General features: G+C 69.9%; 40 protein-coding genes. 29 read left to right on the forward strand and 11 right to left on the reverse strand.

Annotation, left to right across the window (positions count from 1 at the left end; translation table 11 throughout):
- Positions 1 to 240: 240 nt before the first annotated feature.
- From BFF76_RS23155 to BFF76_RS23170, 4 genes are all read right to left on the reverse strand, one after another.
- The gene (locus BFF76_RS23155) at positions 241 to 1,851 is read right to left on the reverse strand and encodes a glycerol-3-phosphate dehydrogenase/oxidase (protein WP_031099491.1); all 1,611 of its coding nucleotides are present in this window, start codon (positions 1,849 to 1,851) and stop codon (positions 241 to 243) included.
- A gap of 12 nt (positions 1,852 to 1,863) precedes the next feature.
- On the reverse strand, positions 1,864 to 3,393 hold the full coding sequence (gene glpK / locus BFF76_RS23160; RefSeq protein WP_031099489.1) for a glycerol kinase GlpK: 1,530 nt from the start codon (positions 3,391 to 3,393) through the stop codon (positions 1,864 to 1,866).
- A gap of 40 nt (positions 3,394 to 3,433) precedes the next feature.
- On the reverse strand, positions 3,434 to 4,225 hold the full coding sequence (locus tag BFF76_RS23165) for an MIP/aquaporin family protein (RefSeq protein WP_031099487.1): 792 nt from the start codon (positions 4,223 to 4,225) through the stop codon (positions 3,434 to 3,436).
- A 261-nt stretch (positions 4,226 to 4,486) separates the two neighbouring features.
- Positions 4,487 to 5,251 (reverse strand): IclR family transcriptional regulator, encoded by a 765-nt coding sequence (locus BFF76_RS23170; RefSeq protein WP_065848993.1) that lies wholly within the window; start codon positions 5,249 to 5,251, stop codon positions 4,487 to 4,489.
- 251 nt (positions 5,252 to 5,502) lie between these two features.
- Here BFF76_RS23170 and metH point away from each other — a divergent pair, with 251 nt between their 5' ends.
- The 3 genes from metH to BFF76_RS23185 all read left to right on the forward strand — a co-directional run bounded on the left by metH (position 5,503) and on the right by BFF76_RS23185 (position 11,810).
- Positions 5,503 to 9,015, forward strand: a complete 3,513-nt coding sequence (metH, locus tag BFF76_RS23175) for a methionine synthase (RefSeq protein ID WP_053930957.1) — start codon at positions 5,503 to 5,505, stop codon at positions 9,013 to 9,015.
- 140 nt (positions 9,016 to 9,155) lie between these two features.
- Positions 9,156 to 9,854, forward strand: coding sequence for an HAD family hydrolase (locus tag BFF76_RS23180; protein WP_031099484.1), 699 nt, complete (start codon positions 9,156 to 9,158; stop codon positions 9,852 to 9,854).
- A 363-nt stretch (positions 9,855 to 10,217) separates the two neighbouring features.
- Complete coding sequence (locus tag BFF76_RS23185; RefSeq protein WP_031099482.1) at positions 10,218 to 11,810, forward strand: ABC transporter substrate-binding protein; 1,593 nt, start codon at positions 10,218 to 10,220, stop codon at positions 11,808 to 11,810.
- Positions 11,811 to 11,885: 75 nt separating this feature from the next.
- Here BFF76_RS23185 and BFF76_RS23190 read toward each other — a convergent pair whose 3' ends face one another.
- Together BFF76_RS23190 and BFF76_RS23195 are read right to left on the reverse strand one after the other, a co-directional pair.
- Positions 11,886 to 12,557, reverse strand: a complete 672-nt coding sequence (locus BFF76_RS23190; protein ID WP_031099480.1) for a response regulator — start codon at positions 12,555 to 12,557, stop codon at positions 11,886 to 11,888.
- A 9-nt stretch (positions 12,558 to 12,566) separates the two neighbouring features.
- On the reverse strand, positions 12,567 to 13,412 hold the full coding sequence (locus BFF76_RS23195) for a RecB family exonuclease (protein ID WP_031099478.1): 846 nt from the start codon (positions 13,410 to 13,412) through the stop codon (positions 12,567 to 12,569).
- Positions 13,413 to 13,581: 169 nt separating this feature from the next.
- Between BFF76_RS23195 and BFF76_RS23200 the strand changes: the two genes are divergently transcribed.
- The 3 genes from BFF76_RS23200 to BFF76_RS23210 all read left to right on the forward strand — a co-directional run bounded on the left by BFF76_RS23200 (position 13,582) and on the right by BFF76_RS23210 (position 16,578).
- Complete coding sequence (locus BFF76_RS23200) at positions 13,582 to 14,832, forward strand: site-2 protease family protein (RefSeq protein ID WP_031099477.1); 1,251 nt, start codon at positions 13,582 to 13,584, stop codon at positions 14,830 to 14,832.
- A gap of 42 nt (positions 14,833 to 14,874) precedes the next feature.
- On the forward strand, positions 14,875 to 15,786 hold the full coding sequence (locus BFF76_RS23205) for a tRNA (adenine-N1)-methyltransferase (protein WP_053930958.1): 912 nt from the start codon (positions 14,875 to 14,877) through the stop codon (positions 15,784 to 15,786).
- A 195-nt stretch (positions 15,787 to 15,981) separates the two neighbouring features.
- On the forward strand, positions 15,982 to 16,578 hold the full coding sequence (locus BFF76_RS23210; RefSeq protein ID WP_053931013.1) for a hypothetical protein: 597 nt from the start codon (positions 15,982 to 15,984) through the stop codon (positions 16,576 to 16,578).
- Positions 16,579 to 16,582: 4 nt separating this feature from the next.
- Here the strand turns inward: BFF76_RS23210 and BFF76_RS23215 are convergent, their stop codons facing one another.
- Positions 16,583 to 16,894, reverse strand: coding sequence for a ferredoxin (locus BFF76_RS23215; protein ID WP_031099470.1), 312 nt, complete (start codon positions 16,892 to 16,894; stop codon positions 16,583 to 16,585).
- 241 nt (positions 16,895 to 17,135) lie between these two features.
- Between BFF76_RS23215 and arc the strand changes: the two genes are divergently transcribed.
- The 6 genes from arc to prcA all read left to right on the forward strand — a co-directional run bounded on the left by arc (position 17,136) and on the right by prcA (position 23,283).
- Positions 17,136 to 18,902 (forward strand): proteasome ATPase, encoded by a 1,767-nt coding sequence (gene arc / locus BFF76_RS23220; RefSeq protein ID WP_031099469.1) that lies wholly within the window; start codon positions 17,136 to 17,138, stop codon positions 18,900 to 18,902.
- Between the two features lie 226 nt (positions 18,903 to 19,128).
- On the forward strand, positions 19,129 to 20,640 hold the full coding sequence (gene dop, locus BFF76_RS23225; protein WP_031099467.1) for a depupylase/deamidase Dop: 1,512 nt from the start codon (positions 19,129 to 19,131) through the stop codon (positions 20,638 to 20,640).
- A 120-nt stretch (positions 20,641 to 20,760) separates the two neighbouring features.
- Positions 20,761 to 20,979, forward strand: coding sequence for a ubiquitin-like protein Pup (locus BFF76_RS23230; protein ID WP_053931014.1), 219 nt, complete (start codon positions 20,761 to 20,763; stop codon positions 20,977 to 20,979).
- 6 nt (positions 20,980 to 20,985) lie between these two features.
- Complete coding sequence (locus BFF76_RS31605) at positions 20,986 to 21,591, forward strand: endonuclease VII domain-containing protein (protein ID WP_079122469.1); 606 nt, start codon at positions 20,986 to 20,988, stop codon at positions 21,589 to 21,591.
- Complete coding sequence (gene prcB, locus BFF76_RS23235) at positions 21,543 to 22,388, forward strand: proteasome subunit beta (protein ID WP_031099462.1); 846 nt, start codon at positions 21,543 to 21,545, stop codon at positions 22,386 to 22,388. Before BFF76_RS31605 ends, prcB begins: the two co-directional genes overlap by 49 nt.
- 55 nt (positions 22,389 to 22,443) lie before the next feature.
- Positions 22,444 to 23,283, forward strand: coding sequence for a proteasome subunit alpha (prcA, locus tag BFF76_RS23240; protein WP_053930959.1), 840 nt, complete (start codon positions 22,444 to 22,446; stop codon positions 23,281 to 23,283).
- 53 nt (positions 23,284 to 23,336) lie between these two features.
- Here prcA and BFF76_RS23245 read toward each other — a convergent pair whose 3' ends face one another.
- A complete protein-coding gene (locus BFF76_RS23245) occupies positions 23,337 to 24,365 on the reverse strand; it encodes a LacI family DNA-binding transcriptional regulator (RefSeq protein WP_065848988.1) in 1,029 nt (342 codons plus the stop codon).
- A gap of 125 nt (positions 24,366 to 24,490) precedes the next feature.
- On the opposite strand from BFF76_RS23245, the gene BFF76_RS23250 reads away from it, so the two are divergent.
- From BFF76_RS23250 to BFF76_RS23305, 12 genes are all read left to right on the forward strand, one after another.
- Complete coding sequence (locus BFF76_RS23250) at positions 24,491 to 25,750, forward strand: MFS transporter (RefSeq protein ID WP_065848989.1); 1,260 nt, start codon at positions 24,491 to 24,493, stop codon at positions 25,748 to 25,750.
- A gap of 9 nt (positions 25,751 to 25,759) precedes the next feature.
- Positions 25,760 to 27,121: a Pup--protein ligase gene (gene pafA / locus BFF76_RS23255; protein ID WP_031099450.1), complete on the forward strand. Its 1,362-nt coding sequence runs from the start codon at positions 25,760 to 25,762 to the stop codon at positions 27,119 to 27,121.
- 238 nt (positions 27,122 to 27,359) lie between these two features.
- Positions 27,360 to 28,340 carry an FKBP-type peptidyl-prolyl cis-trans isomerase gene (locus BFF76_RS23260; RefSeq protein ID WP_031099448.1) on the forward strand — a complete coding sequence of 327 codons (981 nt, stop codon included), beginning with the start codon at positions 27,360 to 27,362 and terminating at the stop codon, positions 28,338 to 28,340.
- Between the two features lie 64 nt (positions 28,341 to 28,404).
- On the forward strand, positions 28,405 to 28,779 hold the full coding sequence (locus BFF76_RS23265; protein ID WP_031099446.1) for an FKBP-type peptidyl-prolyl cis-trans isomerase: 375 nt from the start codon (positions 28,405 to 28,407) through the stop codon (positions 28,777 to 28,779).
- Positions 28,780 to 28,894: 115 nt separating this feature from the next.
- Entirely contained in the window at positions 28,895 to 29,848 is a 954-nt protein-coding gene (locus BFF76_RS23270; RefSeq protein WP_031099443.1) for a helix-turn-helix transcriptional regulator, read from the forward strand.
- A 14-nt stretch (positions 29,849 to 29,862) separates the two neighbouring features.
- Entirely contained in the window at positions 29,863 to 30,819 is a 957-nt protein-coding gene (locus BFF76_RS23275) for a helix-turn-helix transcriptional regulator (protein ID WP_053930961.1), read from the forward strand.
- A 37-nt stretch (positions 30,820 to 30,856) separates the two neighbouring features.
- Positions 30,857 to 31,132, forward strand: coding sequence for a hypothetical protein (locus BFF76_RS23280; RefSeq protein WP_031099437.1), 276 nt, complete (start codon positions 30,857 to 30,859; stop codon positions 31,130 to 31,132).
- 23 nt (positions 31,133 to 31,155) lie between these two features.
- On the forward strand, positions 31,156 to 31,350 hold the full coding sequence (locus tag BFF76_RS23285; protein WP_031099435.1) for a hypothetical protein: 195 nt from the start codon (positions 31,156 to 31,158) through the stop codon (positions 31,348 to 31,350).
- A gap of 215 nt (positions 31,351 to 31,565) precedes the next feature.
- Entirely contained in the window at positions 31,566 to 31,862 is a 297-nt protein-coding gene (tatA, locus tag BFF76_RS23290; RefSeq protein ID WP_031099433.1) for a Sec-independent protein translocase subunit TatA, read from the forward strand.
- Positions 31,863 to 31,910: 48 nt separating this feature from the next.
- Entirely contained in the window at positions 31,911 to 32,873 is a 963-nt protein-coding gene (tatC, locus tag BFF76_RS23295; RefSeq protein ID WP_031099432.1) for a twin-arginine translocase subunit TatC, read from the forward strand.
- Positions 32,874 to 32,891: 18 nt separating this feature from the next.
- A complete protein-coding gene (locus BFF76_RS23300; RefSeq protein WP_053930962.1) occupies positions 32,892 to 33,782 on the forward strand; it encodes a diacylglycerol kinase in 891 nt (296 codons plus the stop codon).
- Positions 33,783 to 33,831: 49 nt separating this feature from the next.
- Complete coding sequence (locus tag BFF76_RS23305; protein WP_031099429.1) at positions 33,832 to 36,660, forward strand: DEAD/DEAH box helicase; 2,829 nt, start codon at positions 33,832 to 33,834, stop codon at positions 36,658 to 36,660.
- A 112-nt stretch (positions 36,661 to 36,772) separates the two neighbouring features.
- On the opposite strand, the gene BFF76_RS23310 is transcribed toward BFF76_RS23305, so the two are convergent.
- The 3 genes from BFF76_RS23310 to BFF76_RS23320 all read right to left on the reverse strand — a co-directional run bounded on the left by BFF76_RS23310 (position 36,773) and on the right by BFF76_RS23320 (position 39,831).
- On the reverse strand, positions 36,773 to 37,246 hold the full coding sequence (locus tag BFF76_RS23310) for an SPW repeat protein (protein WP_031099427.1): 474 nt from the start codon (positions 37,244 to 37,246) through the stop codon (positions 36,773 to 36,775).
- Between the two features lie 239 nt (positions 37,247 to 37,485).
- Positions 37,486 to 38,133, reverse strand: a complete 648-nt coding sequence (locus BFF76_RS23315) for a fasciclin domain-containing protein (protein WP_031099425.1) — start codon at positions 38,131 to 38,133, stop codon at positions 37,486 to 37,488.
- 69 nt (positions 38,134 to 38,202) lie between these two features.
- Positions 38,203 to 39,831 (reverse strand): molybdopterin-dependent oxidoreductase, encoded by a 1,629-nt coding sequence (locus tag BFF76_RS23320; protein ID WP_167359523.1) that lies wholly within the window; start codon positions 39,829 to 39,831, stop codon positions 38,203 to 38,205.
- 157 nt (positions 39,832 to 39,988) lie between these two features.
- Between BFF76_RS23320 and BFF76_RS23325 the strand changes: the two genes are divergently transcribed.
- Genes BFF76_RS23325 through BFF76_RS23345 form a run of 5 tightly spaced genes read left to right on the forward strand, consistent with a single transcriptional unit; the run spans position 39,989 to position 45,513 of the window.
- The gene (locus BFF76_RS23325) at positions 39,989 to 41,260 is read left to right on the forward strand and encodes an NAD(P)/FAD-dependent oxidoreductase (RefSeq protein ID WP_065848990.1); all 1,272 of its coding nucleotides are present in this window, start codon (positions 39,989 to 39,991) and stop codon (positions 41,258 to 41,260) included.
- Complete coding sequence (locus tag BFF76_RS23330) at positions 41,257 to 41,982, forward strand: DUF1365 domain-containing protein (protein ID WP_107418476.1); 726 nt, start codon at positions 41,257 to 41,259, stop codon at positions 41,980 to 41,982. The genes BFF76_RS23325 and BFF76_RS23330 overlap by 4 nt, the downstream gene beginning before the upstream one ends.
- A complete protein-coding gene (locus tag BFF76_RS23335; RefSeq protein ID WP_107418477.1) occupies positions 41,979 to 43,313 on the forward strand; it encodes a class I SAM-dependent methyltransferase in 1,335 nt (444 codons plus the stop codon). Before BFF76_RS23330 ends, BFF76_RS23335 begins: the two co-directional genes overlap by 4 nt.
- Complete coding sequence (locus tag BFF76_RS23340) at positions 43,310 to 44,704, forward strand: SAM-dependent methyltransferase (protein ID WP_065848991.1); 1,395 nt, start codon at positions 43,310 to 43,312, stop codon at positions 44,702 to 44,704. Before BFF76_RS23335 ends, BFF76_RS23340 begins: the two co-directional genes overlap by 4 nt.
- Positions 44,701 to 45,513: a DUF1295 domain-containing protein gene (locus BFF76_RS23345; RefSeq protein WP_065848992.1), complete on the forward strand. Its 813-nt coding sequence runs from the start codon at positions 44,701 to 44,703 to the stop codon at positions 45,511 to 45,513. The genes BFF76_RS23340 and BFF76_RS23345 overlap by 4 nt, the downstream gene beginning before the upstream one ends.
- The last annotated feature ends 27 nt before the right edge of the window (positions 45,514 to 45,540 follow it).

Below are 45,540 nucleotides of genomic sequence, written 5' to 3' on the forward strand. Positions count from 1 at the left end.
CCCAGGTCCCCTTCGCCGGGGCCCCGGCCGGGGCCTGAACCGGGCGCAGGAGGCCGCGGCGGGCGCGAGCGGAGCCGGCGGCGGCCCGCCTCCGGGGTGAGGACAGGGCGGCGCCCGCGCGCCTCTGTCCCCGCGTCACATCGCCCCCGTACGGAGGCTGCGGGGGCACGCCCTACGGCCGATGCCGCGGGGGCGGCCTCCCGACCGGGAGACCGCCCCCGCTTCCGCGAGCCGCTCGCGTCAGTTGCCGTCGGCCAGCATGCGCTCGACGTCTGCCCTGATGCCGTCCGTGGCCAGCCCACGGATCGTCAGCGTCGTGCGGCGGCGCAGCACGTCGTCCGCCGTCTGTGCCCACTCCCGGTCGCGTGCGTACGCGACCTGCGCCCAGATCTCCGGGGCGTCGGGGTGGATGCGCTCGGCCAGCGCCGGGTTCTCGTTCGCCAGCCGCGCGATGTCGAAGGAGAGCGAGCCGTAGTGCGTCGCGAGGTGCCGCGCCGTGTCGGCGGACATCCGCGGCCCCGGCGTACCGCCGTCGACCAGCAGCCGGTGCGCGACCGCGTTCGGGTTGGCGATGCCGGGCAGCGGCACCTTCCTCGGCAGCCGCGCCATCGGCTCCATGTCCTCGGCGAGCGGGCGCCCGGGCAGTTCGGCCAGCTTGTTCATCACCGTACGGCCGATGTGGCGGAACGTGGTCCACTTGCCGCCCGCGACCGACAGCATGCCGCCGCGGCCCTCGGTCACGACGGTCTCGCGCTTGGCCTTCGACGTGCTCCCGGGACCGCCCGGCAGGACCCGCAGCCCCGCGAAGGAGTACGTGATCAGATCGCGGGACAGCTGCTGGTCCCGGACGGAGAACGCGGCCTCGTCGAGGATCTGTGCCGTGTCCTTCTCGGTGACCGCTACATCGGCCGGGTCGCCCTCGTACTCCTCGTCGGTCGTACCGAGGAGCAGCATGTCCTCCCACGGCAGGGCGAAGGTGATCCGGTACTTGTCGATGGGCGTCGCCAGTGCGGCCTTCCACGGGCGGGTGCGCTTCAGCACGAGGTGCGCGCCCTTGGACAGGCGTATGGAGGGCGCCGCGTTCGGGTCCTCCAGCTTCCGCAGGTGGTCGACCCACGGGCCGGTGGCGTTCAGCACGAGGCGGGCGTTCACGCCGAACTCCGTACCGTCCTGACGGTCCTCCAGCTCGGCGCCGGTGACCCGGCCCCGGGTGAAGCGCAGCCCGGTGACGGCGGCGTGGTTGAGGACGACGGCGCCGGCGTCGACGGCCGCACGGACCGTCATCAGCGCCATCCGGGCGTCGTTCATCTGGTCGTCGCCGTAGACCGCGACGGCCTTCAGGTTGTCCGTGCGCAGCTCGGGCACATCGCGCTGCGCACGGGCCGGGCTGATCACATGGCCGACGCCGTCACCGAACGCGGACAGCGCGGAGTAGGCGAAGACGCCCGCTCCCAGCTTGGCGGCGCCGTGCGGCCCGCCCTTGTAGACGGGCAGGTAGAAGGTGAGCGGGTTGGCCAGGTGCGGGGCGACCTGGCGGGACACCGCGCGCCTCTCGAAGTGGTTCTCCGCGACCAGCTTCACCGCGCCGGTCTGCAGGTAGCGCAGACCGCCGTGGAGCAGCTTGGAGGAGGCGGAGGAGGTGGCGCCGGCGAAGTCACCGGCGTCCACCAGGGCCACCCGCAGTCCGGACTGCGCCGCATGCCAGGCGGTGGAGATGCCCAGGATGCCGCCGCCGATCACCAGGAGGTCGTACGTCGCCTTGGAAAGCTGCTCCCGGGTCTCGGCGCGGCTCGGGAGGGAGCCGGAGGCCGGATGCGTCCCGAGGGCGGGGACGCTCTGCAGGGTGGTCATGTCGATTGCTCCTCAGCTCTCTTCGTCCTCGATCCAGCCCATGGTCCGTTCGACGGCCTTGAGCCAGCTCTTGTACTCGCGGTCACGTGTGTCCGCGTCCATGCGGGGTGTCCACTCGGCGGCACGGCGCCAGTTGGCGCGCAGTGCGTCGGTGTCCGGCCAGAAGCCGACGGCGAGGCCGGCGGCGTAGGCGGCGCCGAGGCAGGTGGTCTCGGCGACCATGGGGCGCACGACGGGCGCGTCCAGGAAGTCGGAGAGCGTCTGCATCAGCAGGTTGTTGGAGGTCATGCCGCCGTCGACCTTGAGCGCGGTCAGTTCGACGCCGGAGTCCTTGGTCATGGCGTCGCTGATCTCGCGGGTCTGCCAGGCGGTGGCCTCGAGTACGGCCCGGGCGATGTGCGCCTTGGTGACGTAACGGGTGAGACCCGCGATGACACCGCGGGCGTCGGGGCGCCAGTACGGGGCGAACAGGCCGGAGAACGCGGGCACGAAGTACGCGCCGCCGTTGTCCTCGACGGAGGAGGCGAGCGTCTCGATCTCGGCCGCGGACTTGATCAGGCCCATCTGGTCACGCATCCACTGGACCAGCGAACCGGTGACGGCGATGGACCCCTCGAGGGCGTACACCGGCTTCTGGTCGCCGATCTGGTAGCCGACGGTCGTCAGCAGCCCGTTGTACGAGTTCACCGGGGTGTGGCCGGTGTTCATCAGCATGAAGGTGCCGGTGCCGTACGTGGACTTGGCCTCGCCCTGGGCGAAACAGGTCTGGCCGAACAGGGCGGCCTGCTGGTCGCCGAGCGCGGAGGCCACCGGGACGCCGTCGAGGACCCCGCCCTTGGCGGTGCCGTACACCTCGGCGGACGACCGGATCTCCGGCAGGACGGCGGGCGGGATGTCCATCGACTGGACGATCTTGTCGTCCCACTGCATCTTGTGCAGGTTCATCAGGAGGGTGCGCGAGGCGTTGGTGACGTCGGTGACGTGGACGCCGCCGTCGGTGCCGCCGGTCAGGTTCCAGATGACCCAGGAGTCCATGGTGCCGAAGAGGATGTCGCCGCGCTCGGCGCGCTCGCGCAGGCCCTCGACGTTGTCGAGCAGCCAGCGGACCTTGGGACCGGCGAAGTACGACGCGAGGGGCAGGCCCGTCTCGCGGCGGAAGCGGTCCTGGCCCACGTTGCGGCCGAGCTCCCGGCAGAGGGCGTCCGTGCGGGTGTCCTGCCATACGAGGGCGTTGTACACCGGCTCACCGGTGTTCCTGTCCCAGAGCAGGGTGGTCTCGCGCTGGTTGGTGATGCCGATCGCCTTGACGTCGGCGGAGGTGATGCCCGCCTTGACGATCGCCCCGGCGACGACCTCCTGGACGTTCTCCCAGATCTCTTTAGCGTCGTGCTCGACCCAGCCCGGCTTGGGGAAGATCTGCTCGTGCTCCTTCTGGTCGACCGAAACGATCCTGCCGTCCTTGTCGAAGACGATGCAGCGGCTGGACGTGGTGCCCTGGTCGATGGCCGCGATGAACGGGCCGGTGGTGTGTGCGTCGGTCACGATTGGCTCCCGGGAGTCTGTGTGGTGTGGAGGGTGCGGCTCAGGCGAAGGCGAGGTTGTAGAGCCCGCCGGCCAGTGCGGCCCCGATCAGCGGTCCTACCACCGGAACCCAGGCGTAGCCCCAGTCCGACCCGCCCTTGTTCGGCAGGGGCAGCAGCGCGTGCACGATACGCGGACCGAGGTCGCGCACCGGGTTGATCGCGTAGCCGGTCGGGCCGCCGAGCGACAGACCGATGCCGACTACCACCAGAGCGGTGATCAGGACACCGAGCGTGCCGAGGCCGTTGCCCTCGTCGTTGAGGCCCTGCGTGAGGATCGCCAGGACCAGTACGAAGGTGGCGATGACCTCCGTGGCGACGTTCTGCACCGCGTTCCGGATCTCCGGGCCCGTGGAGAAGATGCCGAGTACCGGACCGGCCTTGGGCGCCGACGTCTGGTCGACCATGCCCTCCTCGGCCGGCTGGTTCTTCACGATCTCGGGATCGGTGAGGTGCGCGTGGAACTGTCCGTAGTAGACGGCCCAGACGAGCACGGCGCCGATCATCGCGCCGAACAGTTCGGAGGCGAGGTAGAGGGGCACATCGCTCCACGCGGTGCTCCCCTGGATCGCGAGACCGATCGTGACGGCCGGATTGAGGTGCGCGCCGGACACACCGGCGGCGATGTAGGCACCGGTCAGCACGGCGAAGCCCCACCCGAAGGTGATGGCCAGCCAGCCGGCGTTGTGCGCCTTGGAGCGCTTGAGAGTGACGGCGGCACAGACACCGCCGCCGAGCAGGATGAGTATGGCGGTACCGATGGTCTCGCCGATGAAGATGTCGGAGCTGGACACCAGCGACTCCTTTGTCCTTCGTCCAGGGGAAGGCGAAACACCGGGTCCCTCCGGTGGATCGCGCCCAAGGTGGGTACCCGTCGAGCACGGATACGTCACCTGCAGGGCTTGACCGGCCCTCGGCACTGTCACACCCTAACGCGTATTGCCGTTAGGTGTTCGGCAATGCCGACCGGTGAACGGCAATGTTTCTCCCCGATGGTGAGTGCGTCAAGAGGTGTGTGACGCGCGACTCGATCGTTATCGACGTCGCGGGGGTGCTCAGAAGCGTCCGGCGCCCAGATCCCGGGAGACGGCACGGGCGCAGTCCCGCACCGCCGCGACGAGCTCGGGCCGCAGCTCGCCGCCCGCGCAGACGCGCTCCACGGCGCCGGTCACGGCCACGGCTCCCACCGGCATCCTGCGCCGGTCGTGGATGGGGGCGGCCGCCGCCGCCACGCCCTCCCAGGTCTCCTCGACGTCGGAGGCCCAGCCCTGCGCCCGGATCAGGTCGAGCAGCGACTCGAACTCCTCGTCGCCCGTGACGGTGCGCGGCGTGAAGGGCCGCCGCTCCACCTCGGTGGCCTCGCTGTGCGCGACCGGGTCGTAGGCGGCGAGCACCTTGCCCAGGGCCGTGGAGTGCAGCGGCTGCATGGCGCCGACCTCCAGCACCTGGCGGCTGTCGTCGGGCCGGAAGACGTGGTGGACGATCAGGACCCCGTGCTGGTGCAGCACGCCCAGGTGGACGCTCTCCCCGCTGGAGCGGGCCAGGTCGTCGGTCCACACCAGCGCGCGGGCGCGCAGCTCGTGCACGTCGAGATAGCTGTTGCCCAGGCGCAGCAGTTCGGCGCCGAGCTGGTAGCGGCCGGACGCGGTGTCCTGCTCGACGAAGCCCTCGTGCTGGAGGGTGCGCAGGATTCCGTGCGCGGTACCTTTGGCCAGACCCAGTGACGACGAGATGTCGGACAAACCGAGCCGGCGCTCCCCGCCCGCCAGCAGGCGCAGCATCGCCGCTGCCCGCTCGAGCGACTGGATGTTCTTCGCCATCGCGCCGTACTCCTCCACCTCGGTTCGACAATGCTGAACACTATCGGTCCATGCCGACCTCTGTCCGGTGGCGCGAAAATTATGCGTCACCCATTCCGCCACCCATCGGGAGGCCCGTTCCCCGCACAGCATGCAGTCCGCCCCGTGGGACGCGATGACCGGCCCGGGCGCCTCCCGGCTACGCTGGCCGCGTGCCCTCCTCCGCAGAAGGGCGCAAAGCCGACAGCCGTCGCATCCCAGGGAGAACATCCATGGCCTCGTTGCCGACCCCCTCAGCTGACAGCCGGACCCGAGTCGCAGCGCTCCGTGAGGCGCTCGCTGCCCGGGTCGTGGTGGCCGACGGTGCCATGGGCACCATGCTCCAGGCCCAGGACCCCACCCTCGAGGACTTCGAGAACCTCGAGGGCTGCAACGAGATCCTCAACGTGACCCGGCCCGACATCGTCCGTTCGGTGCACGAGGAGTACTTCGCGGTCGGCGTGGACTGCGTCGAGACCAACACCTTCGGCGCGAACCTCGCGGCCCTGGGTGAGTACGACATCCCGGAGCGGGTGTTCGAGCTCTCCGAGTCCGGGGCGCGCATCGCCCGCGAGGTGGCCGACGAGTTCACCGCGTCCACCGGGCAGCAGCGCTGGGTGCTGGGCTCGATGGGCCCCGGCACCAAGCTGCCGACCCTGGGCCACGCCCCGTACGGCAAGCTCCGCGACGCCTACCAGCAGAACGCCGAAGGCATGATCGCCGGCGGCGCCGACGCCCTCCTGGTGGAGACCACCCAGGACCTGCTGCAGACCAAGGCGTCCGTCATCGGCGCCCGGCGCGCCCTCGAAGCCACCGGCGCCGACCTGCCCGTCATCTGCTCCGTCACCGTCGAGACGACCGGCACGATGCTGCTCGGCTCCGAGATCGGCGCCGCGCTGACCGCGCTGGAGCCGCTCGGCATCGACATGATCGGCCTGAACTGCGCCACCGGCCCCGCCGAGATGAGCGAGCACCTGCGCTACCTCGCCCGGCACTCCCGCGTCCCGCTCTCCTGCATGCCGAACGCCGGCCTGCCCGTGCTCGGCAAGAACGGCGCGCACTACCCGCTGTCCCCGGCCGAGCTGGCGGACGCCCAGGAGACGTTCGTACGCGAATACGGCCTCTCCCTGACCGGCGGCTGCTGCGGAACGACCCCCGAGCACCTGCGCCAGGTCGTCGAGCGGGTCCGCGGCATGGTCCCCACCGTCCGCGAGCCGCGCCCCGAGCCGGGCGCCGCCTCGCTCTACCAGACCGTCCCGTTCCGCCAGGACACCGCGTACATGGCCATCGGTGAGCGTACGAACGCCAACGGGTCGAAGAAGTTCCGTGAGGCCATGCTGGAGGCACGCTGGGACGACTGCGTGGAGATGGCCCGCGACCAGATCCGCGAGGGCGCGCACATGCTCGACCTCTGCGTCGACTACGTGGGCCGCGACGGTGTCGCCGACATGGAGGAGCTGGCCGGCCGCTTCGCGACCGCCTCGACCCTGCCCGTCGTCCTGGACTCCACCGAAGTCCCCGTGCTGCGGGCAGGTCTGGAGAAGCTCGGCGGACGAGCCGTCCTCAACTCCGTCAACTACGAGGACGGCGACGGCCCCGAGTCCCGCTTCGCCAAGGTCAGCGCCCTGGCGTCCGAGCACGGCGCCGCGCTCATCGCGCTGACGATCGACGAGGAGGGCCAGGCCCGCACCGTCGAGCACAAGGTCGCCATCGCCGAGCGCCTCATCGAGGACCTCACCGGCAACTGGGGCATCCACGAGGCGGACATCCTCATCGACTGCCTGACCTTCACCATCTGTACGGGCCAGGAGGAGTCCCGCAAGGACGGCATCGCCACGATCGAGGCGATCCGCGAGCTGAAGAAGCGGCACCCCGACGTACAGACCACGCTCGGCCTGTCCAACATCTCCTTCGGCCTGAACCCGGCCGCCCGCGTCGTCCTGAACTCCGTCTTCCTCGACGAGTGCGTCAAGGCCGGTCTCGACTCCGCGATCGTGCACGCCTCCAAGATCCTTCCGATCGCACGGCTGGAGGAGGAGCAGGTCAAGGTCGCCCTCGACCTCGTGTATGACCGGCGAGCCGAGGGCTACGACCCGCTGCAGCGGCTCATGGAGCTCTTCGAGGGCGTCAACATGAAGTCGATGAAGGCGGGCAAGGCGGAGGAGCTCCTCGCCCTGCCGCTGGACGAGCGCCTGCAGCGCCGCATCATCGACGGCGAGAAGAACGGCCTGGAGGCCGACCTCGACGAGGCTCTGCGGTCCCGGCCCGCCCTCGAAATCGTCAACGACACCCTGCTCGCGGGCATGAAGGTCGTCGGCGAGCTCTTCGGCTCCGGCCAGATGCAGCTGCCGTTCGTGCTCCAGTCCGCCGAGGTCATGAAGACCGCGGTGGCGCACCTCGAACCGCACATGGAGAAGTCGGACGCCGAAGGCAAGGGCACCATCGTGCTCGCCACCGTCCGGGGCGACGTCCACGACATCGGCAAGAACCTCGTCGACATCATCCTGTCGAACAACGGCTACAACGTGGTCAACCTGGGCATCAAGCAGCCCGTCTCCGCGATCCTGGAGGCCGCCGAGGAGCACCGGGCGGATGTCATCGGCATGTCCGGCCTCCTGGTGAAGTCGACAGTGATCATGAAGGAGAACCTGGAGGAGCTGAACCAGCGCAAGCTGTCGGCCGACTACCCGGTGATCCTCGGCGGTGCCGCTCTCACCCGTGCCTACGTGGAGCAGGACCTGCACGAGATCTACGAGGGCGAGGTCCGCTACGCCCGCGACGCGTTCGAGGGGCTGCGGCTCATGGACGCCCTCATCGCGGTCAAGCGGGGCGTCCCGGGTGCCGTGCTGCCCGAGCTGAAGCAGCGCAGGGTGCCCAAGCGGGACGTCGCGGTACCGGAGGCCGAGGAGACGGAGGAGGGCGTGCGCTCCGACGTGTCCGTCACCAACCCGGTCCCCGAGCCGCCGTTCTGGGGCACCCGTGTGGTCAAGGGCATCCAGCTCAAGGAGTACGCCTCCTGGCTGGACGAGGGCGCCCTGTTCAAGGGCCAATGGGGCCTCAAGCAGGCCCGTGCGGGCGACGGGCCGACGTACGAGGAGCTCGTGGAGACCGAGGGCCGTCCGCACCTGCGCGGCTGGCTCGACAAGCTCCACACCGAGAACCTGCTGGAGGCCGCCGTCGTCTACGGCTACTTCCCCTGCGTCTCCAAGGGCGACGACCTGATCCTCCTGCACGAGGACGGCTCGGAGCGCACCCGTTTCACCTTCCCGCGCCAGCGCCGCGGCCGCCGCCTCTGCCTCGCGGACTTCTTCCGCCCCGAGGAGTCGGGGGAGACGGACGTGATCGGACTCCAGGTCGTCACCGTCGGCTCGAAGATCGGCGGAGCCACCGCCGAGCTCTTCGAGTCGAACTCCTACCGCGACTACCTGGAGCTGCACGGTCTGTCCGTGCAGCTGGCCGAGGCGCTCGCGGAGTACTGGCACGCGCGGGTCCGCAGCGAGCTCGGTTTCTCGGGGGAGGACCCCTCCGAGGTCGAGGACATGTTCGCGCTGAAGTACCGCGGGGCGCGCTTCTCGCTGGGTTACGGGGCCTGCCCGGACCTGGAGGACCGGGCGAAGATCGCCGAGCTCCTGCAGCCCGAGCGGATCGGCGTGAAGCTCTCCGAGGAGTTCCAGCTGCACCCCGAGCAGTCCACGGACGCCATCGTCATCCACCACCCGGAGGCGAAGTACTTCAACGCACGGTAGGACACTGTTCGACGCGCGGTAAGGCGCCAGTACGCGCGCCGCACCGCCACGAGTCGTAGACTGGTCGGTCCAGTGCAGGCCGGTCGCCGTTCCCACCGGGAAGGCGGCCGGCCTTCTCGTCCCTCATGGAGGTGTGCCGGATGACCAGTACGGTCCCCGCGTCCCTGATCCGTACGGCCGAAGGGTCGACGCTGCAAGCCGTCCTCCTCGACATGGACGGCACACTGGTCGACACCGAGGGATTCTGGTGGGACGTGGAGGTCGAGGTCTTCGCCGACCTCGGTCACCGCCTGGACGAGGCGTGGCGTGACGTGGTCGTCGGCGGCCCGATGACCCGGAGCGCCGGCTACCTCATCGAGGTCACGGGCGCCGACATCGCCATCGGGGAACTCACCGTGCTGCTCAACGACCGCTTCGAGAAGCGCATCGGGCGCGGTGTGCCGCTGATGCCGGGCGCCGCCCGGCTGCTCGCCGAACTCGCCGCGCACGAGGTGCCCACCGCACTGGTCTCCGCCTCGCACCGGCGCATCATCGACCGGGTCCTGGACTCGGTGGGCCGTCACCACTTCGCGCTCACGGTGGCGGGTGACGAGGTGACCCGTACCAAGCCCCATCCGGAGCCCTACCTCGCGGCGGCGGCGGGCTTCGGAGCCGACCCGTGGCGCTGCGCGGTCGTCGAGGACACCGCGACGGGAGTCGCCGCCGCCGAGGCGGCGGGCTGCCGCGTCGTCGCCGTGCCGTCCGTGGCGCCGATCGCCCCCGCCCCGGGAAGGGCGGTCGTGTCCTCCCTGGAGCAGGTGGATCTGGCTTTTCTGCGGGGCCTGATCGCGGACGCGTGACGAATGGCACACCGAGGGTTCTTCGTCAGTAGGTGACAAGAACGGCGCCGCGAAATCTGTTCGTTCCCCGCTTTCGCCCCGCATAAATCAGGTCCATGTCAATACGGCCGTTGCTGCGGCGGCGTGACCTTGGTCACTCGATGTGACGTACACAGGGTCGTTGGTCTGGTCCGGGCGTCCGTTTCGCGACCCCATACGTCCGGTTTCATGGAGTCGTGTACGAAACATTCCCGAGCGTGACATGGACAACCCGTCATCGGCGATCACCGAGTGGATACGGGTGCGAATCGCACCGGTCAAGCTCCCCTGCGGCGCCTACTAATCTCGGTTTTCTCACATGCCGGAATGAGGGAGAACGTCCAGATGAACCGTAAGACGCTGGTGCTGCCGGCCGTTGTGGGCCTGCTCGCGCCCGTGCTCGCCGCGTGTGGCGGGTCTGACGACGGGGGCGAAGCCATCGTGGTCGGGACGACGGACCAGTTCATCGCCTCGAAGGACAACCCGGCCCCGCTCGACCCGGCCATCGGGTACGAAGCCGGCGTGTGGAACGTGCTGCGACAGACCGTGCAGACCCTGACCCACATACCGCGCGGCGGCGGCGAGCCGGTGCCCGAGGCGGCCAAGAGCTGCACCTTCACCGACACGGAGAACGAGAGCTACCGCTGCACGCTGCGTGACGGCCTCACCTTCGCCGACGGCACCCCCGTCACCCCCGAGGACGTGAAGTACTCCATCCAGCGGGTCGTCGACATCAAGGACGAGAGCGGCCCGATCGGCCTGCTCGACAACATCGACACGATCGAGACCAAGGGCGAGGACCAGGTCGTCTTCCACCTGCGCACCTCGGACGCGACCTTCCCCTACAAGCTGGCCACGCCGCCCGCGGGCATCGTCCAGAAGGACAAGTACCCCGCGAAGGCGCCCCGCGAAGGCTTCCAGGTCGACGGTTCCGGCCCCTACACGATGAAGCCGGAAGTCAAGGACAACCAGATCGTCAAGGTGGTCTACACGAGGAACCCGAAGTACAAGGGTGACCTGAAGATCAGCAACGAGAAGGTCGAACTGGAACTCTTCCCCGATGCGAAGGCGATGGGGAAGGCGCTCGACGAGCAGAAGATCGACATGATGACGCGCACCATGTCGCCCGAGCAGGCGCAGGAGATGCTGGCGAAGCCCAAGGAGGGCACCAAGCTCAGCGAGATGCCCGGCCTGGCCATCAGCTACCTCGCGTTCAACACCGAGGATCCCGCGGTGAAGAACAAGGGCGTGCGCCAGGCGATGGCGCAGATCATCGACCGCGGGGCCATCGCGAACAAGGTGTACGGCAGCACGGCCGAGCCGCTCTACTCGCTGATCCCGTCCGGCATCACCAGCCACACCAACTCGTTCTTCAACAAGTACGGCGAGCCCAGCGTCGCCGGGGCCGCGGAGACCCTGGAGAAGGCGGGCGTCAGCACCCCGGTGAAGTTCACGCTCCACTACACGACCGACCACTACGGCCCCGCCACCAAGGCCGAGTTCGAGACGCTGGCGAAGCAGCTCAACGACTCGAAGCTGTTCGAGGTCGACGTCAAGGGCACCCCGTGGGCCGAATTCCGCCCCGCGCAGAAGAAGGGCGACTACGCGGTCTACGGCATGGGCTGGTTCCCCGACTTCCCGGACCCGGACACCTACACGGCTCCGTTCCTCGACAAGAACAACTTCCTCAACTCGCCGTACGAGTCGGCCACGGCGCAGAACACGCTCATCCCGCAGTCCCGCCGCGAGGCGGACCGCAGCGCCGCGACACCGGCCTTCGAGAAGCTCCAGGACATCGTTGCCAACGACGTCCCCGTGCTCCCGGTCTGGCAGGGCAAGCAGTACGTCGCCTCGCTCGACGGGCTGACCGGCGTGGAGTACGCCGTCAACTCCTCGGCAGACCTCCAGCTCTGGGAGCTCGGGCGCGGCGAGTCCTGACGCGGCACCGTACAGAGACCGGCGCGGTCCGGGGCCAGTGGCCCCGGACCGCGCCGGTCTCACGTCCGCCCCGTCTCACTGGGCGCCGGGACGCACCAGCCCGCTCTCGTACGCGTAGACCGCGGCCTGCACGCGGTCGCGCAGGCTCAGCTTCGTCAGCACATGGCCCACGTGCGTCTTGACCGTCGTCTCGCTCACGAACAGGTCGGCCGCGATCTCCGCGTTGGACAGGCCGCGCGCCACCAGCTTCAGCACCTCCACCTCACGCTCGGTGAGGGTGCCGAGCGCGTTCGGCACGGGCTCCTCGCCCGAGGGCAGATGGTCGGCGTACTTGTCGAGCAGCCGGCGGGTGATGCTCGGCGCCAGCATCGCCTCTCCCGAGGCCACCACCCGGATGGCCTGCACCAGCTCGTTGGCCGGCGCGTCCTTCAGCAGGAAGCCGCTGGCGCCCGCGCGCAGCGCCTCCACCACGTACTCGTCGAGATCGAACGTCGTCAGCACCAGGACCTTCGCCGGGCCGTCCCGCCCGGGGCCAGTGATCTGGCGGGTCGCCTCGACCCCGTCCATCCGCGGCATACGGATGTCCATGAGCACGACATCGGGCTGCAGCGCGCGCACCTGATCGATGGCCTGCAGGCCGTCACCGGCCTCACCGACCACCGCGAGATCGCCTTCGGCCTCCAGGATCATCCGGAAACCGGTGCGCAGCAGTGGTTGATCATCGACGAGCAGGACGCGGATAGCCACGTGATCTCCTTAAGGGCCTTCGAGGGCCACCGGCGGGCCGGCCTCGGACCGGACCGGCTCCATTCTGCCCTGCACAGCCTCCGCCGGTCCGGCCGGGCGGACCGGCAGCGGATAGACCGGGGGAGTCCCGCCGAATTCAGGACAGACCGCCCGGTGGTCGCACCAGCCGCACAGCTTCGTCGGCCTCGGCCGCCACTCGCCGGTCTCGGTGGCCAGCCGGATCGCGTCCCACAGCGCGAGCAGCTTGCGTTCCACCCGCTCGAGGTCGGCGACGACGGGGTCGTAGGTCAGCACGTCACCGCTGCCGAGATAGACCAGCTGGAGCCGCCGGGGCACCACGTTCTTCAGGCGCCACACCACCAGGGCGTAGAACTTCATCTGGAACAGCGCGCCCTCCGCGTACTCCGGGCGCGGAGCCTTGCCGGTCTTGTAGTCCACGATGCGGACATCACCCGCTGGGGTCACGTCGACGCGGTCGATCACCCCGCGCAGCCGCAGCCCCGAATCCAGCTCCGTCTCGACGAACAGCTCCCGCTCGGCGGGCTCCAGACGGGTCGGGTCCTCCAGCGAGAACCACCGCTCCACGAGCCGCTCCGCCTCGCCCAGCCACCCCGCCAGGCGCTCTCCCTCCGGGTCCCCCTCGAACAGCTCGGTCAGCTCGGGCTTCGACTCGAGCAGCCGGTCCCACTGGCCGGGGATCAGCGCCTTGGCCCTCGGCGGCGTCCGGTCCACCGCCGGGGCGTCGAACAGGCGCTCAAGCACCGCATGCACCAGCGTGCCCCGGGTAGCAGCCTCACTGGGCTTCTCGGGCAGCTTGTCGATGACCCGGAAGCGGTACAGCAGAGGGCACTGCATGAAATCGCTCGCGCGCGACGGCGACAGGGACGAGGGTGGCTGAGGCGGGCGCGGTACGGACGTCATGTCGCAGACCCTACGGCCCGCCACCGACACCCAGCGGCATACCATCGACGGCAGAGCTCGCGCACAGCATGATCGTGGTACAAGCACCGACCGAAGGGACCCCGTGGACGAGAGCGGCGACAGCGGGCGCCCGCAGCCCGGCGCAGGGGGCAACGGCCCCGGCACCGGACCGGACAAGGGCGAACCGCGCCGTCCGGCGGAACCGGGCGGCGGCCTCCTGATGGGCCGTCCCTTCGGCGTGCCGGTGTACGTGGCCCCCAGCTGGTTCGTCGTCGCCGCCCTGATCACCTGGGTCTTCGGCGGCCAGCTCGACCGCGTACTGCCGGAACTCGGCGGAGCCCGCTACCTGGTCGCGCTCTTCTTCGCGATCGCCTTCTACGCCTCCGTGCTCGTCCACGAGCTCGCCCACACCGTCGTCGCCCTGAGCTACAAGCTGCCGGTGCGCCGCATCCAGCTCCAGTTCTTCGGCGGTGTCTCCGAGATCGAGAAGGAGACGGAGACCCCGGGCCGCGAATTCGTCCTCGCCTTCGTGGGGCCGCTGCTCTCCCTCGTCCTCGGCGGGGTGTTCTACATCCCGCTCCAGTTCGTCGAAGCGGGCACCGTGCCCGGTGTGCTGCTCGCCGGGCTGATGGTCTCCAACCTCATCGTCGCCGCCTTCAACCTGCTGCCCGGCCTGCCCCTGGACGGCGGGCGCATGCTCCGCGCCGTCGTCTGGAAGATCACGGGCAAGCCGATGAGCGGCACCGTCGCAGCCGCGTGGGTCGGCCGGGGCCTGGCCGTCACCGTCCTCATCGGCCTGCCCCTCCTCACCCACACGGGCGCCCTCGGCAACGCCACCAGCGAGATCAGCGGCATGGAGACCGTCACCGACGCGCTGCTCGCGGCGATCCTTGCAGGCATCATCTGGACCGGCGCCGGCAACAGCCTGCGTATGGCCCGCCTCCGCGAACACCTCCCCGACCTCCGGGCCCGCACCCTCACCCGGCGCGCCGTACCCGTCGAGTCGGCCACCCCGCTCTCCGAGGCACTGCGCCGAGCCAACGAGGCCGGCGCCCGCGCCCTCGTCGTCGTCGACGGACAGGGCAGCCCCAAGGGAGTCGTCCGGGAGGCGGCCATCGCGGGCGTCCCCGAACACCGCCGTCCCTGGGTGGCCGTCAGCGGCCTCGCCCAGGACCTCACCGACGGCATGAAGGTCCCCGCCGAACTCGCGGGCGAGGCCCTCCTGGACCGGCTGAAGGCCACCCCGGCCACCGAGTACCTGGTGGTCGAGGACACCGGCGAGATCTACGGCGTCCTCTCCACCGCGGACGTCGAGCGCGCCTTCGTCAAAGCCATGGCCCGGCCCTCGGCCTGACGCCCCGGGAAACGGCCCCCGAAATACCGGTAGGCTGGTCACATGTCCGAACCGACCGGTGCCGCCCGCCGTCGCGGCCCATTCAAAGTCGGGGACCAGGTCCAGCTCACCGACCCCAAGGGACGCCACTACACCTTCACGCTCGAGGCCGGAAAGAACTTCCACACCCACAAGGGTTCTTTCCCCCACGACGAGCTGATCGGTGCTCCCGAGGGCAGTGTTGTCCGTACCACGGGAAACGTCGCCTACCTCGCGCTGCGCCCCCTGCTCCCCGACTACGTCCTGTCCATGCCCCGCGGTGCCGCCGTGGTCTATCCCAAGGACGCGGGCCAGATCCTCGCCTTCGGCGACATCTTCCCCGGCGCGCGCGTCGTCGAAGCCGGCGTCGGCTCGGGTGCGCTCAGCACCTTCCTGCTGCGCGCCATCGGCGAGCAGGGCATGCTGCACTCCTACGAGCGCCGCGAGGACTTCGCCGAGATCGCCCAGCAGAACGTCGAGCGGTACTTCGGCTCGCCGCACCCGGCCTGGCAGCTCACCGTCGGCGACCTCCAGGACAACCTCTCGGACACCGACGTCGACCGCGTCGTCCTCGACATGCTCGCCCCGTGGGAGTGCCTCGAGGCCGTGTCCAAGGCCCTCGTGCCCGGCGGCATCCTCTGCGCGTACGTCGCGACCACGACCCAGCTCTCGCGGACCGTCGAGTCCATCCGCGAGATCGGCTGTTTCGCCGAACCGCAGCCGTGGGAGTCGATGATCCGCAACTGGCACGTCGAAGGCCTGGCAGTCCGGCCCGACCACCGGATGATCGGCCACACCGGCTTCCTCGTCACCGCCCGCCGCCTCGCGGACGGCGTCGAGCCGCCGCTGCGCCGCCGCCGCCCCTCCAAGGGGGCCTACGGCGAGGACTACAAGGGTCCCGGCGCCCGGAGCGCCGACGCGAACAGCAGCGACTGACGGCACACAACACGCAGGCGCCGCCGCCGAGTTCCCGGACCATCCGGGGCCGGCGGCGGCGCCTTTCCGCCGCACGCGCGGACCCCGCCGTTCCCCTCGGGTGTGAGGTGTGGCACGATGCTGGCCACCCCCGCCCGCCGACGTCCGTTCGGCACCGCCTATCCAGGCCACCAGGAACCACAGGAGACATACCGCGTGCAGACCTCCGCGCTCCCGGACCTCGCGCACACCGACGCCCAGCCGGTGCACTGGCTCGCCACGGCGACCGCGATGGCCGCGGTCGTCGCCGCGGCGGGCCTGCTCCAGCCCGACGCGGCCACCGCCACCGCTTCCGCGTCCGAGCACCGCGTCACCACGCAGCACGGCAGCGCGCCCGCCGCGGCGGCGCCCGACCCGGCCGGGGTCGCCTTCCCCCTCGACTGCGGCGCCGCGGGGCACACGGTGGCCGACCGTGCCTCCGGTGACCTCGACGGTGACGGCGGGCCCGAGACCGTGGCCGTCGTCCGGTGTGCCGCGGGGTCCGGAACCCCGCCCAGCGGCATCTACGTCGTGACACGGGCGAGCGGGGCCGCACCCCGGGTCGTGGCGACCCTGGTGGACCCCGCTCGCAAACTCAACGTCACCGACCTCGCCGTACGTCACGGCAGGGTCTCGGCCACCCTGCTCGGCTACTCCTCGGCAGACGTACCGCGCTGCTGCCCCGACGAGCTGGAGAGCGCCACCTGGCAGTGGAAGGGCAACGCGTTCATCAAGTCCGCCGGCCCCGCCGGGGGCACCGCGCGGGACGCCTGAGCCGTCACTCCGCGTCCGGCCCGAAGACTTCCACGTTGTCCGAAACGCGACGTACATGAATACAGTCGCCCGGGCATTCCTTGGCCGAGTCCACGACGTCCTGGAGCAGAGGGAGCGGCACCGGGGTGGTGGCGCCCTTGTCCTGGAGGAGCTCGTCCTCGTCGCTCTTCACGTAGGCGAGACCGTCGATGTCCAGCTCGAACACCTCGGGTGCGTACTGCACGCAGATGCCGTCGCCCGTACAGAGGTCCTGGTCGATCCAGACCTCGAGGTCCTGCGCGTCACGGTCGCCCGGAGCGTCCTGCTGCACGGTCATGTGTCCTGCCGTTCCCTGCGTATCTGCACCAATTGAAGCCAGCCCTGACGGGTGTTGAACACTTCGACGATACAACCGGCTGCTTTCCGGTGCCGAAGGGTGGGTATTCCTCTGGCGTGAGGGAGAGCGCAAGGGTGAAGATCGGACAGACTCCCGGGTCTTTGTGATCTAGGGGTTTCAATCATCACCCACCCAGGTAGGGTCAGGAAGCGTCCAGCTCCCCTTGGAGGAGGTGAGGACCGTGGCAGCCCACGACGACGACATCAACCGCGGCACCCGGCCCGCGCGCGGGTCAGAAGACCCGGCCGGCCAGGTCGCCTATCTCGAGCAGGAAATCGCCGTCCTGCGACGTAAGCTCGCCGACTCTCCGCGTCATTCGAGGATTCTCGAAGAGCGGATCGTCGAGTTGCAGACCAACCTGGCAGGCGTGTCCGCGCAGAACGAGCGGCTCGCCAACACACTCCGCGAGGCCCGCGACCAGATCGTGGCGCTCAAGGAGGAGGTCGACCGGCTGGCCCAGCCACCGGCAGGCTTCGGCGTCTTCCTGCAGGCCAACGAGGACGACACCTGTGACATCTTCACCGGGGGCCGCAAGCTCCGGGTGAACGTCAGTCCCAGCGTCGAGCTCGAAGGCCTCCGGCGAGGCCAGGAAGTCATGCTCAACGAAGCGCTCAACGTGGTCGAGGCCATGGAATTCGAGCGGGCCGGGGACATCGTCACCCTCAAGGAGATCCTTGAGGACGGCGAGCGCGCCCTGGTCGTCGGGCACACCGACGAGGAGCGGGTGGTGAGGCTTGCCGAGCCCCTGCTGGACATCACCATCCGTCCCGGCGACGCCCTGCTGCTGGAACCCAGGTCCGGCTACGTCTACGAAGTGGTCCCCAAGAGCGAGGTCGAGGAACTCGTCCTCGAAGAGGTCCCGGACATCGACTACAACAAGATCGGTGGTCTGGGCGACCAGATCGAACTGATCCGCGACGCCGTCGAGCTCCCGTACCTCCACCCGGACCTCTTCAAGGAGCACGAACTCCGCCCGCCGAAGGGCATCCTGCTCTACGGTCCTCCTGGCTGCGGCAAGACACTCATCGCCAAGGCCGTCGCCAACTCACTCGCCAAGAAGGTCGCCGAGGTCACCGGGCAGCCCGCGGGGAAGAGCTACTTCCTCAATATCAAGGGCCCCGAACTCCTCAACAAGTACGTCGGTGAGACCGAGCGGCACATCCGCCTCGTCTTCCAGCGTGCCCGGGAGAAGGCGAGCGAGGGCACCCCCGTCATCGTCTTCTTCGACGAGATGGAATCCCTCTTCCGCACCCGTGGTTCCGGTGTCAGCTCGGACGTGGAGAACACCATCGTCCCCCAGCTGCTCGCCGAGATCGACGGTGTGGAGGGCCTGGAGAACGTCATCGTCATCGGCGCCTCCAACCGTGAGGACATGATCGACCCCGCGATCCTGCGGCCCGGCCGTCTCGATGTGAAGATCAAGATCGAGCGTCCGGACGCGGAGGCCGCGAAGGACATCTTCGCGAAGTACCTCACTCCCTCGCTGCCGCTGCACTCGGACGACCTGGCCGAGCACACCGGATCGAAGGAGGCCGCCGCCCACGCGATGATCCAGTCCGTCGTGGAGCGGATGTACACGGAATCCGAGGAGAACCGCTTCCTCGAGGTCACCTACGCGAACGGCGACAAGGAAGTCCTGTACTTCAAGGACTTCAACTCCGGAGCGATGATTCAGAACATCGTGGACCGGGCAAAGAAAATGGCCATCAAGGCATTCCTCGAGCAGGGCCAGAAGGGCCTGCGCGTCTCCCATCTCCTCCAGGCTTGCGTGGACGAGTTCAAGGAGAACGAGGACCTGCCCAACACCACCAACCCGGACGACTGGGCCAGGATTTCCGGAAAGAAGGGCGAGCGGATCGTGTTCATCCGCACACTCGTCACCGGAAAGCAGGGCGCAGACACCGGTCGCTCCATCGACACGGTGGCAAATACCGGACAGTACCTGTAAAACGCAGACCGGCTGCGGATGCCCGGCAGGGTATCCGCAGCCGGCCGTTTTCCCGGCAGCTCCGGCCACACCCGAACAATGACGCAATTGATCTCCCCACCGGCGCAGCGGCGCTCTAGGCTCTGCTGTACCGCCGAGTCGCGCAGTGCGGGGACGGCACCGCGGACCAGCAGCGGTACTTGAGCGCCGCTTCCGGAGGGGAGCGCCGCCGGGCAAGGAGGGCCGCATGACCGTACGGCGAGTGATGGGCATCGAGACGGAGTACGGGATCTCCGTCCCCGGTCAGCCCAACGCCAATGCCATGCTCACCTCGTCCCAGATCGTCAACGCCTACGCGGCGGCGATGCACCGGGCGCGCCGCGCCCGCTGGGATTTCGAGGAGGAGAATCCGCTGCGCGACGCGCGAGGTTTCGACCTCGCCCGTGAGACCGCGGACTCCAGCCAGCTCACCGACGAGGACATCGGCCTGGCCAATGTCATCCTCACCAACGGTGCGCGGCTGTACGTCGACCACGCGCACCCCGAATACAGCTCCCCGGAGATCACCAATCCGCTGGACGCGGTGCTCTGGGACAAGGCCGGTGAGCGGGTGATGGCGGAAGCGGCCGAGCGGGCCGCCGCGATCCCCGGGGCCCAGCCGATCCACCTCTACAAGAACAACACCGACAACAAGGGCGCGTCCTACGGCACGCACGAGAACTACCTGATGAAGCGGGAGACCCCCTTCTCGGACATCGTGCGCCATCTGACGCCGTTCTTCGTCTCCCGCCAGGTCGTCACCGGCGCCGGCCGTGTCGGCATCGGCCAGGACGGCCACGAGCACGGCTTCCAGATCAGTCAGCGCGCCGACTACTTCGAGGTCGAGGTCGGCCTCGAGACCACGCTCAAGCGCCCCATCATCAACACCCGCGACGAACCGCACTCGGATGCCGAGAAGTACCGCAGGCTGCACGTGATCATCGGTGACGCCAACCTCTCCGAGATCTCGACCTATCTGAAGCTCGGCACCACATCCCTGGTCCTCGCCATGATCGAGGACGGCTTCATCAACGTGGACCTGGCGGTGGACCAGCCGGTCCGCACGCTGCACCGGGTCTCGCACGACCCGACACTGAAGCAGCTGGTCACGCTCCGCAGCGGCCGGACACTCACCGCTGTGCAGCTCCAGATGGAGTACTTCGAGCTGGGCCGCAAGTACGTCGAGGAGCGGTACGGGGCGGACGCCGACGAGCAGACCAAGGACGTCCTGGCCCGCTGGGAGGACACCCTGAACCGCCTGGAGAACGATCCGATGAGTCTGGCGGGCGAGCTGGACTGGATCGCCAAGCGGGAGCTCATGGAGGGCTACCGGCGCCGTGACGGCCTGGACTGGGACGCCCCGCGCCTGCACCTGGTGGACCTGCAGTACGCCGACGTACGGGCCGACAAGGGCCTGTACAACCGTCTGGCCGCCCGCGGGAAGATCAAGCGCCTGCTCGACGAGAAGGACGTCGAGCGGGCCCGTACGAAACCGCCTGAGGACACCAGGGCCTATTTCCGGGGCCGCTGCCTCGAGCAGTACGCGGACGACGTCGCCGCGGCCTCCTGGGACTCGGTCATCTTCGATCTGCCCGACCGTGACTCCCTGCAACGGGTGCCCACCATGGAACCGCTGCGGGGTACACGCGCTCACGTCAAGGAGCTCCTGGACCGCTGCCGCACGGCGGAAGAGCTGGTCCGGACGCTTACGGGGGCCTGAAAGGCACTCCGGCTGGGAATCAATCAGATGACCTCCTGACGTTGAGGAAAGTACCGGGCCAATGTCGGACCCCGTAGGTAGGGTCTGATCAAGTGCTTCGAACCGAGCGGGGTGAGCTACATGGCGACCAAGGACACCGGCGGCGGACAGCAGAAGGCGACACGTTCCACCGAGGAGACCGAGGAGCAGGCGCAGGACGCGCAGGCGTCCGAGGACCTCCAGGAGCGGCAGGAGAAGCTCAGCGACGACGTCGACGACGTCCTCGACGAGATCGACGACGTCCTCGAGTCCAACGCTGAGGACTTCGTTCGAAGTTTCGTACAAAAAGGCGGACAGTAAGCGAAAATGTCCGAATCGGGCAAAGAGAAGTGGTGCTCCGGCTGTAAGAGGGATTTGCCACTTCCCTCGTTCGCGGCGGACAAGAATCGACGCGATGGGCTTCAACCTCGGTGCCGGGGGTGCGTGGCTGCGTATGGGGCCGCGCATTACCGGCGCCGCCGGGAGGCTCAAGGCAAGCCGGTAAGGGAGCGCGTGGACGTTCCGCAGGGGCACAAGGAGTGTCGGACGTGTGGCGAAGTCAAGCCGCACAGCGAGTGGCACCGCAACTCCACCGCCACCGACGGGCTGGCGACGCGCTGCAAAGCGTGCAAAGCCGTTCAGGGACGCGCAGGTCACCTGAAGCGCCACTACGGCATGACCGAGGCTCAGCGCGACGCCATGATCTCGTCTCAGCCGGGCGTCTGCACGATCTGCCTAGCTGCTCCCGCCATTCATGTGGATCACTGTCACAAGACGGGTAAGGTCCGAGGCGTACTGTGCTTCAACTGCAATTCGGCCATCGGCAAGTTGGGGGATGCTCCTGACTCCTTGCGCAGGGCCGTCGCATACCTGGAGGGAAACGCGTGGAAGCCAACACTCGTAGCACCGGGCGTCTACCAGCTGCCTTCCTGACGCCGGGTTCGTCCTCGTTCATGGACTTCCTGTCCGACCACTCACCGGAGATCCTTCCCGGCAACCGCAGCCTGCCGCCGCTGCAGGGCGCCATCGAGGCGCCGCACGGCACGACCATCGTCGCGGCCAGCTTCCCCGGCGGGGTCGTGCTCGCCGGTGACCGGCGGGCGACCATGGGGAACATGATCGCGCAGCGCGACATCGAGAAGGTGTTCCCGGCCGACGAGTACTCGGCGGTGGGGATCGCCGGCACGGCGGGTCTCGCCGTGGAGATGGTCAAGCTGTTCCAGCTGGAGCTGGAGCACTTCGAGAAGGTCGAGGGCGCCACGCTCTCCCTGGAGGGCAAGGCCAACCGCCTCTCCACGATGATCCGCAGCAATCTGGCGATGGCCATGCAGGGCCTGGCGGTCGTCCCGCTCTTCGCCGGGTACGACGTCGACCGCGAGAAGGGCCGGATCTTCTCCTACGACGTCACCGGCGGGCGTTCCGAGGAGCACGGCTACGCGTCCACCGGCTCGGGTTCCGTCTTCGCCCGCGGGTCGATGAAGAAGCTGTACCGCGAAGACCTGACGGAGGAGCAGACACTCACCCTGGTCGTGCAGGCGCTGTACGACGCGGCCGACGACGACTCGGCGACCGGTGGGCCGGACGTGGCCCGACGGATCTATCCGATCGTCACCGTCATCACCGACGAGGGCTTCCGCAAGCTGGACGACACGGAATCCTCGGAGATCGCGCGAGCGATCCTGGAGCGCCGGCTCGAGCAGCCCGACGGCCCCCGTGCCGCGCTGCTCTGACCGGCCCGATGCCTCTCCGACGCACTCGTCACTGACAGAAAGGGACGGATAGCCGGTGTCGACGCCGTTCTATGTCTCACCTCAGCAGGCCATGGCCGACCGGGCGGAATACGCCCGGAAGGGCATCGCCCGTGGTCGCAGCCTGGTTGTGCTGCAGTACGCCGACGGCATTGTGTTCGTCGGCGAGAACCCGTCCCGCGCGCTGCACAAGTTCAGCGAGATCTACGACCGGATCGGCTTCGCCGCCGCCGGCAAGTACAACGAGTACGAGAACCTCCGCATCGGTGGCGTCCGCTACGCCGATCTGCGCGGATACACCTACGACCGTGACGACGTGACGGCCCGTGGGCTGGCCAACGTCTACGCGCAGACGCTCGGCACCATCTTCTCCAGCGCGGCCGAGAAGCCGTACGAGGTGGAACTGGTGGTCGCCGAGGTCGGCGCCGGGCCCGAGGGCGACCAGATCTACCGGCTGCCGCACGACGGTTCGATCGTGGACGAGCACGGCTCGGTCGCGGTCGGCGGTAACGCCGAGCAGATCAGCACCTTCCTGGACCAGCGCCACCGTGACGGGATGTCGCTCGCCGAGGCGCTGAAGCTGGCCGTGCAGGCGCTGTCCCGCGAGGCCAACGGCAACGAGCGGGAGATCCCCGCCGAGCGGCTCGAGGTCGCGGTCCTGGACCGGACGAGGCCGCAGCAGCGCAAGTTCAAGCGGATCGTCGGCCGGCAGCTGACCCGGCTGCTGGACGCGGACGGTGCCGGGACGACCCCGACGGACGCTCCCTCGGACGCGGAGGAGCCCGAGGGCACCGACACGCCGGCCGCCGGTACCGGCACGCCCGAGAAGGGTGCCGACGCTCCTGACGAGGGGACGGGCGGGACCACGAAGGAGTAGCCGGCTCCGGCAGTGCTGCGAGGGTGCCCCCGGCCGTGCGGCCGGGGGCACCCTCATGCGGTGGACGGGGGTGCCGTGGAGCCCCGTACCACCAGGTGGACGGGGAGGTTGGGGTGCTCCACGGGGCGGCCCTCCAGCACGTCCAGCAGGGCCGTCATGCCCCGCTCGCCGACCTGTTCGGCAGGGAGGTGCACCGTGGTGAGCTCCGGTTCCACCGCTGTGGCGAGCGCCAGGTCGTCGAAGCCGGTCACGGAGATGTCGTCGGGGACCCGGAGTCCCCGCCTGCGTACCGCCTTGCAGGCGCCCGCGGCCAGGATGTCGTCGTCGCAGACGATGGCGGTGGGCAGGGGGCCGGGGGAGCGCAGGACCGCCTCGACGGCCTCGCGGCCGGCCCGTACGTCCAGAGCGGCCGGCACGGTGCGCAGGACGGCGCCGGGGACCTCCCGTACGGCGTCCCGCAGGGCCCGGGCGCGTACCGCGAAGGTCCAGGTGTCCACGGCGGACGCGAGGTGCACGATCCGGCGGTGGCCGAGGCCCAGCAGATGGTCCGTCACCTGGTGCATGCCGTCCGCGATGTCGAGGTTCACGCGCGCCGCGGCGCCGTGGCCCTCGGGGTCGCTGTCCAGCAACACCAGCGGCAGGTCCGCGCCCCGCAGGGCTCCCAGGGCGTCCGCCGCCATCGACGAGGCGATCACCCCGTCGAGCGCCGCGCGCGCCGAGGAGAAGGGATCCCTGGCGGGGCCGGTGCCGTCGGGGGACGGGTAGAGGACCACGCCGAAGTCGTGCTCGGCGGCGACGGCCGCGGCTCCGGTGTACACCCGGGCGAAGAACTCGTTGGTCAGCGCGGGGACGACGAGCAGCGCCGTGCGGGTGCGGCCCATCCGGAGGCTGCGGGCCGCGAAGTTCGGCCGGTAGCCGAGGTCCCGGGCGCTGTCACGCACCCGCTCGGCGGTCGCCGAGGACACCCGGCCATGCCATTTGTCACCGAGCACGAGCGAGACCGTGGCCTGTGAGACGCCCGCGGCCCGCGCCACGTCACGGCTGGTGGGCCGGGGTGGGGCGTGCTGCCGGGCGCTGTTCACTCGTGCCTCCGTGCTGGGCCGGTCGGACGCGGCGGGATGGACCGCCGGGCTGCCCACATGGTACGTATGAGCCCTGACGTTATACGTAAAACCCCGAGGCTGTGACACGGGGGAGAGGGGCGGACATGGCCGCGGGATATCTGGACATCCTCCGGGCGCGGCATGCCGCCCGGCTGCTGGCGGGAACGCTGGTGGGGCGGCTGCCGAACGGCACCGCCCACATCGCGATCGTCCTGTTCACCCGCGCGGAGGGCGGCAGCTACACACTGGCAGGCGCCCTCGCGGCGGCGTACGGCCTCGCGACGGCGGTGGGACAGCCCCTGCTGGGCCGGGCCGTGGACCTGTACGGCCAGCCGCGCGTCCAGTTCCCCGCGGCGGTCGTGTCCGCGCTCGGCATGGCCGCGCTCGCCCTGGCGGGACTCGGCTCGCTCCCGGTCGCTTACGCGGCTGTCGTCGTGGCCGGTGTGTCCACGCCGCCGCTGGAGGGCGGTCTGCGCGCCCTGTGGCCGACGGTGCTCGGCCGGGAGGACCGGGTGCACCGGGCGTACGCCATGGACGCGGTGGCCCAGGAGATCATGTTCACCGTGGGGCCCCTGCTGGTGACGGTCCTGGTGGCGCTCTGGTCGCCGGCCGCCGCTCTCCTGGTCATCAACGCCATCGGGGTCCTGGGAGCCCTGTCGGTCGTCCTGTCCGAGCCGTCCAGGACGTGGTGTTCGGCACCCCGCGAGGCGCACTGGCTCGGCGCCCTGCGCTCGCCGGGGCTGCTCGCGCTGCTCGGAGCCTTCTTCTTCGTCGGTCTCGCGCTCGGCTCGATCACGGTGGCCGGAGTCGCGTACGCCGACGACCACGGCCAGGAGTCCGTGTACGGCTGGCTGATGGCCGCCCTCGGCCTCGGCGCGCTGGCCGGCGGAGCGGCGTACGGCGCGCGGGAGTGGGCCGGGGCGCCCGAGCGCAGGCTGCGGGTCATCGTCGCGCTGCTGGCCCTGGGCTATCTGCCGCTGATGCTGACGCCCGGTGTTCCGGCCATGACCGCGCTGGCGGCACTGGCCGGGGTGTTCCTGGCCCCGGCGATCGCCTGTTCGTTCATCGTCGTGGACCGGCACGCGCCGCGGGGCACGGTGACCGAGGCGTTCTCCTGGCTCGTGACGACCTTCGGAGTGGGCGCGGCGGCCGGAACGGCGGTGGCGGGCCCGGCCGTCGAGATCGGCGGGACGGCGTGGAGTTTCGCCGTCGCCGGGGCCGGCGGAGTGGCCGCTTTGCTGGTTCTTCTGGCCACCGGAAGGGTCCTCGCAGTTCCCGGGCGTACGCCCGCAGTTGTGGCCGGTTCGGAAAATGATCGAAACGGTGCTGCCGAACCCGGTTTCAGCTCAGGCCATAAGGCGTAATGTTCAGTCATGGACCGCCGCATTTTCGGGCTGGAGAACGAGTACGGCGTCACGTGCACGTTCAGGGGACAGCGCCGACTGTCACCTGACGAAGTGGCGCGCTACCTCTTCCGCCGTGTTGTGTCATGGGGCCGCAGCAGCAATGTCTTCCTGCGGAACGGCGCCCGCCTCTACCTCGACGTGGGATCGCATCCGGAATACGCGACACCCGAATGCGACAACCTGACCGAACTGGTCACGCACGACAAGGCAGGCGAGCGCATTCTCGAAGGCCTGCTCGTCGACGCCGAACGCCGCCTGCACGAGGAGGGAATCGCAGGCGACGTGTATCTCTTCAAGAACAACACCGACTCGGCCGGAAACTCCTACGGGTGTCACGAGAACTACCTCGTGGCCCGGCACGGAGAATTCTCCCGGCTCGCGGACATCCTCATTCCGTTCCTCGTCACCCGTCAGCTGATCTGCGGTGCCGGCAAGGTACTGCAGACGCCGCGCGGAGCCGTCTACTGCGTGAGCCAGCGTGCCGAGCACATCTGGGAGGGCGTCAGTTCCGCGACGACGCGCTCCCGTCCGATCATCAACACCCGGGACGAGCCGCACGCCGACGCGGAGCGGTACCGCCGCCTCCACGTCATCGTCGGTGACTCCAACATGTCCGAGACGACCATGCTCCTCAAGGTCGGCGCCACCGACCTCGTGCTGCGCATGATCGAGGCGGGCACGGTGATGCGGGACCTGACCCTGGAGAACCCGATCCGGGCCATCCGCGAGGTCAGCCACGACATCACGGGACAGCGGAAGGTGCGTCTGGCCAGCGGCCGTGAGGCCTCGGCCATCGAGGTGCAGCGCGAGTACTACGAGAAGGCCGTCGACTTCGTCGAACGCCGTGGCATCCGCACCGGCACCGTCGACCAGGTCCTCGAGCTGTGGGGCCGCACGCTGGACGCCGTCGAGGCCGAGGACCTCGACCGCATCGGCACCGAGATCGACTGGGTCATGAAGTACAAGCTCATCGAGCGGTACCGGGCCAAGAACAACATGACCATGTCGAATCCGAGGGTCGCTCAGATAGACCTCGCCTACCACGACATCCACCGGCGCCGCGGGCTCTACTACCTCCTGGAACGCAAGGGGCAGGCCGCCCGCATCTGCAACGACCTCAAGATCTTCGAGGGCAAATCGGTGCCCCCGCAGACGACGAGGGCGCGGCTGCGCGGCGATTTCATCCGCCGGGCCCAGGAGCAGCGGCGGGACTTCACCGTCGACTGGGTCCACCTCAAGCTCAACGACCAGGCGCAGCGCACCGTGCTCTGCAAGGACCCCTTCCGTTCCGTGGACGAGCGGGTGGAGAAGCTGATCGCGGGCATGTGAGCGCCGTGAATCCCCCTCGGCGGCCGTTTTCCGCCCAGGGGGCCGTAATGATGGCTTTTCGATTTCCCTGTGCAGGATGCCGCCACTGAGGGAAGTGGCTCCGCCTGCGAAAAGGGGCTCGCTGTACGCCGGGGTGCACCTGTCCCGGCGTACAGCTGTGTCGGTACCAGTGATGCCGCTGGGACGAAGTCGTAGAGTGGCGGGAGTGCCCGGAGCCCCCTACTCGCGAGTTGGACTGATGAACCCCACGAAAACTGCCCGGCGTGCCGCCGCCGTACTGGTTGTGCCCGCTCTGCTGTTCACCGCCGCCTGCGGGTCCGATGCCGCGGACGACGACGCACCGAAGAAGTCGGGGACCGTCGCCGAGGTGTCCGGGAAGTTCGGCGCCGAGCCCAAGATCGAGGTGCCCAAGGGTGCCAAGGTGTCCGACAAGGTCGCGGTGAACGACATCTCCGCCGGTGACGGTGCCGAGGTGAAGAAGGGCGACGTCGTCCGTCTGGACTTCGCCGGCAACATCCAGGCGCTCGGTTCCACCTGGACCCAGCGTCCGGGCGCCGACAAGAAGGCGCCGCGTACGCAGGTCGTGCAGGAGATCGGCCAGCAGGGACAGATGCTGCCGACCAAGGTGGCCGACGCGCTGACCGGCCACAAGGTCGGCAGCCGTGTCCAGGTCGAAGGCACCGCCGAGACCATCGTCGGTGACCAGCTGAACCCGCAGTCCGGGATCAAGCCCACCGACCCCCTGGTCTGGGTCGTCGACATCGTGAACGCCCAGAAGGTGGACAAGAAGGCCGAGGCGAAGGGCACCCAGGCCGCGAGCGAGCCCGGCATGCCCGAGGTGAAGGCCCAGTCGCAGAAGGCCGCGACGATCACCGTTCCCAAGGGTGAGAAGGCGCCGAAGAACCTCAAGGAGCAGGTGCTGATCAAGGGCGACGGCGCCGAGGTCAAGGCCGGTCAGGGCCTGGTCGTCCAGTACACGGGCGTGAAGTGGGAGGACGGCAAGAAGTTCGACTCCTCCTGGGACCACGGTGGCGCGAGCGTCTTCCCGATCGGCGTCGGCGGCGTCATCTCGGGCTGGGACAAGGGGCTGGTCGGCAAGCACGTCGGCGACCGCGTCCTGCTGACCATTCCGCCCGCCCAGGCCTACGGTGCCGACACGACGAACGAGCTGGCCAAGAACAACCTGGTCTTCGTCGTAGACATCCTCGGCGCTGTCTGAGCGGTGACATGAGTCGTGCGAGACTCGTGCGGTTGTCCCCAAGATTCTTTTTAGGAGCAATTCAGTGAGCATCGAGAAGCCCGAGATCGACTTCCCGGGTGGCGAGCCGCCGGCCGACCTGGAGATCAAGGAAATCTGGGAGGGTGACGGACCCGTCGCCCAGGCCGGTCAGACCGTCTCCGTGCACTACGTCGGTGTGGCCTTCTCCACCGGCGAGGAGTTCGACGCCTCGTGGAACCGCGGCACCCCGCTGCAGTTCCAGCTCGGTGCCGGCCAGGTCATCGCAGGCTGGGACAAGGGCGTCCAGGGCATGAAGGTCGGCGGCCGTCGCCAGCTGACCATCCCCGCGCACCTCGCCTACGGCGACCGCGGCGCGGGCGGCGGCGCGATCGCCCCGGGCGAGACGCTGATCTTCGTCTGCGACCTCGTGGGCGTCTGATCCGTCCCTCCGCAGCAGTCAGGGCCCGTGCCGCGAGGCACGGGCCCTCGCTTTGGTCCGGACACCCCGGGGCGGTACGGTCGACGGTCGGAGAGCACGTCGAGAAAGGGCGTCGATGGCGATTGCCAAGGCCGAACGGCTGATGAACCTGGCACTGTGTCTGCTGGGTACCCGGCGCCCGCTCAGCAAGCGTGAGCTCCGCGGGTCCATCGAGGCCTACCTGGAGGCGGGCTCCGACGACTCCTTCAACCGGATGTTCGAGCGCGACAAGGACGATCTGCGCGAACTCGGCCTGATCATCGAGACCGTGGAGAACCTGGACGGCGACACCGGGTACCTCGCGCGCCGCGACAGCAACCGGCTGCCCCCCATCACCCTGGACGCCGAGGAGGCCGCGGCCCTCGGGCTCGCCGCCAAGGTGTGGCAGCAGGCCCGTCTCGCCGGCGCCGCCAGCGGGGCCCTGCAGAAGCTGCGGGCCGCCGGCATGCCGGAGGCCGAGGACGCCTACGAGGTGCACAGCGCTCTCGAACCCCGAATCCCGGTCCACGAGGCGGCCTTCGAGCCGCTGATGCTCGCCTGCCGTGACCGTCGCCCGGTCACCTTCGACTACCGCAAGGGCAACTCCGCCCGCCCCGGGCAGCGCCAGGTCGAGCCCTGGACGCTCGAGTGCTGGCGCGGCCACTGGTACCTGGCCGGCTGGGACCGTGACCGGGGCGCCGAGCGGGTCTTCAGGCTGTCCCGGATCTCGGGCCGGGTCCGCTCCCGCGCCGGAGCCTTCACGGCCCCGGTCCCCGACGCCGTCACCGTCCGCGAGACCGTGGAGAGCTGGGCGGGGGAGACCGCCACCAGGACCGCCCGGATCAGGCTGCGCACCGGCTCCGGCTACCCGCTGCGCTCCCGCGCCGTGTCCGTACGGGAACTCGGTGACGGCTGGGACGAGTTGGAGATCCCGTACGGACACGGGCTGGACGCCTGGCTCGTGGAGTTCGGGCCCGACGTGATCGTGACCGAGCCCGCCGATCTGCGGGCCGACGTGATGGACCGGCTGCGCGCCGTGGCCAAGGACTGAGGAGACCCGTACTCGTGGCCACGAACGCGATCGACCAGACCCGGCGGATGCTCTCCCTCGTCACCTACCTGCGCGAGCGTCCCGGTGCGCACGTCCAGGACGTGGCCCGGGCCTTCGGGATCACCGAGGACGAGCTGATCTCCGACCTCGACGTCCTCCCCATGTGCGGGACCAGCTTCCGCGGGGGCGACCTGCTGGACATCGACACCGACGGTGACCGGATCTGGTGGCACAACCCGGACGACGTCGCCGAGCCGCTGCGGCTCGCCGCCGACGAGGCGACCGCCCTGCTCGTCGCGGCCCGCGCCGTCGCGACGCTCCCCGGACTGCGTGAGAGCGACCGGCAGGCGCTGGTGCGGGCGACCGCGAAGCTGGAGACGGCGGCCGGCGAGGTGGGTGCCGCCAGCTCGCGGCTCTCGGTCACCTTCGAGTCCGAGGGCGGCGTCTTCGCCGACGTCGACCGGGCGATCTCCGAGCGCCGCAGGCTGTGGCTCCGCTACTACTCGCCCGCGCGCGACGAGCTGACCGAGCGCGAGGTGGACCCGATCCGGCTGTTCGCCGTCGGCCACACCTATATGGAGGGCTGGTGCCGGCTCACCGAGGCGCGGCGCACGTTCCGGCTCGACCGGGTCGCCGAGATCAGACTGCTCGACGCTCCCTCCGCCCCGCCGGAGCTGGAGCTGCGCGATCTCTCCGAGGGCCTGGTCCAGCCCGCCGCCGAGGACCCGGAGGTCGTGATCGAGGTCGGTCCCGGCGGCCGGTGGGTCGCCGAGTACTACCCGCACGACAGCGCTGAGGAAATGCCCGACGGCGGCCTGCGCATCACGCTCCGCACCCCCGACCCGGCCTCCCTGCGCAGGCTCGCCCTGCGGCTGGGCGGCGAGGGACGCATCACGTCGCCCCCGGAACTGGCCGAGAGTGCCCGGCTGGCGGCACGTGAGGCACTGGCCGTCTACGACGGCGCGCTCTGAGCGGCGGCCACCGGTGGACCGAGGAGACAAAGGCCATATGACCGCGATATCGAGCACACAGACCGGACCGGCTCCGGTCCCGGTGCCCGACGCCGTACGCTTCCGGGCCGCCTGTCCGGACTGCCGTGAGCGGTTCGAGCTCGGGGCGGGAGCGCTGCGGCTGGCGATAGGGGCCGGCCGGCGTACGACCTTCTACTCCTTCACCTGCCCCGCGTGCGGTTCCGCCGTCCGCAAGCCGGCCGGGGAGCGCATCATCGAGCTCCTCAGTGGCGGCGGGGTACGGACGCTGCGTCTGCACACCGCCCCGCGGTAACGAGAGACACCGAGGATCCATCCATGTTCTGGCCCATGCTCGCCATCGCCCTCGGATTCGCAGGTCTGGCCGTGCTCGGAGTGCTGGCCGTCAAGGTCTTCGTCGAGGCGCAGCGGCTCGCCGGACAGGTCGCCGAGACCACCCGGCGGATCAACCGAGCGGCCGAGGATCTCGAACGAGCGGCCACCACCCTCGCCGACACCGGAGAGGCCCTGTGACGACGGGCGCGGCCTCCTGATTCACCGGTTCGGGGAGTACGCTGCTGGAGCGGCCCAGGCAGGGAGGTGCGGGCCGCAAGCGGGAGTACGCACGGGCATTGCCCCACGTTCACCCCTGCGGGTTACGATCGCTGCCAGCGCGAAGGTCGGACATGTGTCCGGTCGAACGGGTAGCGCGCCCACCCTCCAGACGCCTCAGTGAGAAGGAAGCGCACATGTCGATCGGCAATCTGAAGCCCCTCGAGATCATTCTGATCATCGCTGTCATCCTGCTTCTCTTCGGTGCCAAGAAGCTTCCCGACATGGCGCGTTCGCTCGGCAAGTCGGCCCGCATCCTCAAGAGCGAGGCCAAGGCCATGAAGAAGGACGACGCGGACCCCGCGGCGCCCACCACGGAGACAGCCGCGGACACCACCCCGCCCGCGGCCACCGCGCGCACGATCCAGGCCGCTCCGGGCGACGTCACCAGCGCCCGTCCGGTCAGCGAGCCCAAGCCCACCACCCAGAGCTGACAGCTGCTCCTAACCCCGGCAGCTGCCGATCGAGACGAGGGAAGTGGGTTGCTCAAGTCCGCCCGCAAGCAGGAGAAGGACGACGAGGGGCGGATGCCCCTCCTCGATCACCTGCGTGAGCTGCGTAACCGGCTGCTGAAGTCGGTCCTGGCCATCGGCGTGGTGACGATCGTCGCCGCCTTCTACCAGAAGGAGATCTACGACTTCCTCCTGAGCCCCCTCCTCACCACGGTGGGCTGCGAGGACGGCGTGGTCGTAGCCGTGGACGGCAAGCCCTGCGCCGTCGTGAAGACGGACACCCTCATGGGCCCCTTCACCAACGCGCTCAAGGTCGGCCTCATGTCGGGTGTGCTGCTCGCCACCCCGGTATGGCTCTTCCAGCTCTGGGCCTTCGTGGCGCCCGGGCTGCACAGGAGTGAGAAGCGCTACGCGTACGGCTTCGTGGCCCTCGGCGCGCCGCTGTTCCTGTCGGGTGCTTACCTCGCCTACGCGATTCTTCCGCAGACCGCCGAGATCATGCTCGGGTTCAGCCCGGCGAACGTCCAGAACCAGATCGCCCTCGACAGCTACCTCGACCTGCTGACCAGGATGGTCATCGTCTTCGGTCTCGCCTTCGAGCTGCCGCTCCTCCTCGTCGCGCTGAACATGACGGGTGTCGTGTCGGGCAAGAGGATGCTCGGCTGGTGGCGGGGCATGATCGTGGGTCTCACAGGATTCGCGGCGATCGCGACGCCCGGCGGCGAACCGTTGTCCATGCTCATCCTGGCGGGTCCGCTCGCCGCCTTCTACTTCATGGCCACGGGGTTCTCGCTCCTCAACGACAAGCGCAGACGCCGCAACAACCCCGACGCCGAGCTCGACGACGACGAGGCGTCGAAGCTGGACCTCACCCCCGAGGCCGTCGGCGCGATCGAACCGGTGTCCACCCGGGCCGCTCTGCCCGAGCAGGCCGGTGGCGAGGCGGACGGTGGCCGGTCCCACAGGCTCAACGGTTACGACGACATCACCTGACCTTGTAAGGTCCCGCGGGTGACCAGCGAGATCACCCTCTTCGTCAATCCCACCGCGGGAAGCGGCCGGGGCGCGCGAGCCGCGCAGCCGGCCGCTTCCGCTTTGCGGGACGCGGGCTTCTCCGTACGGACGATCCTCGGCGAGGACGCCGACGACGCCCTGCGGCGGGCCCGCGAGGCTGTGGCGCTCGGGACCGGAGCGCTGATAGCCGTGGGCGGGGACGGCATGATGTCCCTCGCCCTGCAGGCCGTCGCCGGAACCCCCACGCCGCTCGGCGCCGTGGCCGTGGGCACCGGGAACGACTTCGCCCGCGCCCTCGGACTGCCGGTCCGTGATCCGGCCGCCGCCGGCAGGCTGGCCGGCGAGGCGCTCAAGGCCGGGACGACGCGCGCGATCGACCTGGGCCGTGTCGGTGAGCGCTGGTTCGGCTCCGTGCTCGCCTCGGGCTTCGACTCGCGTGTCAACGACCGGGGGAACCGGATGCGCTGGGTCGGCGGGCGCTTCAAGTACGACCTGGCGATCCTCGCCGAGCTGGCCGCCTTCCGGCCGATCCCGTACAGCGTCAGGCTGGACGGCGGCCCGGTGACAGAGATCGAGGCGACGCTGATCGCGGTGGGCAACGGCACCACCTACGGCGGTGGCATGCGGATCTGCGCCGGCGCGGTCATGGACGACGGGCTCTTCGACGTGACCGTGGTCGGCGACTGCAGCCGGACCACCCTGCTCAAGGTCTTTCCGAAGGTGTACAAGGGGACGCACCTCGGGCACCCGAAGGTCACGGTGCACCGGGTCTCCTCGATAGAGCTGGCCTCGGCCGGTGTCACGGCGTACGCGGACGGCGAACCGCTGGGGGCGCTGCCGCTCAGGGCCACCTGCGTACCCGGCGCGGTCAGGGTCCTCGCACCGTGAAATAAAGATCGGGCTGACTGTCATACGGGGCGGGTAGGCTCGTATCAAGATGACAGAGGACCTCTCACCAGCTGAGCGATACCAGGCGTCCCGGGTCCGTGCGGCCGAGCAGGCCACCGCCCTCGGGCCCTTCCGCGAGATGTACGAATTCGGCCTGGACCCGTTCCAGATCGAGGCATGCCGGGCCCTCGAGGCCGGCAAGGGGGTGCTGGTCGCGGCCCCCACCGGGTCGGGCAAGACGATCGTCGGTGAATTCGCCGTTCACCTGGCCCTGCTGCAGGGCCGCAAGTGTTTCTACACCACGCCGATCAAGGCCCTGTCCAACCAGAAGTTCACCGACCTCGCCAGGCGCTACGGCGCGGACAAGGTCGGTCTGCTGACCGGTGACAACAGCGTCAACGCGGACGCACCCGTGGTCGTCATGACGACCGAGGTCCTGCGCAACATGCTGTACGCGGGCTCCCAGGCGCTCACCGGCCTCGGCTACGTGGTCATGGACGAGGTGCACTACCTCTCGGACCGCTTCCGGGGCGCCGTGTGGGAGGAAGTGATCATCCACCTGCCGGAGTCCGTGACCCTGGTGTCCCTGTCGGCGACCGTGTCCAACGCCGAGGAGTTCGGCGACTGGCTCGACACCGTCCGCGGCGACACGCAGGTGATCGTCTCCGAGCACCGGCCCGTGCCGCTGTGGCAGCACGTCATGGCCGGGCGCAGGATGTACGACCTCTTCGAGGAGGAGACCGACCACGGCGGCCGGGGCACCGGACGCCGCGAGGTCAGCCCCGACCTCGTCCGGCTCGCCCGGATGGAGAACCAGCGGGGGTACAACCCGCGCGAGCGCCGGCGCGGCAAGATGGTGCGCGAGGCCGAGCGCGAGCGCGAGCGCCGTCAGCGCAGCCGCATCTGGACGCCGTCCAGGCCCGAGGTCATCGACCGGCTCGACGCCGAGGGCCTGCTGCCCGCGATCACCTTCATCTTCAGCCGGGCCGGCTGCCAGGCGGCCGTGCAGCAGTGCCTGCAGGCGGGGCTCCGGCTCAACGACGAGAGCAAGCGCCGGCTGGTACGGGAGATCGTCGAGGAGCGGACCGCGTCCATCCCCGGCGAGGACCTGCACGTCCTCGGCTACTACGAGTGGCTCGAAGGCCTGGAGCGGGGCATCGCCGCGCACCACGCCGGAATGCTGCCGACCTTCAAGGAGGTCGTGGAGGAGCTGTTCGTCCGCGGTCTGGTCAAGGCGGTCTTCGCGACGGAGACACTCGCACTCGGCATCAACATGCCCGCGCGTTCCGTGGTGCTCGAGAAGCTGGTGAAGTGGAACGGCGAGCAGCACGCCGACATCACGCCCGGCGAGTACACCCAGCTGACCGGGCGCGCGGGGCGCCGCGGCATCGACGTCGAGGGCCACGCGGTCGTCCTGTGGCAGCGGGGCATGGACCCCGGCGCGCTCGCCGGCCTCGCCGGCACACGGACGTATCCGCTGCGCTCCAGCTTCCGGCCCTCGTACAACATGGCCGTCAACCTCGTGCAGCAGTTCGGGCGGCATCGGTCTCGTGAGCTGCTCGAGACCTCCTTCGCGCAGTTCCAGGCCGACCGGTCCGTCGTCGGGATCTCCCGGCAGGTCCAGCGCAACGAGGAGGGCCTCGAGGGCTACAAGGAGGGCATGACCTGCCACCTCGGAGACTTCGAGGAGTACGCGCGGCTGCGCCGTGACCTCAAGGACCGTGAGACGGACCTGGCCAAGCAGGGGGCGGCCCAGCGCCGGGCCGCCGCCGCCTCCTCCCTGGAGAAGCTGAAGCCGGGCGACGTCATCCACGTCCCCACCGGCAAGTTCGCCGGACTCGCCCTGGTACTCGACCCGGGACTGCCCGCCGGACGGACCAACGGCCATCGCGGGCTGGAGTATCACGACGGACCGCGCCCCCTGGTGCTGACCGCCGAGCGGCAGGTCAAGCGGCTGGCCCACATCGACTTCCCCGTGCCGGTCGAGGCGCTGGAGCGGATGAGGGTGCCCAAGTCGTTCAACCCGCGCTCACCGCAGTCCCGCCGCGACCTGGCCTCCGCGCTGCGCAGCAAGGCGGGGCACATCGATCCGGGACGGCACCGCAAGCAGCGGGCCGCCGCGGCCGACGACCGGGAGATCGCGCGGCTGCGCACGGAGCTGCGCGCACACCCCTGTCACGGATGCGACGAGCGCGAGGACCACGCCCGCTGGGCCGAGCGCTATCACCGGCTGCAGCGCGACACGCGGCAGCTCGAGCACCGCATCGAGGGCCGGACGAACACCATCGCCCGGACCTTCGACCGCATCGTCGCGCTCCTCACCGAGCTCGACTATCTGCGGGGGAGCGAGGTCACCGACAACGGCCGGCGGCTGGCACGGCTCTACGGCGAGCTGGACCTGCTGGCCAGCGAATGCCTGCGGGACGGCGTCTGGGAGGGCCTCAATCCAGCCGAACTCGCCGCGTGCGTCTCGGCGCTGGTCTACGAGGCGCGCCAGGCGGACGACGCGGTCGCACCCAAGCTGCCGTCCGGACCGGCGAAGGCCGCGATGGGCGAGATGATCCGCATCTGGGGCAGGCTCGACGCCCTGGAAGAGGACTTCAGGATCAGCCAGACGGAAGGGGTCGGCCAGCGGGAACCCGACCTCGGTTTCGCCTGGGCGGTCTACATGTGGGCCTCGGGGCGGACGCTGGACGAGGTCCTCCGCGAAGCGGAGATGCCGGCCGGTGACTTCGTGCGGTGGTGCAAGCAGGTCATCGACGTACTCGGTCAGATCGCGGCAGCCGCGCCCCGGGAGGGCAGCTCGGTCGCGAGGAACGCGCACAAGGCCGTCGACGCGGTGCTGCGGGGTGTGGTGGCGTACAGCTCCGTGGGGTGAGAGGACCTGAGCGCACGGGGGTCGACCCTGAGCGCGGAGGAGTTGACCTGAGACACGGGAGTGGCCGCAGGCGGATGACGTTCCGCCTGTGGCCACTCGTGCGTGAACCCCCTCAGGTCTTCTTGTTCTTCACGGCGACTCCCGCGCAGACCGCCCCCAGGACGACCGCCAGTCCGCCGACGATGACGTTGTTGAGGATCACGCCCATGTCGGGGCTCGAGCCCACGATCCAGGTCGACACGATGAGCCAGGCGCCCAGCGCGCAGATGGCCAGGCTCATGCCGGTCATCCGCTCGGGCATGGCGGTGAAGCAGAGTGCCAGCACGGCTATCGCGAGACCGATGACGAGGTTGTGGGTGACCAGGGCGGGCTGGCTCGTGGTGAAGTGAAGCACCCACGGCGAGACCGCGCAGTACAGGCCGACCAGGAACACCGGCGCGTCGGCCATCGCGGTGGTACGCCCGCCGCCCATCACGCGGTCGTGGCGCGCCCGCATCTCATCCGCGTCGGGATGCCCGGAGATGTCTCTTCCGGCGGTGTCCGATCGCCCGGACACATCCCTTCCGGTGTGTGAGAGGTTACTCATGAGGATGGTCTCCTTCGCACTTGCCGAAGCGACCGCGATCAGGGGACGCGGCCCTGTGCTCTCCTGACAAGTGTGCTCTTATATGTCCCTTATGTGTAGATTTCCAGGTGGCGGAATCCCGCGTTTTCGTCGACGGCACGAACGAGCCCCGAGGCCCGCGCAACCCCGGCCGTGGGGTCGGAGAGCGCGGTCCTCGGGGCTTGTCGCTGTCAGCCGCCGGCGCACCGACGGCCGTGGGTTCAGCTCGCCGGCATCAGAACGGTGTCGACGATGTAGACCGTGGCGTTGGCGGTCGGGACGTTGCCGCAGACGACCTTGGAGGAGTCGTTCACGGTGTACTCCTCGCCCGAGCCCGCCGTCGTCAGCTCGGTCTTGGCCAGGGTGTCGAAGGAGCCCTTCTCCAGCTGGGCCGGCGTCAGCTTCTCGCCGACGACGTGCGCGGTGAGCACCTTGGTGAGCTCGGCCTTGTTCGCGAGCAGCTTGTCCAGGTCGGCCTTCGGGATCTTGGCGAAGGCGTCGTTGGTGGGGGCGAACACCGTGATGTTCTCGGCGCTGTTCAGGGTGTCGACAAGGCCGGCCTGCTTGACCGCGGCGACCAGGGTGGACAGGTCCTTGTTGTTGGACGCGGCCGTGGCGACCGGGTCCTGGGCCATGCCCGCGAACGAGCCCGCACCCTCGGCCGGGACCGAGGCGCAGCCCGGCCCGAACGGCTCGTCCATGGTCGCGGCGCTCTCGGTCTCCTTGGCCGGTGCGCTCGACGCGGCCTTGTCCGCACCGGAGTCGGACGAGGCCTTGTCCGAGTCGCTGGAGCAGGCGGTCAGTGCGAGCGGCAGCATGGCTGCGGCGGCGGCGGTGACGGCGATGCGGCGGAGGTGACGGCTGTTCATGGTGTTCTCCTGAATGGATCGTTGATCAACTGTGGAAAGGAAAGAGAGGGCTGGGCGGACGGGGCGGAGTCAGGTCACGTCGACCACCACCGAGTGCCACCCGGTCGCACCGTCGGGTACGGTGCCGACCCGCTTGTCGGTCTGTGTGGCGCCGGTACGGTCCGTCGCACGGACCTCCAGGGTGTGGTTGCCGGTCGTGGCCGGCCATTCCCACACCCACTGGCGCCAGGTGTCGCGGCCGGCCTCCGCGGCCAGTCGCGCGGTGTGCCACTCACCGCCGTCGACCCGGACCTCGACCCGGGCGATGCCCCGGTGCTGGGCCCAGGCGACTCCGGCGACGGGTACGGTCCCCGCGCGCGGCGCGGCGAAGGGGCGGGGGGTGTCGATGCGTGACTGGGTCTTGACCGGCGCTTCGCGCGACCAGTCGCGCTCGACCCAGTAGGCGTCGTACGCGTCGAAGGTCGTGAGCTCGATGTCCTGGATCCACTTGCACGCCGAGACGTAGCCGTACAGACCCGGGACGACCATCCGGACCGGGAAGCCGTGGTCGAACGGCAGCGGTTCGCCGTTCATACCGACCGCGAGCAGTGCGTCGCGGCCGTCCATGACCTCCTCGACCGGGGTACCGATCGTCATCCCGTCCACGGAACGCGCCACGATCTGGTCCGCGCGTCCGCCCTTCGACGGGGGCTTCACCCCGGCCTCGCTCAGCAGATCCGCCAGGCGCACGCCGATCCACCGCGCGGTGCCGACGTAGGGGCCGCCCACCTGGTTGGACACACAGGTCAGCGTGATGTCGCGCTCGATGAGCTCGCGCCCAAGGAGGTCCTGGAAGCTGAGGGTGACGGGCCGCGCCACCCCTCGGCCGCGGATGCGCAGCCGCCACTCGCCGGCGTCGACACGCGGCACCACCAGAGCGGTGTCCACCCGGTAGAAGTCCTTGTTCGGGGTGGTGAAGGAACTCAGACCCCGGATGCCCAGATCCGCTCCGCCCGGTATCGCGGGCGCGGGGGATGCCGGCGCCGGGAGCACGACGTCGCCGCGTGAGGCGGAGACCCCGGCCAGCCGGGACGCCTGGAGTCTTCGGCCCAGGAGTCCCGCACCGGCCGAGGCCGCCGCGGCCGCGGTCGCCGCGATGACGAAGCCACGGCGGTCGAAGGCGCCCTGTTCCCCGCCGTCCGTCCCCCCAGCCGCGGGAGACGGAACGGCGGGCGGGGCCAGCCGTCCGGCCAGGAGATACAGCACTCCTGCGGCCACCAGCGCGCCCACGACCGAAGGCAGTACGTCGACCGGACGGCCCTCGGGCCGCCCGGCCGCGGACACTGCCCCGACCACGCCGAAGACCAGGACGGCCGCAGCGCCGGTCCACCGGTGACGCAGAGCCAGGACCCCCACCGCCATGGCGAAGAGCGCCAGGAGGAAGAGGATCCCGAGCTGCAGCACCAGCTTGTCGTCCGTACCGAAGTTCCTTACGGCGAAGTCCTTGACGGCCGCGGGAGTGCGGTCGATGACCGCCCCGCCCACGGCCGTGACCGGACCCGCCTCGGGGCGTACGGCGGCGGCGACCAGTTCGGCGACGCACAGAGCCGTGAACCCGGCGATCAGACCGCTGAGCGCGGCGAACGCGGCGCGTGCCCAGCGGGAGCGCCGGGCCCCGGAGGCCCCTTGCTTCTGCGAAACGTCTTGGTCTGTTCTCACACCGGGGGTTCGACGCAGATCGCCCGGCGGATTGGTCGTTCACCCGATGGAAGGAAGTCCGATCATCGGCCAATCCGCGGGGCCCGCTGTCTCGAATGACCTCTGAGGGGCACTCCCGTAGGGCCCCGGCCAGACCTGTGACACCGGAAGGAACCGAATGACAGGGGAACGGCGGCGCACAGCCGTAGTGGGCAGCGGGGTGGCGGGACTGACCGCCGCGTACGTTCTGGGAAGGGCGCACGACGTGACGCTCCTCGAAGCGGACCCGCGCGTCGGCGGCCACGCCCACACCCACGACCTGAGCTCGACGGACGGCCGGACACACCGCGTCGACTCGGGGTTCATCGTGCACAACCGGCGGACGTACCCCCATCTCCTGCGGCTCTTCGACGAACTCGACGTGGCCACGCAGGAGTCGGAGATGAGCATGTCCGTGCGCTGCGAGGGCTGCGGACTCGAGTACGCGGGCGCCCGCGGCGCCACCGGGCTGTTCGCCCGGCCCGGGTCGGTGCTCCGGGGCGCGTACCTGCGCATGCTGACAGAGGTGGTGCGGTTCCACCAGGCGGCCAGGGCGTTGCTCGCCATGCCCGAAGGAACAGGGGTGATGACCCTGGGCGAGTTCGCGGAACGCGGCCGCTTCTCCCCGTACTTCCGCGCGCACTTCCTGACCCCGATGGTCTCCGCGGTCTGGTCCTGCGACCCGGTGACCGCCCTGCGCTACCCGGCCCGCTACCTCTTCCGCTTCCTGGAGCACCACGGAATGCTCACCATCGGCGACTCGCCGGTCTGGCGGACCGTCACCGGCGGCTCGCGCGAGTACGTCGGCCGCATCGCCAAGCAGGTGCACTCGGTGCGGACGGCCACCCCGGTGAGGACGGTGCGCCGGCACAGTGACGGCGTGGAGATCGTCACCGAGGACGGCACCACCGAGGAGTACGACGCGGTCGTCGTCGCCACCCACCCCGACCAGGCGCTCGCGCTGCTCGCCGATCCCACCGACGAGGAGAAGCGCACTCTCGGGGCGTTCCGCTACTCCCGCAACCCCACGCTGCTGCACACCGACACCACGCTGCTGCCGCGCAGCCGGGGGGCCGCCGCCTCCTGGAACTACCTGATGCCGTCCTGCGCCGCCGACGCAGACCGGGTCACCGTCAGCTACGACATGAACAGGCTCCAGCGGCTGGACGCCCCCGAGCGCTTCGTCGTCACGCTGAACGGCGCCGACCGCGTCGACCCGGACCTCGTAGGAGCCCGCATGGTGTACGAACACCCCGTCTTCACCCCGGAATCGGTCGCCGCCCAGGAGCGGCTGCCGGCGCTCTCGGGACCCGTCACCGCCTTCGCGGGGGCGTACCACGGCTGGGGTTTCCACGAGGACGGCTGCCGTTCGGGAGCCGAGGCCGCCGCCGCGCTCGGGGTGGACTGGTGACCGGCGCCCTCTACCCGTGCACCATCAGCCACGTGCGGACCGCGCCCCGCAGATACGGCCTGCGGCACCGCACCTATCTGTGGCTCATAGACCCGGACAGCCCACCGCGGCTCCCCGCCCTGCTGCGCCCGCTGGCCGGCTTCGACGCACGCGACCACTTCGGCGGTACGGCGCCCACCGTGCGGGCCGGACTGGAACAGTTCCTGCGCACCCGGGACATCGACCTCGACGGCGGCCCGGTCACCATGCTCACCCAGGCCCGGGTGTTCGGCCACGTCTTCAACCCCCTGACCGTCTACTGGTGCGGCCGCCCCGACGGCAGCCCGCTCTGTGTGGTCGCCGAGGTGCACAACACCTACGGGGAGCGGCACTGCTACCTGCTGCGGACGGACGAGGCGGGGCGTGCGGTGACCGAGAAGGACTTCTACGTCTCGCCGTTCTTCCCGGTGGACGGCCGCTATCGGATGCGGCTCCCCGAGCCCGGCCCGCTGCTGAACCTGACGGTCCACCTGGAGCGCGAGGACGCCCGCCCGTTCACCGCGACCGTACGCGGCACCCGGCGTCCCGGTACGCCTGCCCAGCTCCTCCGGCTGTTCCTGCGCCATCCCTTCTCCACCGCGGTCGTGTCCGCCGCCATCCGGCTGCACGGCATCCGGCTGTTCCTGCGGCGGCTGCCCGTACAGCCCCGTCCCCGTCATCGCACCCAGGAAGGCATGCAGTGAAGGTGCCCACCTCTCCCACCTCACCCAGCTCCACCACCCCGGCTGTGGCCCGGGCCCGCCGCGGCGCCGTCCCGGCCCAGACCCGGGCCATCACACCCCCTCCCCAGGGCGTGGACCCGGAACGATGGCCCGATGTCGCCACCCAGCCACGGGCCTCCGGCATCAGGACCGCCATGGCCGAACGGCTCGTACGGCACGCCCTCTCCCGGCTTCCGCTGCGTGCCAGGCTCGCCGGCCGCGACAGCATCGGGCTGGGCGGACCGCTCATGGAGATCCGACGGCCCGACGCGTTCTTCCGGCGGATCGGGGCGAGCGGGCTCATCGGCTTCGGCGAGTCCTACATGGCGGGCGAGTGGGACTCGCCCGACCTCGTCGGTGTCCTGTCCGTCCTCGCCGGGAACGCGGCCGAGCTGGTACCCGCGCCGCTGCAGAGGCTGCGGGGCCTGTGGGCGCTGCGGCAGCCGGCCGCGCAGGCCAACACCCCCGAGGGCTCCCGCGACAACATCAGCCACCACTACGACCTGTCCAACGACCTCTTCGCCCTCTTCCTCGACGACACGCTGACGTACTCGTCCGCCGTCTTCCGGGGGTTCCCGGCCGAGCGGGACCTGCTGCCCGCCGCCCAGCACCGCAAGATCGACCGCCTGCTCGATCTGGCGGGCGTGGGCCACGGCACCGAGCTGCTGGAGATCGGCACGGGCTGGGGCGAACTGGCCCTCCGCGCCGCGGCGCGCGGAGCGCGGGTCACGACGCTCACCCTCTCCAGGGAGCAGCAGGAGCTGGCCAGGGGGCGGATCCGCGAGGCCGGCCACGAAAGCCGTGTCGACGTGCGGCTCTGCGACTACCGGGACGTCACCGGGGAATACGACGCGATCGTCAGCGTCGAGATGATCGAGGCGGTCGGCGTCGACTTCTGGCCGGTGTACTTCCGCACCCTGGAGCGCTGCCTCGCCCCCGGCGGCCGGATCGCGCTCCAGGCGATCACCATGCCGGACGACCGGATGCTGGCCAGCCGCAGCACCTACACCTGGATCCAGAAGTACATCTTCCCGGGCGGCATCCTCCCCTCCACCGAGGCCGTCGAGCGCGTCACCACCGCGCACACCGGTCTGCGGATGAGGCAGCGCAGCACGTACGGCATGCACTACGCCGAGACCCTGAGGCTGTGGCGGGAACGCTTCGAGGAGCGGGCCGCCCAGGTCGATGCCCTCGGTTTCGACGCGACGTTCCGACGTATGTGGACCTTTTACCTCGCCTATTCCGAGGCCGGCTTCCGGTCCGGCTATCTCGATGTGCAGCAGATTCTCCTGACCCATGAGGACACCGTGTGAACACCTTTACCGACACCCCGGGCACCGGCGCCGCGCAGCGGATCGCGCCGGTCATCGAGCAGTTCCTCGGCGGTCCGCCGCCGGTCAGGCTCAGGATGTGGGACGGCAGCGAGACCGGCCCGAAGGACGCTCCCACGGTGCACGTCCGTTCACGCCGGGCGCTGCGCAGGCTCCTCTGGCAGCCGGGCGAACTCGGCCTGGCCGAGGCATACATCACCGGTGACATCGACATCGACGACGACCTCGCGGACGGACTGCGGGCGATGCGCCGCGCGTCACGGGAGCAGGGCCTGGAACTGCCCCGCCCGGGCATCGCCGACCGTCTCAGGGCGGCCGGCACCGCCCTGCGCCTCGGCGCGGTCGGCCCCCGCCCACCCGTTCCCGCCGCCCGGGCCGGGCTCAGCGGCGCGCTGCACAGCAAGGCCCGTGACCGGGCCGCCATCAGCCACCACTACGACCTCTCCAACGCCTTCTACTCGCTGCTGCTCGACGAGACCATGGCCTACTCCTGCGGCTACTGGACCGGTGCCGGCCCGGACTACGGGCCGGCCGACGCCCAGCGCGACAAGCTGGAACTGATCTGCCGCAAGCTCGGGCTCACGGCGGGCGCGCGGCTGCTGGACATCGGCTGCGGCTGGGGGTCCCTGACCCTCCATGCGGCGGGCCGGCACGGGGTCCGCGTCACCGCGGTCACCCTGGCCAAGGAGCAGGCGGCGTACGTGCGGGCGCGGGTCGAGGAGCGCGGCCTGCAGGACCTCGTCGAGGTGCACAACTGCGACTACCGCGACGTCGCGGGACTGCCCGGCTTCCAGGGCTCGTACGACGCGGTCTCCACCGTCGAGATGGGGGAGCACGTCGGGGACGCCGAGTACCCGGCCTTCACGGCGCTGCTCCACTCCGTGCTCCGGCCGCAGGGGCGCGCCCTGGTCCAGCAGATGTCGCGCGGCTCGACCGCCCCCGGCGGCGGGGCCTTCATCGAGTCGTACATCGCGCCGGACATGCACATGCGCCCGCTCGGTGAGACGGTCGGACTCCTCGAAGGAGCGGGGCTGGAGGTCCGTGACGTGGAATCGATGCGCGAGCACTACGTGCTGACCGTCGAGGCATGGCACCGCACCCTGGAGGAGCGCTGGTCCGAGTTCGTGGCGCTGGTCGGTGAGGAGACCGCCCGGGTGTGGCGCCTCTACCTGGTGGGCGGCGCCCTCGCCTTCGAGGAGCGGCGTATGGGAGTCGACCAGATCCTCTCGGTGCGGCCCGACGCGGAGGGGGCGGCGGGCACGCCCGCCACCCGCCACGGCTGGTACGCGGGACTCGGCGCCGTGGCCGGCCAGGGCGGTCACACCCCGGCCGAGCCGGCGATCGCCGGGCAGCGCCCCGGGTCCGTCCGGTGAACGGCTTCGCCTGGCAGGCGTTCGCCCTGAACCTGGCGGCGTCCGCGGTCGCCGCCCTCTCGGTCATGCTCATCACGTTCCTGATCGCACTGCGCAAGCGCATGCACCGGATCGTCGACGTGGCGTGGGGCCTCGGCTTCGCGGCAGTCGCCCTCGCCTCGTACGCGATGTCGGCCGGCGACGGGGACGAAGGACGCCGGCTGCTGATCACCGCACTCACCGCGGCCTGGGGCCTGCGTCTGGCCGTGCACATCGGCCGGCGGGGCCGGGGCCACGGCGAGGACCCGCGCTACGAGGCCATGCTGGCGAAGGCGCCGGGCAATCCGGACCTGTACGCCCTGCGCAAGGTGTACCTGCTGCAGGGCGCGCTGGTCTGGCTCATCTCCCTTCCCGTGCAGGCGGGTTACTACCTGCCGGGGCCGCTGGACGGATGGGCCTTGGCCGGTGCGGCGCTGTGGGCCGTGGGGCTCGGCTTCGAGGCGGTGGGCGACGCCCAGCTGGCCCGGTTCAAGGGTGACCCGGCGAACAAGGGCCGCATCATGGACCGGGGGCTGTGGTCCTGGACCCGGCACCCGAACTACTTCGGCGACTTCTGCGTCTGGTGGGGGCTCTTCCTCGTCGTCTGCGCCGACCCGGTGGTCGCGGCCACCACGCTCGTCTCGCCCGTCGTCATGAGCCTCCTGCTCACGATGGGCAGCGGCAAGGCCCTGCTGGAGCGGCACATGGAGGGACGGCCCGGGTACGCCGAGTACGTCGCCCGCACCAGCGGCTTCTTCCCCCTGCCGCCGGGCACGCTCCGCCGGAGCTGAACGACGCCGGAGACGGGTGTGCCCCCG

This window comes from Streptomyces mutomycini, assembly GCF_001700505.1.
GTDB classification, from domain to species: domain Bacteria; phylum Actinomycetota; class Actinomycetes; order Streptomycetales; family Streptomycetaceae; genus Streptomyces; species Streptomyces mutomycini.

Excerpts from the sequence above, each read along its gene's own strand:
- BFF76_RS23155 (WP_031099491.1), bottom strand. The coding sequence starts at position 1,851 with ATGACCACCCTGCAGAGCGTCCCCGCCCTCGGGACGCATCCGGCCTCC.
- BFF76_RS23170 (WP_065848993.1), bottom strand. The coding sequence starts at position 5,251 with ATGGCGAAGAACATCCAGTCGCTCGAGCGGGCAGCGGCGATGCTGCGC.
- metH (WP_053930957.1), top strand. The coding sequence starts at position 5,503 with ATGGCCTCGTTGCCGACCCCCTCAGCTGACAGCCGGACCCGAGTCGCA.
- BFF76_RS23180 (WP_031099484.1), top strand. The coding sequence starts at position 9,156 with ATGACCAGTACGGTCCCCGCGTCCCTGATCCGTACGGCCGAAGGGTCG.
- BFF76_RS23185 (WP_031099482.1), top strand. The coding sequence starts at position 10,218 with ATGAACCGTAAGACGCTGGTGCTGCCGGCCGTTGTGGGCCTGCTCGCG.
- BFF76_RS23195 (WP_031099478.1), bottom strand. The coding sequence starts at position 13,412 with ATGCAGTGCCCTCTGCTGTACCGCTTCCGGGTCATCGACAAGCTGCCC.
- BFF76_RS23205 (WP_053930958.1), top strand. The coding sequence starts at position 14,875 with ATGTCCGAACCGACCGGTGCCGCCCGCCGTCGCGGCCCATTCAAAGTC.
- BFF76_RS23215 (WP_031099470.1), bottom strand. The coding sequence starts at position 16,894 with ATGACCGTGCAGCAGGACGCTCCGGGCGACCGTGACGCGCAGGACCTC.
- dop (WP_031099467.1), top strand. The coding sequence starts at position 19,129 with ATGACCGTACGGCGAGTGATGGGCATCGAGACGGAGTACGGGATCTCC.
- BFF76_RS23230 (WP_053931014.1), top strand. The coding sequence starts at position 20,761 with ATGGCGACCAAGGACACCGGCGGCGGACAGCAGAAGGCGACACGTTCC.
- BFF76_RS31605 (WP_079122469.1), top strand. The coding sequence starts at position 20,986 with ATGTCCGAATCGGGCAAAGAGAAGTGGTGCTCCGGCTGTAAGAGGGAT.
- BFF76_RS23250 (WP_065848989.1), top strand. The coding sequence starts at position 24,491 with ATGGCCGCGGGATATCTGGACATCCTCCGGGCGCGGCATGCCGCCCGG.
- pafA (WP_031099450.1), top strand. The coding sequence starts at position 25,760 with ATGGACCGCCGCATTTTCGGGCTGGAGAACGAGTACGGCGTCACGTGC.
- BFF76_RS23260 (WP_031099448.1), top strand. The coding sequence starts at position 27,360 with ATGAACCCCACGAAAACTGCCCGGCGTGCCGCCGCCGTACTGGTTGTG.
- BFF76_RS23270 (WP_031099443.1), top strand. The coding sequence starts at position 28,895 with ATGGCGATTGCCAAGGCCGAACGGCTGATGAACCTGGCACTGTGTCTG.
- BFF76_RS23280 (WP_031099437.1), top strand. The coding sequence starts at position 30,857 with ATGACCGCGATATCGAGCACACAGACCGGACCGGCTCCGGTCCCGGTG.
- BFF76_RS23285 (WP_031099435.1), top strand. The coding sequence starts at position 31,156 with ATGTTCTGGCCCATGCTCGCCATCGCCCTCGGATTCGCAGGTCTGGCC.
- tatA (WP_031099433.1), top strand. The coding sequence starts at position 31,566 with ATGTCGATCGGCAATCTGAAGCCCCTCGAGATCATTCTGATCATCGCT.
- BFF76_RS23305 (WP_031099429.1), top strand. The coding sequence starts at position 33,832 with ATGACAGAGGACCTCTCACCAGCTGAGCGATACCAGGCGTCCCGGGTC.
- BFF76_RS23310 (WP_031099427.1), bottom strand. The coding sequence starts at position 37,246 with ATGAGTAACCTCTCACACACCGGAAGGGATGTGTCCGGGCGATCGGAC.
- BFF76_RS23315 (WP_031099425.1), bottom strand. The coding sequence starts at position 38,133 with ATGAACAGCCGTCACCTCCGCCGCATCGCCGTCACCGCCGCCGCCGCA.
- BFF76_RS23325 (WP_065848990.1), top strand. The coding sequence starts at position 39,989 with ATGACAGGGGAACGGCGGCGCACAGCCGTAGTGGGCAGCGGGGTGGCG.